This is a genomic window from Bradyrhizobium sp. USDA 4461 (assembly GCF_054055655.1).
The window spans coordinates 5183940-5236884 of sequence record NZ_JBSRXM010000001.1 but is presented as its reverse complement, the minus strand read 5'-3'; the positions used below and the strand labels follow the sequence as shown (position 1 = coordinate 5236884).

Annotated in this window: 71 protein-coding genes and 1 pseudogene (2 of these 72 only partly in view); 13 read left to right on the top strand and 59 right to left on the bottom strand. The window is 61.0% G+C overall.

The window, feature by feature from the left end; all coding sequences use genetic code 11:
- From ACVINW_RS24290 to ACVINW_RS24280, 3 genes and pseudogenes are all read right to left on the bottom strand, one after another.
- Positions 1-1064 (bottom strand): annotated as a pseudogene (locus ACVINW_RS24290) (xanthine dehydrogenase family protein molybdopterin-binding subunit); it reaches 1328 nt to the left of the window's first position.
- Positions 1061-1546 (bottom strand): (2Fe-2S)-binding protein, encoded by a 486-nt coding sequence (locus tag ACVINW_RS24285; RefSeq protein WP_456753632.1) that lies wholly within the window; start codon positions 1544-1546, stop codon positions 1061-1063. The pseudogene ACVINW_RS24290 and the gene ACVINW_RS24285 overlap by 4 nt, the downstream one beginning before the upstream one ends.
- Positions 1543-2418, bottom strand: a complete 876-nt coding sequence (locus ACVINW_RS24280; RefSeq protein WP_456753631.1) for an FAD binding domain-containing protein — start codon at positions 2416-2418, stop codon at positions 1543-1545. Before ACVINW_RS24280 ends, ACVINW_RS24285 begins: the two co-directional genes overlap by 4 nt.
- Positions 2419-2585: 167 nt before the next feature.
- On the opposite strand from ACVINW_RS24280, the gene ACVINW_RS24275 reads away from it, so the two are divergent.
- A complete protein-coding gene (locus ACVINW_RS24275) occupies positions 2586-3683 on the top strand; it encodes an LLM class flavin-dependent oxidoreductase (protein ID WP_456756486.1) in 1098 nt (365 codons plus the stop codon).
- 16 nt (positions 3684-3699) lie between these two features.
- Positions 3700-4575 carry a polysaccharide deacetylase family protein gene (locus tag ACVINW_RS24270; protein WP_456756485.1) on the top strand — a complete coding sequence of 292 codons (876 nt, stop codon included), beginning with the start codon at positions 3700-3702 and terminating at the stop codon, positions 4573-4575.
- Between the two features lie 6 nt (positions 4576-4581).
- On the opposite strand, the gene ACVINW_RS24265 is transcribed toward ACVINW_RS24270, so the two are convergent.
- The 8 genes from ACVINW_RS24265 to ACVINW_RS24230 form a co-directional block, all read right to left on the bottom strand.
- On the bottom strand, positions 4582-5265 hold the full coding sequence (locus ACVINW_RS24265) for a TetR/AcrR family transcriptional regulator (protein WP_456753630.1): 684 nt from the start codon (positions 5263-5265) through the stop codon (positions 4582-4584).
- Positions 5262-5816 carry a flavin reductase family protein gene (locus tag ACVINW_RS24260; protein ID WP_456753629.1) on the bottom strand — a complete coding sequence of 185 codons (555 nt, stop codon included), beginning with the start codon at positions 5814-5816 and terminating at the stop codon, positions 5262-5264. The genes ACVINW_RS24265 and ACVINW_RS24260 overlap by 4 nt, the downstream gene beginning before the upstream one ends.
- A gap of 10 nt (positions 5817-5826) precedes the next feature.
- Positions 5827-6984 carry an acyl-CoA dehydrogenase family protein gene (locus tag ACVINW_RS24255; RefSeq protein ID WP_456756484.1) on the bottom strand — a complete coding sequence of 386 codons (1158 nt, stop codon included), beginning with the start codon at positions 6982-6984 and terminating at the stop codon, positions 5827-5829.
- Positions 6985-7313: 329 nt separating this feature from the next.
- Complete coding sequence (locus tag ACVINW_RS24250) at positions 7314-7742, bottom strand: GNAT family N-acetyltransferase (RefSeq protein ID WP_456753628.1); 429 nt, start codon at positions 7740-7742, stop codon at positions 7314-7316.
- A gap of 87 nt (positions 7743-7829) precedes the next feature.
- Complete coding sequence (locus tag ACVINW_RS24245; protein WP_456753627.1) at positions 7830-8123, bottom strand: hypothetical protein; 294 nt, start codon at positions 8121-8123, stop codon at positions 7830-7832.
- A 4-nt stretch (positions 8124-8127) separates the two neighbouring features.
- Positions 8128-8505: a hypothetical protein gene (locus ACVINW_RS24240; RefSeq protein ID WP_456753626.1), complete on the bottom strand. Its 378-nt coding sequence runs from the start codon at positions 8503-8505 to the stop codon at positions 8128-8130.
- 9 nt (positions 8506-8514) lie between these two features.
- Positions 8515-8871 (bottom strand): hypothetical protein, encoded by a 357-nt coding sequence (locus ACVINW_RS24235; protein WP_456753625.1) that lies wholly within the window; start codon positions 8869-8871, stop codon positions 8515-8517.
- A gap of 2 nt (positions 8872-8873) precedes the next feature.
- Positions 8874-9578, bottom strand: a complete 705-nt coding sequence (locus ACVINW_RS24230; protein WP_456753624.1) for a hypothetical protein — start codon at positions 9576-9578, stop codon at positions 8874-8876.
- Between the two features lie 68 nt (positions 9579-9646).
- On the opposite strand from ACVINW_RS24230, the gene ACVINW_RS24225 reads away from it, so the two are divergent.
- A complete protein-coding gene (locus ACVINW_RS24225) occupies positions 9647-10267 on the top strand; it encodes an SGNH/GDSL hydrolase family protein (RefSeq protein WP_456753623.1) in 621 nt (206 codons plus the stop codon).
- Here ACVINW_RS24225 and ACVINW_RS24220 read toward each other — a convergent pair.
- The 31 genes from ACVINW_RS24220 to ACVINW_RS24070 all read right to left on the bottom strand — a co-directional run bounded on the left by ACVINW_RS24220 (position 10264) and on the right by ACVINW_RS24070 (position 32189).
- Complete coding sequence (locus ACVINW_RS24220; protein ID WP_456753622.1) at positions 10264-11253, bottom strand: phage tail protein; 990 nt, start codon at positions 11251-11253, stop codon at positions 10264-10266. The genes ACVINW_RS24225 and ACVINW_RS24220 overlap by 4 nt on opposite strands.
- A 63-nt stretch (positions 11254-11316) precedes the next feature.
- Positions 11317-11517, bottom strand: a complete 201-nt coding sequence (locus ACVINW_RS24215) for a hypothetical protein (protein ID WP_456753621.1) — start codon at positions 11515-11517, stop codon at positions 11317-11319.
- The gene (locus tag ACVINW_RS24210; RefSeq protein ID WP_456756483.1) at positions 11489-11983 is read right to left on the bottom strand and encodes a hypothetical protein; all 495 of its coding nucleotides are present in this window, start codon (positions 11981-11983) and stop codon (positions 11489-11491) included. Before ACVINW_RS24210 ends, ACVINW_RS24215 begins: the two co-directional genes overlap by 29 nt.
- A 5-nt stretch (positions 11984-11988) precedes the next feature.
- The gene (locus ACVINW_RS24205) at positions 11989-12252 is read right to left on the bottom strand and encodes a hypothetical protein (RefSeq protein ID WP_456753620.1); all 264 of its coding nucleotides are present in this window, start codon (positions 12250-12252) and stop codon (positions 11989-11991) included.
- Between the two features lie 45 nt (positions 12253-12297).
- Complete coding sequence (locus ACVINW_RS24200; protein ID WP_456753619.1) at positions 12298-13500, bottom strand: hypothetical protein; 1203 nt, start codon at positions 13498-13500, stop codon at positions 12298-12300.
- Positions 13490-14062, bottom strand: coding sequence for a hypothetical protein (locus tag ACVINW_RS24195; RefSeq protein WP_456753618.1), 573 nt, complete (start codon positions 14060-14062; stop codon positions 13490-13492). Before ACVINW_RS24195 ends, ACVINW_RS24200 begins: the two co-directional genes overlap by 11 nt.
- On the bottom strand, positions 14062-15180 hold the full coding sequence (locus ACVINW_RS24190) for a tail fiber domain-containing protein (RefSeq protein ID WP_456753617.1): 1119 nt from the start codon (positions 15178-15180) through the stop codon (positions 14062-14064). Before ACVINW_RS24190 ends, ACVINW_RS24195 begins: the two co-directional genes overlap by 1 nt.
- A gap of 56 nt (positions 15181-15236) precedes the next feature.
- Entirely contained in the window at positions 15237-16160 is a 924-nt protein-coding gene (locus ACVINW_RS24185; RefSeq protein WP_456753616.1) for a hypothetical protein, read from the bottom strand.
- A gap of 184 nt (positions 16161-16344) precedes the next feature.
- On the bottom strand, positions 16345-16725 hold the full coding sequence (locus tag ACVINW_RS24180) for a hypothetical protein (RefSeq protein ID WP_456753615.1): 381 nt from the start codon (positions 16723-16725) through the stop codon (positions 16345-16347).
- Positions 16726-16788: 63 nt separating this feature from the next.
- Complete coding sequence (locus ACVINW_RS24175; protein WP_456753614.1) at positions 16789-17175, bottom strand: hypothetical protein; 387 nt, start codon at positions 17173-17175, stop codon at positions 16789-16791.
- 70 nt (positions 17176-17245) lie between these two features.
- Complete coding sequence (locus tag ACVINW_RS24170; protein ID WP_456753613.1) at positions 17246-17635, bottom strand: hypothetical protein; 390 nt, start codon at positions 17633-17635, stop codon at positions 17246-17248.
- Positions 17636-17739: 104 nt separating this feature from the next.
- On the bottom strand, positions 17740-18165 hold the full coding sequence (locus ACVINW_RS24165) for a hypothetical protein (protein ID WP_456753612.1): 426 nt from the start codon (positions 18163-18165) through the stop codon (positions 17740-17742).
- Positions 18166-18184: 19 nt separating this feature from the next.
- Positions 18185-18799, bottom strand: coding sequence for a hypothetical protein (locus ACVINW_RS24160; RefSeq protein WP_456753611.1), 615 nt, complete (start codon positions 18797-18799; stop codon positions 18185-18187).
- A gap of 1018 nt (positions 18800-19817) precedes the next feature.
- On the bottom strand, positions 19818-20132 hold the full coding sequence (locus ACVINW_RS24155) for a hypothetical protein (protein ID WP_456753610.1): 315 nt from the start codon (positions 20130-20132) through the stop codon (positions 19818-19820).
- Positions 20129-20266: a hypothetical protein gene (locus tag ACVINW_RS24150; RefSeq protein ID WP_456753609.1), complete on the bottom strand. Its 138-nt coding sequence runs from the start codon at positions 20264-20266 to the stop codon at positions 20129-20131. The genes ACVINW_RS24155 and ACVINW_RS24150 overlap by 4 nt, the downstream gene beginning before the upstream one ends.
- On the bottom strand, positions 20263-21603 hold the full coding sequence (locus tag ACVINW_RS24145) for a hypothetical protein (RefSeq protein ID WP_456753608.1): 1341 nt from the start codon (positions 21601-21603) through the stop codon (positions 20263-20265). The genes ACVINW_RS24150 and ACVINW_RS24145 overlap by 4 nt, the downstream gene beginning before the upstream one ends.
- An 89-nt stretch (positions 21604-21692) precedes the next feature.
- Positions 21693-22331, bottom strand: coding sequence for a hypothetical protein (locus tag ACVINW_RS24140; RefSeq protein WP_456753607.1), 639 nt, complete (start codon positions 22329-22331; stop codon positions 21693-21695).
- Between the two features lie 65 nt (positions 22332-22396).
- Entirely contained in the window at positions 22397-23449 is a 1053-nt protein-coding gene (locus ACVINW_RS24135) for a glycine-rich domain-containing protein (RefSeq protein ID WP_456753606.1), read from the bottom strand.
- A gap of 1 nt (position 23450) precedes the next feature.
- Positions 23451-23882 (bottom strand): hypothetical protein, encoded by a 432-nt coding sequence (locus ACVINW_RS24130; protein WP_456753605.1) that lies wholly within the window; start codon positions 23880-23882, stop codon positions 23451-23453.
- 11 nt (positions 23883-23893) lie between these two features.
- Entirely contained in the window at positions 23894-24547 is a 654-nt protein-coding gene (locus ACVINW_RS24125; RefSeq protein WP_456753604.1) for a phage adaptor protein, read from the bottom strand.
- A complete protein-coding gene (locus ACVINW_RS24120; RefSeq protein WP_456753603.1) occupies positions 24544-24879 on the bottom strand; it encodes a hypothetical protein in 336 nt (111 codons plus the stop codon). Before ACVINW_RS24120 ends, ACVINW_RS24125 begins: the two co-directional genes overlap by 4 nt.
- On the bottom strand, positions 24876-25187 hold the full coding sequence (locus ACVINW_RS24115; protein ID WP_456753602.1) for a hypothetical protein: 312 nt from the start codon (positions 25185-25187) through the stop codon (positions 24876-24878). The genes ACVINW_RS24120 and ACVINW_RS24115 overlap by 4 nt, the downstream gene beginning before the upstream one ends.
- Entirely contained in the window at positions 25187-25549 is a 363-nt protein-coding gene (locus ACVINW_RS24110) for a hypothetical protein (RefSeq protein ID WP_456753601.1), read from the bottom strand. Before ACVINW_RS24110 ends, ACVINW_RS24115 begins: the two co-directional genes overlap by 1 nt.
- 66 nt (positions 25550-25615) lie before the next feature.
- Positions 25616-26578 carry a DUF5309 domain-containing protein gene (locus ACVINW_RS24105; RefSeq protein ID WP_456753600.1) on the bottom strand — a complete coding sequence of 321 codons (963 nt, stop codon included), beginning with the start codon at positions 26576-26578 and terminating at the stop codon, positions 25616-25618.
- Between the two features lie 528 nt (positions 26579-27106).
- Positions 27107-27412 carry a hypothetical protein gene (locus ACVINW_RS24100; protein ID WP_456753599.1) on the bottom strand — a complete coding sequence of 102 codons (306 nt, stop codon included), beginning with the start codon at positions 27410-27412 and terminating at the stop codon, positions 27107-27109.
- Positions 27413-27568: 156 nt separating this feature from the next.
- Positions 27569-27715, bottom strand: a complete 147-nt coding sequence (locus tag ACVINW_RS24095) for a DUF6794 domain-containing protein (RefSeq protein WP_456753598.1) — start codon at positions 27713-27715, stop codon at positions 27569-27571.
- 832 nt (positions 27716-28547) lie between these two features.
- Positions 28548-28784, bottom strand: coding sequence for a hypothetical protein (locus ACVINW_RS24090; RefSeq protein WP_456753597.1), 237 nt, complete (start codon positions 28782-28784; stop codon positions 28548-28550).
- A gap of 42 nt (positions 28785-28826) precedes the next feature.
- Entirely contained in the window at positions 28827-29090 is a 264-nt protein-coding gene (locus ACVINW_RS24085) for a hypothetical protein (RefSeq protein ID WP_456753596.1), read from the bottom strand.
- Entirely contained in the window at positions 29087-29866 is a 780-nt protein-coding gene (locus ACVINW_RS24080; RefSeq protein ID WP_456753595.1) for a DUF4951 domain-containing protein, read from the bottom strand. The genes ACVINW_RS24085 and ACVINW_RS24080 overlap by 4 nt, the downstream gene beginning before the upstream one ends.
- Positions 29859-31514: a portal protein gene (locus tag ACVINW_RS24075; RefSeq protein WP_456753594.1), complete on the bottom strand. Its 1656-nt coding sequence runs from the start codon at positions 31512-31514 to the stop codon at positions 29859-29861. The genes ACVINW_RS24080 and ACVINW_RS24075 overlap by 8 nt, the downstream gene beginning before the upstream one ends.
- Positions 31515-31664: 150 nt before the next feature.
- Entirely contained in the window at positions 31665-32189 is a 525-nt protein-coding gene (locus tag ACVINW_RS24070) for a hypothetical protein (RefSeq protein WP_456753593.1), read from the bottom strand.
- Between the two features lie 371 nt (positions 32190-32560).
- Here ACVINW_RS24070 and ACVINW_RS24065 point away from each other — a divergent pair, with 371 nt between their 5' ends.
- Positions 32561-32881 (top strand): hypothetical protein, encoded by a 321-nt coding sequence (locus ACVINW_RS24065; protein ID WP_456753592.1) that lies wholly within the window; start codon positions 32561-32563, stop codon positions 32879-32881.
- Between the two features lie 74 nt (positions 32882-32955).
- Here ACVINW_RS24065 and ACVINW_RS24060 read toward each other — a convergent pair whose 3' ends face one another.
- The 8 genes from ACVINW_RS24060 to ACVINW_RS24025 form a co-directional block, all read right to left on the bottom strand.
- Complete coding sequence (locus tag ACVINW_RS24060) at positions 32956-33528, bottom strand: portal protein (protein ID WP_456753591.1); 573 nt, start codon at positions 33526-33528, stop codon at positions 32956-32958.
- Between the two features lie 409 nt (positions 33529-33937).
- The gene (locus ACVINW_RS24055; protein WP_456753590.1) at positions 33938-34246 is read right to left on the bottom strand and encodes a hypothetical protein; all 309 of its coding nucleotides are present in this window, start codon (positions 34244-34246) and stop codon (positions 33938-33940) included.
- Between the two features lie 143 nt (positions 34247-34389).
- Positions 34390-35148: a tetratricopeptide repeat protein gene (locus tag ACVINW_RS24050; protein WP_456753589.1), complete on the bottom strand. Its 759-nt coding sequence runs from the start codon at positions 35146-35148 to the stop codon at positions 34390-34392.
- A gap of 149 nt (positions 35149-35297) precedes the next feature.
- The gene (locus ACVINW_RS24045) at positions 35298-36584 is read right to left on the bottom strand and encodes a PBSX family phage terminase large subunit (RefSeq protein ID WP_456753588.1); all 1287 of its coding nucleotides are present in this window, start codon (positions 36582-36584) and stop codon (positions 35298-35300) included.
- A 1003-nt stretch (positions 36585-37587) separates the two neighbouring features.
- A complete protein-coding gene (locus tag ACVINW_RS24040; protein ID WP_456753587.1) occupies positions 37588-37845 on the bottom strand; it encodes a hypothetical protein in 258 nt (85 codons plus the stop codon).
- A gap of 1 nt (position 37846) precedes the next feature.
- On the bottom strand, positions 37847-38008 hold the full coding sequence (locus ACVINW_RS24035; protein ID WP_456753586.1) for a hypothetical protein: 162 nt from the start codon (positions 38006-38008) through the stop codon (positions 37847-37849).
- 607 nt (positions 38009-38615) lie between these two features.
- Positions 38616-39848 (bottom strand): hypothetical protein, encoded by a 1233-nt coding sequence (locus ACVINW_RS24030; RefSeq protein WP_456753585.1) that lies wholly within the window; start codon positions 39846-39848, stop codon positions 38616-38618.
- A gap of 43 nt (positions 39849-39891) precedes the next feature.
- Positions 39892-40248 (bottom strand): hypothetical protein, encoded by a 357-nt coding sequence (locus ACVINW_RS24025; protein WP_456753584.1) that lies wholly within the window; start codon positions 40246-40248, stop codon positions 39892-39894.
- A gap of 875 nt (positions 40249-41123) precedes the next feature.
- Between ACVINW_RS24025 and ACVINW_RS24020 the strand changes: the two genes are divergently transcribed.
- Entirely contained in the window at positions 41124-41309 is a 186-nt protein-coding gene (locus ACVINW_RS24020; protein WP_456753583.1) for a hypothetical protein, read from the top strand.
- Between the two features lie 81 nt (positions 41310-41390).
- On the opposite strand, the gene ACVINW_RS24015 is transcribed toward ACVINW_RS24020, so the two are convergent.
- A complete protein-coding gene (locus ACVINW_RS24015) occupies positions 41391-41714 on the bottom strand; it encodes a hypothetical protein (protein WP_456753582.1) in 324 nt (107 codons plus the stop codon).
- A 185-nt stretch (positions 41715-41899) separates the two neighbouring features.
- Here ACVINW_RS24015 and ACVINW_RS24010 point away from each other — a divergent pair, with 185 nt between their 5' ends.
- Entirely contained in the window at positions 41900-42160 is a 261-nt protein-coding gene (locus ACVINW_RS24010; protein WP_456753581.1) for a hypothetical protein, read from the top strand.
- Positions 42161-42167: 7 nt separating this feature from the next.
- Here the strand turns inward: ACVINW_RS24010 and ACVINW_RS24005 are convergent, their stop codons facing one another.
- Complete coding sequence (locus ACVINW_RS24005) at positions 42168-42521, bottom strand: phasin (RefSeq protein ID WP_456753580.1); 354 nt, start codon at positions 42519-42521, stop codon at positions 42168-42170.
- A gap of 195 nt (positions 42522-42716) precedes the next feature.
- On the opposite strand from ACVINW_RS24005, the gene ACVINW_RS24000 reads away from it, so the two are divergent.
- The gene (locus ACVINW_RS24000) at positions 42717-42902 is read left to right on the top strand and encodes a hypothetical protein (protein WP_163157998.1); all 186 of its coding nucleotides are present in this window, start codon (positions 42717-42719) and stop codon (positions 42900-42902) included.
- A 69-nt stretch (positions 42903-42971) separates the two neighbouring features.
- Here the strand turns inward: ACVINW_RS24000 and ACVINW_RS23995 are convergent, their stop codons facing one another.
- Positions 42972-44105, bottom strand: a complete 1134-nt coding sequence (locus ACVINW_RS23995) for an alpha-hydroxy acid oxidase (RefSeq protein WP_456753579.1) — start codon at positions 44103-44105, stop codon at positions 42972-42974.
- A gap of 164 nt (positions 44106-44269) precedes the next feature.
- Entirely contained in the window at positions 44270-45289 is a 1020-nt protein-coding gene (locus tag ACVINW_RS23990) for a GlxA family transcriptional regulator (protein WP_456753578.1), read from the bottom strand.
- A 63-nt stretch (positions 45290-45352) separates the two neighbouring features.
- Between ACVINW_RS23990 and ACVINW_RS23985 the strand changes: the two genes are divergently transcribed.
- From ACVINW_RS23985 to ACVINW_RS23970, 4 genes are all read left to right on the top strand, one after another.
- The gene (locus ACVINW_RS23985; protein WP_456753577.1) at positions 45353-46066 is read left to right on the top strand and encodes a hypothetical protein; all 714 of its coding nucleotides are present in this window, start codon (positions 45353-45355) and stop codon (positions 46064-46066) included.
- Entirely contained in the window at positions 46066-47358 is a 1293-nt protein-coding gene (locus tag ACVINW_RS23980) for an MFS transporter (RefSeq protein ID WP_456753576.1), read from the top strand. The genes ACVINW_RS23985 and ACVINW_RS23980 overlap by 1 nt, the downstream gene beginning before the upstream one ends.
- Positions 47359-47452: 94 nt before the next feature.
- Positions 47453-48139 (top strand): YqcI/YcgG family protein, encoded by a 687-nt coding sequence (locus ACVINW_RS23975; protein ID WP_456753575.1) that lies wholly within the window; start codon positions 47453-47455, stop codon positions 48137-48139.
- A complete protein-coding gene (locus ACVINW_RS23970) occupies positions 48136-48456 on the top strand; it encodes a cupin domain-containing protein (RefSeq protein ID WP_456753574.1) in 321 nt (106 codons plus the stop codon). Before ACVINW_RS23975 ends, ACVINW_RS23970 begins: the two co-directional genes overlap by 4 nt.
- Before the next feature lie 24 nt (positions 48457-48480).
- Here ACVINW_RS23970 and ACVINW_RS23965 read toward each other — a convergent pair whose 3' ends face one another.
- On the bottom strand, positions 48481-48663 hold the full coding sequence (locus ACVINW_RS23965) for a hypothetical protein (RefSeq protein ID WP_456753573.1): 183 nt from the start codon (positions 48661-48663) through the stop codon (positions 48481-48483).
- Positions 48664-48688: 25 nt separating this feature from the next.
- Between ACVINW_RS23965 and ACVINW_RS23960 the strand changes: the two genes are divergently transcribed.
- Positions 48689-48874: a hypothetical protein gene (locus tag ACVINW_RS23960; protein WP_456753572.1), complete on the top strand. Its 186-nt coding sequence runs from the start codon at positions 48689-48691 to the stop codon at positions 48872-48874.
- 253 nt (positions 48875-49127) lie between these two features.
- Here ACVINW_RS23960 and ACVINW_RS23955 read toward each other — a convergent pair whose 3' ends face one another.
- From ACVINW_RS23955 to ACVINW_RS23940, 4 genes are all read right to left on the bottom strand, one after another.
- A complete protein-coding gene (locus ACVINW_RS23955) occupies positions 49128-50387 on the bottom strand; it encodes a CaiB/BaiF CoA transferase family protein (protein ID WP_456753571.1) in 1260 nt (419 codons plus the stop codon).
- Between the two features lie 319 nt (positions 50388-50706).
- On the bottom strand, positions 50707-51129 hold the full coding sequence (locus ACVINW_RS23950; protein WP_456753570.1) for a GFA family protein: 423 nt from the start codon (positions 51127-51129) through the stop codon (positions 50707-50709).
- Positions 51130-51492: 363 nt separating this feature from the next.
- Entirely contained in the window at positions 51493-52062 is a 570-nt protein-coding gene (locus ACVINW_RS23945; protein WP_456753569.1) for a DUF6456 domain-containing protein, read from the bottom strand.
- Positions 52063-52163: 101 nt separating this feature from the next.
- Positions 52164-52724: a GcrA family cell cycle regulator gene (locus ACVINW_RS23940; RefSeq protein WP_456753568.1), complete on the bottom strand. Its 561-nt coding sequence runs from the start codon at positions 52722-52724 to the stop codon at positions 52164-52166.
- 126 nt (positions 52725-52850) lie between these two features.
- Between ACVINW_RS23940 and ACVINW_RS23935 the strand changes: the two genes are divergently transcribed.
- Positions 52851-52945, top strand: the beginning of a protein-coding gene (locus ACVINW_RS23935) for a LexA family transcriptional regulator (RefSeq protein ID WP_456753567.1). 541 nt of this gene lie beyond the right edge of the window; only the first 95 of its 636 coding nucleotides appear in the window; its start codon is at positions 52851-52853; its stop codon lies off the right edge, out of view.

Below are 52945 nucleotides of genomic sequence, written 5' to 3'. Positions count from 1 at the left end.
GGCCACCGACAAGGTTGACCACCTGGTTGGCCTCGATGGCGCTGGTGCGCGGGTACATCGAATAGGGCCCGATCCCCGTCAGGTCGTCGATCTCGAAAGCCGTGATGGTGCCGTCCGGCCTGACGCCGATCCGTCCCCGGCATCGGTGATCGCGGGCGTGAATGTCCGTGTTGAAGCTTTCGACGCGGTCGGCCACGAATTTGATCGGCCGCCGCAGCAGCTTGGCCAGTGCGTAGGTCGCCATTTCGTCGGCGTAAATGTGGACCTTGACGCCGAACGAGCCGCCGACATCCTTGCAGACCACCCGGACCTGCGCCTCCCTCAATCCGAGATGCAGGGCCCGCGATGTTCTGCACCATATGGGGCGCCTGCGTACCCTGATAGATCGTGAGCCGCGCCTCGGCCGCATTCCAGTCGGCAACAACGGCCCGCGGTTCGAGCGTCACGCCGGTGTGGCGCCCGAAGACGAAATCGGCCTCGACCACCTCGGACTCCGACAAGGCATGGTCGACGCCGCCGGCCTCGAGCGTTCGCTCGAAGGCAAGATTGTCGCCGAGCGAGGGGTGGATGACCGGGGTTGCCGGATCGAGCGCCGTGCGCATGTCCGTGACTGCCTCGAGCTCCTCGTAGTCGACGGAGATATGCTCCATGGCATCTTCAGCCGCCGCGCGGCTACTTGCCACGATCGCCGCAACGGCCTCCCCCTGCCAGCAGACCCGGTCGACCGCGATCGCGTGTTGCGGCGCCGATTTCAGTCCCTTCAAATGCGAGAGCACGCCGACCCACGGCGTGATGACAGCCTCAAGCTCACGCCCCGTGACGATGGAAGTGACGCCGGGCATGCGCCTGGCTGCGTCGACATCGATCGCCACGATCCTGGCGTGGGCATACGGTGATCGCAGGAAAACCGCGTGCGCCATCCGCGGCAATTCCAGGTCGCTGACATATTGCCCGCGCCCTTGCAGCAGCCGGTCGAGGTTCGGCCGTGGCACCGTCTTGCCGATATAGGAATTCGGGCGATCGAGCACCGAAAGCGTTTCTGCTGGCGCAGGTGTCACCGTCATGCCGACCGCTCCGCGCGCGTCCTGGCTGTCGCCTCCACTGCGTCCACAATGGCCTGATAGCCGGTGCAGCGGCAATAATTGCCGGATAGGTGCTCGCGGATCGCTTGGCGATCAGGCATGAGGGTATGCTTCAGCAGGTCCTGCGCTGTCATCAGCATCCCGGGCGTGCAATAACCGCACTGCAAAGCATTGCGCGCGCGAAAGGCCGCCTGAAGATCGGCGATTTCGCCGCTGTCGGACAGCCCCTCGATCGTCTCGACTGAGGCGCTCTGCGCCTGGACCGCCAGCATCAGGCAGGAGCGAACGATCTCACCGTCGATCCGGACCGTGCAGGCACCACACACGCCGTGCTCGCAACCGACGTGAGTTCCGGTCAGCTTCAGGTTTTCCCGCAGGAAGTCAGCAAGACTGAGCCGCGGCAAGACGAATGCATCGACGGCTTCGCCGTTGACCAACAGCGAGACCGGTATCGGAGCGTTCACGAGGTCACCCCGAGTTCGGGTCGCGCGAGCAACGCGGCCACGCAGCGCCGGAGCAAGACCGCGGCGAGATGTCGGCGCATGGCCGGGCTGGCCTGCTGATCTTCCTGCGGATTGAGTTCGTCGGCCAAAGCGGCCGTTGCCTCCGCGAGCAAGGCTGGGGTCACGGATACATTGATCAATTTGTCGGCGGCCGCTGCGAGCAGCGGCCGATCACCAACCGCAAAGTAGCCGAGCCGAAGCTCCGCGAACCGATCGCCCGCGATCACAGCGCGAGCGGCGAGACCAACGAGCGCATAGTCACCATGCCGCCGGGCATATTCGTGAAAGAAAAATGCCGCGCCGAGCCCTGCGACCGGCACCTCGACCGCGACCAGCAATTCGTCCGGCGCCAGCGCCGTGTCGTAGATGCCGTTGAAAAATGCGGTGGCAGAAATCCGGCGCTCGCCGCGAGGCCCGCGAACAACGATCGAGGCGTCAAGCACAACAACGCAGGCCGGCAGCTCCGACGCAGGATCGGCATGGGCCAGGCTGCCGCCGATCGTTCCCCGATTACGAATTGCGGGATGAGCAACTTGCGCAACCGCATCGCGCAGCAGCGGAGCGTGCAGCGCAACCTCCGGCGAATTGAGCAGGTCGACATGCCGGGTCAGCGCGCCAATGACCAGCAGATCTCCCCTCACCGCGACGCCGCGCAACTCGGCAAGGCCACCGATATCGACCAGAATGTCCGGGGATAACAGCCGCAGATTCATCGCCGGCATCAGGCTCTGGCCACCCGACAGAACCTTCGCCCTGTCGCCATGCGCGGCAAGCAGCTCCAGCGCATTCACGACGCTGGTCGCGCGGGCGTAGGCGAAAGCCGCAGCTTTCATGTGGGCGTGGCCTCCCGGGCCCAATTTTGGTTTGCCCGATTAGAGGGCCGCCCCGATCAAAGGTCAAGTTTGTTTATCGAGTGATTATTTGCTCGGCGGGACTTGTCTTCGTAGCGGGATGGACGCAGGTTCCTAGCCAAATAAAGTCCAACGCAGGGAGGCGGATCATGAAGCTCGGGTTCTTTACGATGCCGATCCATCCTCTCGATAAGGATTGGCGGCAATCGCTCCGGGAGGATCGTGAAGCGTTCCTGCTCGCCGACGAGCTCGGGTACAGCGAGGCCTATGTCGGTGAGCATCTCACCGACAAGGCCGAGAACATCACATCCAGCATCGCCTTCATCGCCTGGCTCGCGGCCGCGACCAAACAGATCAAGCTTGGAACCGGCACCATCAACATGCCGAACACCCATCCGGCAACCGTCGCCGCATCCGTCGCCATGCTCGATCACATGCTCGATGGCCGTTTCATATTTGGCATAAGTCCCGGCGGCTTGCTGTCAGACGCGGAAATCTTCGGCAATCTCGATGCCGATCGCAATGCAATGTTCCTCGAAGCCATCAATCAGGTTCTCGATATCTGGGCCGGCAAGCCGCCCTATGATTTGCAAGGCAAGTACTGGAATGTCTCGGTCAAGAAGACTCTGATCGAGGATATCGGCCAAGGAATCGTAGCGCGTCCCCTGCAGACCCCGCACCCGCCGATCGTAGTGACCGCGGTTGCGCCGTTCTCAAAGGGCGTCACGGAAGCCGCGGCACGCGGCTGGGATCCGATCTCGGCAAACTTCCTGATGCCCGCCTGGGTGAAGAGCCATTGGCCTAAATATGTAGAGGGGTGCGAGCGCGTGGACCGGACCGCGAACATCGCCAATTGGCGCGTTGCCAAGAGCGTGTTCGTGGCAAAGGACGCTGCAACTGCGCGGGCCTATGCCACGTCATCGGACAGCCCCTATGTCTACTATTATCATCAGCTGTTCACGAAACTGAAACGCAGCGGACGGCTCGAGCTGTTCAAGACACGGCGCGACCAACCAGATGCTGAAATTACGCTGGATTCGATCTGCGACAAGCTGATCATCTACGGCACACCCGAAAGCGTGACCGATCAACTACTCGCGTTCCAGGAGGAAACCGGCCCCTTCGGAACTCTGCTCTATGCCGGCAAGGACTGGAAGGATCGCGAGCTTGGTCGTCAATCGATGATCCTGATGGCCGAGAAGGTCATGCCACGCATTAATGCCGCAGGCGCCGGATCAGCAGCGTGATCCAGGGAGTTCCGACATGGCCTTTACTGATCGCATTCCGTACCAGGCACAGGTCGACCGGCCGAAACTGACGCTGCCTGGCGGCAAGAAGCTTGCCGTCTGGTTTATCCTCAATGTCGAGGAATGGCGCATCGGAAATGCGATGCCGCGTACCGTGCTGAGCCCACCAATGGGCCAGCCCCTGCTGCCTGACGTGCCGAATTGGTCCTGGCATGAATACGGTATGCGCGCCGGCTTCTGGCGTCAATTCAAGGCATTCACCGATCGAAAGATACCGGTGACGCTCGCAGCGAATGCCAACGTCTGCAACAGCTATCCGCGCGTGGCGTCGGCAGCGCTCGAGGCCGGGTTCGAATTCATGGGTCATGGATTTGTCCAGGGCCCGATGCACAAGCTGGAGAACCAGGCGGATGCAATCAAGCGCGCGGTCGACACCATTGCAGAATTCACCGGCAAGGCACCGCGATCATGGGAAAGCCCGGGCTTGACCGAGACCGAGGAGACGCTCGATCTCCTGCGTCTCAACGGGATCGAATACGTGGCGGACTGGGTGATGGACGATCTGCCGCAGGATATCGCCACGCCGCACGGAATCGTAACGACGATTCCATATTCCGTTGAGACCAATGACATCGTCATTCACGCGCTACAGCATCTTCCGTCGGAGCAGTTCCTGACGCGCTGCACCGATCAGTTCGATCGGCTGTATCTCGAAGGCGCAGAGAACGCGCGGATCATGGCAATATCGGTGCATCCCTACATCACCGGGGTACCACATCGAATCAAGTACCTTGAAGCCTTGCTCGATTACGTGGTCGGTCACGACGCCGTAGCGCTGATGACGGCAAGCGAGATCGGCGATTGGTATCGGGGCCAGATGGCGACGACATAGAGCGGTTCAGCCGACGACCTTGATCGGCGCCCGTCGACGGTCGGTTGCGACTTCCGCCATCCTCTCAAATCCCGCGAGAAAGATATCCAGCGCATCACTGATCATCTGCGCCTTATCCTCCAGGACAGGCGCCTCGTAGATGTACTTGCGTACGCCATAGTAGAAGATGCCGCCGTGGAACACCCAGGCCAGCTCCAGCTCGGCGGCGGTGGGTTTACTTTGCGTCGCAAGGCCGGCCTCGTGACGGCATTCCCTGAGGATACGAGTCAGGATCTTGTCCTTGACCATGCCAACATACCACCGATTGATATCCAGACCTTTCAGGCCCGAATAAAGATAGATCCTTAGCCACTTCCGGTTGAAGATCGCGTCCGTATAGATCTCGTAGAATTCCTGCAGCCGCACGCGGAGCGGTCGCGACCGATCCGACAGCAATTTCTCCCAGCCGATTTCAAGCGGTTCAAGATATACCTTGCGGTAAACCTCCTTGATGAGATCGTCCTTGCTTGGAAAGTATCGATAAAGCAGCGGCTGCGTCACACCGAGCTTGCGAGCGAGCGTACGCGTGCCGCCGCCAAATCCCTCCTCCGCAAAGAGCTCGGTTGCCTTGGCGACGAATTCACTGCGGCGATCGTCGGCTGATAGTCGCCTCTGCTTGACTTGAACTCGCTTGGCCGACGTTCGATTCATGATGGCTTGCTACCATCGTCTGCCAGGAACCGGCCGAAAGCTCCGTGCGCGAACAACAGCGGATTGTTCCGGTTGTACGCGTATGCCTCGACCGCTCCCAGGAAAATAACGTGATCGCCACCGTAGTAGCGGTTGGCCGCACGGCATTGAAAATTCGCAACCACATCGGCCAGCACGGGAGCGTTCCCGAGACCTGCCGTCCAGCTCACTCCGGCGAACTTGTCACCCGACGATCTGGCAAACTGCGTCGCCAGCGCCTGCTGGGACGCGCCAAGCACGTTGACCGTGAAATGAGTGGCATTCTGGAAGATCGGCAGCCCCTGCGAGAAAATACCCAGGCTCCACAGCACGAGCGGCGGGTTGAGCGACACTGACGCGAATGAATTGCATGTGATACCGTACGGCCGTCCTTCGGCAGACATCGCGGTGACGATCGTCACACCGGTCGCAAACGTACCGAGCGCATTGCGGAAGTCACGCGGGTCGATCGTCGAACTGCCGGTTGCGAGCTCATTGGCCGGATCCGTTGGATGTTTGGGTGAGTCGGACATCCAGCGAGGCTCAGAGTGTCAGGTTTTCAGACGGCAGCCCGAGAGCCACCCGCCCATAATTGGTGCCCGCCGCATCAAAATTGAAGGCGAGATGAGCGTTTACCGCATGCGCATCGCGGAATTGACGCTGCAGCGCCCCAGAGGTGAACAGGCTGCGTGCCCCGCTCGCGGCAAACAGAAGCGACACCGCTTCAGTACACAGATTGACCGTGAACGCCCCATCGCGCCGCAGCTTCGTCTTTTGTGCAATACTCGGGATCTCGCCGCGCCGGACTTGCGCTAGCACTTCAACGCAGTTCGCACGCATGATAAGCCGCGCGGCATCTATCTTCGCCGACGCCTCGGCGATCTTGATCTGTGTGCTCTGCAGGTCCCCGATCTTGGCCCGGTTGTATGTCGATGCGCGGTGTCGCGCGATCTCGACATAATCGTCAAGACAGGCCTGAGAGTTTCCCAGTCCGACTCCGGACAGCACGTAGGGAAACAACGAAAAGACCGGAAGCTTGTAAAGTGCATTCGAATTGACGACGCTGCCTGGTGTCGCACCTCCGGCAAGATCGCTGACGGCCACCGTCATATGCTCGGGAACGAATGCGTCGGCCACCCGCACATCGTTCGATCCAGTTCCGCGCAGGCCAGCCGCATTCCAGGTATCGTCGATGCTGTAATCCCGTCGGTTCAACAGGAATAGCCGATACTCGACACCGTCGGCCTCATCATCCGAGGCAACCACGCTCGCAAGCATGTTCCATCCGCAGGCTTCCACGCCGGACGAGAACGGCCAATGGCCGGTCAGCACATATCCGCCAGTTGTCTTCCTGGCACGGCCCGCCGGGAAGACAAAGGAAGACGCGATCAGCGCTTCTGGATTTTCGCCCCACACCGCAGCCTGCGCCTCGGGCGCGAACATCCCCAGCATCCAGTGATGACTTGCAAGATTGGCAAAGTTCCAGGCAACCGAAGCATCGCCCTGCCCCAGCGCGTCGGCGCAATCGACCAAGGCAACATAGTCGAGTTCGCTGCCTCCGAAGCGCTTGGGCTGCAGGATCCGGAAAAGGCCACTATCCTGCAGTTCTCGTTCGGTCTCCGGCGGCAGGCGGCGCAACTCTTCAGTTCGCTGCGCCCGCTCACGCAAGGCCGGAACAAGCGCCATGGCCCGCGCAACCATGACAGCACAGCGCTCTACGTCTGGGCCTGGCGGCACCTTCGCGTCGAGCCCGCGGCCAACCTCCACCATGGTCTCTTCCTTCGTTCGATCTCCAGGACGTTTTGCGCGTGCGATCGAGCTGTGCGGCTTAGTTTATCGTTCGATCACCAGAGATCAAGGCGCGCAAGGCTACATCCGGCTAAATCAACGATCGGGGATCGCGGTTGCGGCAACAGCCGCTCGCCGAACCGTGCAGTTGCGGCCCGGGAACGCAAAAGCGCCCGGCGGCCTATTCGGCCACCGGGCGCTCCACGTCATTGCATATTATCAGTTCGCCCACCGCACAGAGGCTAGACAAGATCCTTCCGCCAATACAGCGAGTGCTGCCACGCCCACGGCGCGACGGGGTCGAAGAGCCGATACCCCAGCCTGATAAAGTTATTGGCCGAGATACAGTTGTCGGTCGTATCCGAGACGATCGTTTTCCAGCCGGCCCGCCGCCCTCGCGCTTCCAACGCGCGTGTAAGGCGCAGTTGCAGACCATGACCGCAGTGCGGCATAGCGACGCCGACCCGACACAGATATCCAGCATTTGTGACATGTGTTGAAGGCACGACGCCCGCGAATGCGATCGGACTGGCTCCTCGGAATGCGATCCACCAATATCCCTGCTCGAAGTCAGGCACGCGGGTCCCGTCGCAAAAAGTCAGCCGATGAAGCTCGACAAGCGAATCTTCGATTTCATCCTCCTGCGGATCAACCTCACGTATCCGATACATTACCGCACCTCGAGAGTCATATTGCCAGCTGAGCCGCCTAGATCCACGATATGGGACGTCTGTCCTCGAACGCGGGGCCAAGGCGAGTTATTTCCCGAGCGTGGCCTTGATGCCCAACCAAATCGCGCCGACAAAGCCAGTAGCGATCACGGTAATGACCGCTTTGAAGGTATAACTCTGCGCCTGCTCGACGCTTCGTCGCCAACGCCGGAGGTGCTGAAAATCCGCGCGCAGCTCGCGTCGGTCTCCCTCTTCAAAGCCGAATGAAGTCAAGACAGTCGCAATAGTCTTGACCACTACGGCGTCGATATCGCTCCTTCGCACCCGATCTTGTTCGATCAGCGTTTCCATCACGATTGCTTTGACATCAGCCTCGTGCATCCCGTCACCGTCGAATGATGCGTGCGACATTCTCGAACGTGCGCTTTCCAAAATAGAAGCCCATGATCATGCCGGCCCAAGTGCTTACGTCGCCCGTAAGCTGCGGCGTGGTGCCAAGACCAAGAACCTTGTCCCAGATGACGCATTTGGCAAAGAAAACCAATGTCACGTAGAAGGCTAGTTTCTCGGGCTCCCAGGGGTGGCCGATCTCGGCGATCTTGAGTTGACCTTGCGCCTGTATCTCGGCGCTCTGTGCTGCGATCTCGCCTGCAGCCAGATCGGCAGCGATCTTGCTGTCGATGTTGCCGGCTTTCAGCTTGGCCTGATAAGCATCGATCAGGCCCTTGATGACCGGACCACCAAGGAAGGAAAGAATGGCCATCCACATCGATCAGCTCTTTCCCACCGACCGCAGCCGCGCGACGATCGTAATCGTCGATATTCCGATCATCGTGTAAGCGAGATATCGAGGATTGTCCTTCAACGCCTCCATGACCTGGGCCTTAAGGTCGGGATCGCCAAAGGCGGAGGCGATTGGATCAAGCCACTGAAAGACAGCTCCCACACCGGTCAGGAACAGGCTCCACGCCACCGTCACCGATCGTCCGGTCAGCGCCCAGGCCTTGCCCCAGAATGTATCGGCCTCATCGTAGAAGGACTTGAGGGCGGGAATCGCGTGCAGAATCGGTCGCAGCAAAATGAAATACGCGCAGAGCAGTCCGGGCAAAATCAGGAAAAGCCAGAGCATCGTCATTTCCTTCCGAAGAGAGATTTGAATAGAGCAACAAAAAAGGCTCCGATGGAGCCTTTGGCGGGAGTAGTGATGGACGGAGCGCCCGGGGGCGGTTTCGCTGCCGGCGTAGGCGGCCCTTTTGCGGGGATAGTCTTCGCCCCGGAGAATGTGATCGTTGGATCGAGCTGCATCATCGCGAACAACAGACCTGCGCAGCCTAGCTGGCGGTCCACTACGTTGGGATCGTAGACCCCATCCCGGACGTACTTGCCCGACACGTATTGGTCAGTGCCGGACCAGATATATGGCGATGGCTTGCCGCGGGCGGCATAGCCGAGCCCGTTATATTGTTCGAGCATCGTCAGCGTGCCACCGATCGACCAGTCCTTGTTTCTGGCGGCGTAGGGAGCGCAATTAACCAGTGCATCATAGGCGCCGTCCTCCCAGGTCTTGAACGGGCCTCTTCCCTTCGGAACGTGGATCGAGACGCTTCCGAGCGGGTCACCCTGCCCAAGCTGGGTGTTCCAGTTCTGGGAAGCCTCCCGCTCATGCACGACCGCGATGAAGAACCAGGGAACGCCGGTCTTGGCTGAGACTGCCTGATAACGGACCTTTGCATCGGGACCGATGAGCTTCTTAGCAGCAACAGAGAAATTTCTAGTCGGCTCTCCTTTTGTCCAGCGAACCGCATTTGCCACCTTTAGGGCAACGAGATCAATCATGATATCTCCAAAGAAGAAGCCGCCCGTAGGCGGCTTAGGTTGCTCTCTTAAGGATGGTAGTGGTAGTAATGCGCATGTTCCGCATCCTAATGTTGATCCTCGCGCTGTCGACATCTACCGCTAGCGCGCACGATCACCTAGAAGCCAGATTGTTCGCCATCCGGAGCCAGCTTGCACAGGCCGGACCATCACCTATCGTTTTTGGCGGCGACAGCATCGTCGAGTCTGCCTTGTTGCCAGCCGAAGTCTGCGGGCACCGTGTCGTGAATGCGGGCATAGGCGGCGCAACCACTTATCAATATGCACTTGCTATCAGACGCCTCGATCTCAAGGCCGCGGCCTTTGTCATTGGGATTGGAACTAACGATTCAACTCCGGAAAGCATCGTCGAATTTCCAGACCGTTATCGCTTTCTCTCAAAGGCGATAAGCGCACGCTCTGATGTCGTTCTGTTTGCAGGTATCCCTCCTCTTGAATCTGGCGTCGCGGCCGAGCAATTCGACGCCAAATCGTCTACTGAAATAAACCAGATCATCCAGGGTTACGCCGGCCGACAGTTTATCGACATTCGATCTCCGATCTCGATCCTCGACCGAAAAACGATTGACGGAGTGCACCTTACCCCTACGGCGCAAGCCGTATGGCTCAATACCATCCTGACTCGGCTCAAATCCGCTTTGGGCTGTTAAATGACCCGCATGATGTAGTTACAAACAATCGAGGGTTGGACGTTGGACAATGGTGTGCTCGTTCCTCCCTGAGGGTTCCCGCTAAAGACTGATGATGTGGTGACGGCAACAGAAGTCGCGCTATTCCCTGCGTTGCCACCATTCACCGGCGCCAAAAGTTGTGGTGTAGACCCGGACGAAGGTTGGAAAATAATTGACACGCCGACAGTAGTAGAACTTGTGCTGGATACCGATCCAGAAGGGGAGTAGGGTGGTAGGTTTGCCGTAACAAGAGTTTGTGTTTCGACCCCACCCGTTCCACTAAGAGCCACACTGCCGAAGCTGGCCCCCGAAATGCGCCCAGCGCCGGCGTCTGCTGCAACTGAAGCTCGCCCACGCTTGTCTGGCAGATTGAATGTGGTCGAACCATCGCCAGCCCCGTAAAGTGTTCCAAAGAGCGAAAACAGCGTCGCATACGTCGTGCGCGAAATGGCCTGTCCGATTGGGAAAACAAAGGAGCTGTTCGGCGCAGTGGGAGCCCAGTAGTCCATGCCTGCCGCAAGCGGCACGTTGTACGGATTGCCGAAAAAGCCATGCAGGTACCAGACCGCGTCGGAGTTGTTGTAGGTCGCAGCGTACGGCGTACCCTGGATGATGACGCCGGCCTGCAGTTCGACACCGGGTCCGGTTCTCAGCGGACGGGCACCTAGCCCATCCACGTTGATGACGGATGTCCCGCCGTTTGTGATGTGCGGCGCGAAGGCAATCATCGCACCGTTCATGTTCGTGAAGCTGTCGAATTGCTGGTAGCTCGATAACGCATAAGATGTGCTAGATCCGCTCGTGACGATCGCGCCGGCGATGTCGTCGCGATACTTGGCGGTCGCCGCCATCATTGCGCGCGCGGAGTCGTTGACACTCGACGGCGCCTGACCTTCCTGCCAATTGATCGAGCTGTCAGCGGTCGCATCCGAGGCCGCAACCCGCGACCATTTGAAGAGCGTCATGATACGTTCCCTTGTTGAAATTCACGAGGCCGGCTCATCGTCTGATGAGCCGCCATGCCACTGTTACTCAGCGCGACCGAGCTGGAGATACTGCGCACAAGGACAAGCAGGCGCGCGCGCGATCAAGAGGTTGCGGACCACACCGATAGGCACGCCCGGGCTTTCCCTGGCGACCGTCTGCGCACGCGCATCAATGATGGCTTCAATTTCGGCACGAAGCTCGGTGATGCGGCTTTCAATTGGGGGCGTGCGGGCTGGCTTCATCGTGTGTCCTTTCTGACTCGGTTCGAGACGATCGTTGCAGCAATTCAAGTCGCTTCAGCGCCACGGCCGCCTCATTTTGAGCGCGCCGCAATGCTTTCTCGCGGCGCGCTTCGTGGGCTGCGATGAACATCTGCAGGTCGCAGGGCAGTGACCGAAAGCGCTTCTTGCGATCGCCCGGCCAGGACCTGGGTGGCTCAATTCCAGCGAGATCGGCGATAGCCGCGGCGGCTGGACCTCCAAGCGTGGGATCCGCGAGCCCTGCCGACACATGCAACTTCGAGATATCCTGCAGCGCCGGCCATAGCCGCGCGATGCCGAGAGATGCGCAGTCGGTCACAAACCGAGCAACGACAGCCGGCGTTGCGGGACACGGGGCCACATCATGCAATTCGCACCAACGGACAAAAATAGGAGCAGCGCGCAGACGAGCTTGCGCGAGCGTCGCCAACACAGGATTGAGCACCACCGGCTTCAACGCTTCGCCCTGCGCAAGGCATGATGGAGATCGGTCATCTTCCGCCGCAGTTCCTGCAGGCGCACGTGGCGCCGAAGGCTATGCGAACCTGAATCGATCTCTCTGCCGAGCTCCGCGTCGAGCCGATCCAGGGCGACCACGCGCTTGCGCAGTCCATAAAGGGCAAAGTTATCGGCGATCTCGCTAACGGTGGCCGGCAGGCCGCTCGCTTTTTCTGTAAAGGATTCTGCGTGGTCGAGAGAGTCTCGATCATCTGTCATTTGAAGACCTCAGTTAAAGGATCGGCAATCGCAAACGCCGTGAGATCACCGCCTGATGGATTTCCGGGCATGATAGAGCGCAACAGCATCCTTGATATCTCCGGTGCTCGAAAGCCTTGCATTGAGCGTCCGAAGGTCCACGTCATCGCGCTCGCCGCGCGACGCCGCGGCGCCGGGCCGCTGCACCGGCGGGAGTGACCTGGCCGTGACGGAATCTTTCGCCTTCATCATCAGGCGATATTTTCCGGCATCGTACATCATCCGCTGAAATACCGCGTTGCGCATCAGCGGCTCGGTGTTGAGTAAATGCGTCAACTCGGAATGCTCGATTCCGCTCGCCTTGGCCGAGGCGATGATCTCTTGCATTACGGCGCGCTGGGTTTCAACCGGCTCGCCCTTCAGCATCGCGTCAAAGCGCGCGTCCTCTGATTTCGCATGCGCGTGAAAGGAGCGATACGCGGCCTCGGCCTGCCGTTGGCTCTCCAGATGATGCTGCGCGAGAAGCTGATCCGTTGCCGCGATCGCGCTCTGAACGCGCGCAAACCTGGCTGGTTCCTGCCGTGACATCTGTTCGAGGACGCCAGGTAGGCTCTCGACGGGGACGCCAACGAGCTCAGGAAATTGGTTGATGAAGCTCGCCTGTGCGATTTGGGTTGCGCCCGCAAGGGTATCGAGGTAGCCCTGCCGGATCTTGTGTGTCTCCGCAATCTCCTCATCGATCGCCTGGCGCACTTGAGGATGCTCCAACGCTCTCGCCAAAGCGGGATCGAGACCTTCGCCGGAGTCACCGGGACCGGGGTCGGCATCTTGCGCCCCGACTTCGCGCTTGCTCCGCTGGGCCCCATCGGCGTCGGCTTCGGGCAGGTCAAAGCCGTAGAACTCAGCGGCCTCAGGATTCCTTGCGAGCGCTTCCGCACGCAACGCGTCGACATGCCCGGCCAGCCATTCGGCATCCTCGCCTTCGGCAATCAGCTTCTCGGCTGCGACCGCAGCCGCGTAGTCGCGGCTTGCGCGCCGCAGCGTCACTGCCTCGTTCGCCGCAGCGGGCTTCCCTTCCGCGTCCCGATATTGTCTGACAACCACGTTCTCTGGCTGGTCGGAGATCTTCTCCGCCGCCTCGCGAAGGGACGCCGTGTCGCTACCAATCGCCTCTTCCTCGTTCGGCGTTCGGTCCGGCATTGGCTTGTAGCCGCCCATTGCGAGATCGTGGGCCGCGCCGGTCAGATCGTTGCTTGCTTCATCGGCCATTCTTCAAACCTTTCCTCCGCTGATTAACGCCGAAGCCTGGCGCGGGCCCAATTCGCAGTGCTGGCCTGCCTTGGTCGTCAAGGCCGTCCTCCGCGGGTTGACCAGTCCGTTCGATCGAACGTTGGCCTGTGCTAAATCCGGTGATGCCGTTCGCGAGGCCCGCGAACGGATTCCCAAGTGGCGTATGTGCCCAGCTCTGGAAACCGGCATTCAACCGATCTCCGAATGTCGGCGCGACGGCCGGCGCGGGAGGCTCCGCGCGGCCGAACTGCGGCATCCAGTAGTCACCGATACGCATGTTGAGCGTCTGCTCATCATCGCTTGGCCAGCTCGAAGGCATTTGAGGTGCGCCGGGGGCGCTTGCTCCGTCTGTCGGAGCCGCGTCTCGCTTACTTGCGGGCGGGGTCAGCGCCGTTGCACCTGAGACGGACGGAAACGGCGATCCTTGCGTGGGCTGATCGAAACTCAGCTGCGGCTGCAGGGAAGCCAGGCGGCCGTACAAGCCCCCGCCCGCCTCAAACTGCGCTGGATCAAACTTCAGGTAGTCATCAAACAACCCCATCAGCGTGCCTCGCCGAGCTTGCGCGAGGCTTCGGTCGCTGCGCGATAGTCGACAGCCTTGTAGCCGTTAATCTCAAGCACAGCATGCGGTGAGGTCCGCTCCACATCCTGCGCCATGAGGCCGATGTGGTAGGCGGGCGCGCCCCTGTAGCGATAGCCGTAGACGGGCGTCCCATCAAACAGCGTGCCGACGGCCGCGATATCTTCCTTCAGCCGCCTGTCGGACGGCGTAAATTTGAACAGGCTGCCGATGCCGTTGGCAATCGCCCCGAACTGCTGTGCCCCGGACATTTGCTGAGTGGTATTCGTAGTCCCGTTGCTCTGCTGGCCCAGTTGCGCGATCGGCACGCCGATCTGCGCCAGCAGGCTCAGTGCCTGCACCGGAATGCCGCGCCGCTGCGCCTCCGCGGCCAGCGTTGCGTTGGCACCGTAGTTCTGTGCATCGAGCGCAGATTGTGCCGCCGTGACGCCTTGCCCCTGGTTGGTGAGATAGTTCTGCTGCATGCCGCTCAGCGTATTTGCGGTGGTGTTGCCAGCGCCGTAGAGCGCATTCGCGGCATTGAGCTGGTTGGCGACATCCTGGTTGTACTGCGCGGCGATCACGGGGGCCTCGGCCGCAGCGACCCCGCGCCCATAGGCCATCTGGTTGGCGCCACTGAGGTCACGGCCTGCTGCGGCGAACTGCGAATTCACGCTGTTGCCGACGTCGCTCTGGATCTGCGCCAGCTGTGCCGCCAGCGCCGGATTGTTTCCAATCATGCTGCCGTTGGCGTAGGGCGTGAGCTGCCGCTGCAAGGTGGCAAGATTGTCCTGCACGTTTCCGGCTTGTGCATTTGCGCCGCCGCCGTTCAGGAGCGATTGCGCATAGCCTCCGATCTGCCCCGCGTACGGATTGCCTGCCGCAGCGTTGCTCTGCAGCGTGTTGAGTGCGCCGCTCTCCGCTGTCGTCAGCCCGGTGTTGTTCAGGCCGGAGCCGAGCTGATTCAGGATACCCTGCAACATCGGCTGCGCAGCGGTCCAAGGCGCCGTCTGCGATTGCTGCGTTTGGGTCGATGACGATTGTCCGCCCATTGGGTGTCTTCCTTTCATGATAGAATTGACGGGCATGTGCGGCCGCACTGCATCAAGATGCAGGCGTCCGGCGAGTTCTCACGGCAGGTGGACGGTGGATAGATCTATTGGCGCATGTCGAAGACGGGCACCGGCAGGAACTGCATCGGCTTCCCGCTCACCAATCCCAAAGGCGAGCGCACCTCGGGACCCTGCTGGTTCGCGAGGCCGGCATCCGCTCGCGATGAGGTCGGTACTGATGGATCGCCAGCTCGGCGTCCTGTCGGCGACACGCCAGGCGGTCGAGGAAAGATTGGCTGCGCTTGTTGCGGAAAGGGCCCCGGCACCGAGTATCTGGGCCGAACTGCATCATACTGCTTCAACAACACCGCAGCCTTGTTCATATGGCCGCCCATCTGCGTATTGACCTTATCCTTGACCGTACCAGGAGCCCCGCCTTTGCCGGCGTCACTCAGACCGTAGTGGCCGGGGCTACCCGTATTGATGGTCGAATAGATATCGAGCAGACCGCTACCCGGCGTCAGACCGCGATCGCGCAAAAATTTCTCCACCGCCCGCATTTGCTCTGTGATGGATTGACCTTCCTTGACCCCGTATTTGGTCTGCTCCTCCGGCCCGAACTGAATCAACCCTAGATACTTTCCTCCACTGCCACCCCAGAGGTTGTGGTTGAATGTACCTCCGGTCTCATAGGAGATGGCTGTCGCGAGATCATGCGGATCGATGCCGAGATTCCGGCTAGCGTTTGTGATTGCTTGCGCGAGCTCGTACTTTTGCGGAACCATGGCCGGCTGTTTCGGCTGATAGCCACTTTGCGCCTGCTGTAACTCCTGCAGCCTTCCTATGATGCCCATGGGTTCGGGTTGGTAGAGCGAAGAGCCGTAGGTTGACTCGTCGAAAGAACGGGTGCCACGATTGGTACCATCCTGGTCTGTTGCCTGCTCCATCATCGCGCGAAACGAGCGGAGCAGCCCGAGGACGCCGTGATCTGGGGAAGTCTCAAAATCGAAACGGTCGCGGCTACTCATGCAGGAAGGCTCCGTGAAATGATACGAAAGGCAGGGAACAATAAGGCGCGGGTCGCCCGCCAGCCGGCAGCGGCCGCGTGTCTAACAACTCGCATGGGAGTCATCTCTCGATGACCTCAGCGAGATCGTCGGTTATGGGATCACAATTAGCCGGCGGCGCGGGCGAGCTTTCCCCGTAGGAAGGTCAGAAGCACTTGAAATACCGCCGATGCGCATGACCTCCGGTCACAGTCTCGCTGAGCCCCCTGCCAAGAAAGGTCAGTTGAGCAATCAGTCCCATGTCATCGGCAATCTGAAACTCGAATGACTTTTTTACGGGCGCGCGAGGCGCTGGAATCTCCCGCAGCAAGCGTCCTTGCGTAGTACCGAGGATGTCCGTTGCCGCAATCTTCAGCCATCGCTGGCCGTCACGAAGATCCGCGGGAGAGGCCTTTTTCAAAAGATCGCAAGTGGCTTGATCATCCACCCAAAATCCACGGAATTCCGATGGAAATTCGGCTTCAGCGGCCAAAATCGGCGAACAAGCAGCCAAGAAAAACACAGATATCAAAGCAATTCGCATCATCGTACTTCGCAATGTCTCGGCCGCTTTTCTGGAAATCATCTCAGATTGGGTGAAATGCCCCGGTCAACATCTCCGATATGTTCCAGCGCCGCGGGCATCGACAATTCGTTCGATGAGCCGGCCATCACGAGTCAATGCGAGTTCTGACATGAGATGAATGTCTGCAAATACCTGGATAGCAACGGATCGCGTCGTCGACGGAACGCTCATGTCGTTGATCGGCAATTCACGAAAGAAGCGTCCTTGCGTAGAGCCCAGGACATCGGTTGCCGTTATCTTCAGCCAGTGTTCGTCGGCACGGAGCGATCCGGGTCCCCTGTTCTTCAGAATATCACAAGTCGCCTGCTTGTCAGCCCAATAGCCCCGCATTTCCATCGGAATCTCGTCAGCCGCACCGGCGGCAGATGCGCACAGCAGCAAAAGCAAAAGACACAGCAGGATAGTTCGCATGACGGCGCCTGTCAGAAGGATCGGATCGTTTCGGGATGATCAATCGGGGGAAGCCGCGCCGACACACTCATCAACATCGCTGATATGTTCCGATTTCGCGACGACCCTCACCGAGCAAAGTCTCACGCAGGTGGCCGTCAGCGGAAAGGGTGAGAAGGACGATTGCCCCTTTTGCATCCAAAGTCTGCATTTCGGCTGCAATCTCAGCGGTCGCGCCGGCCGGCGCCTGGCCAGCGACCTCTCTCAGAAAGCGCCCTTCGGTGGAGCCAAACACACCCTTGGCAGATATTCTAAGCCAACGGTGGTCGCCGCGAACATCGGCTGCAGTGTGCACTTTCCAATAATCGCATGTCTCCTTGGTTTCGCCCCATAACCCGCGAAGTGGAGCCGGAAACTCCTCGCTGGCAGCGTATGACGGCCAGGACAACAACACGAAAACCCATGCCAGAAGAAACCGCATCCAACTGAACCTGCACATGCATCCATAGGCTTAGTAATCAACCTATGAACAAATAGTGAACAATGTCAAGCCCTCGGCAATATCGAAATCGCCGAGACCGACAGCTAAACCGCGATCTCCTTGTCCATGATGACATGCTTCTCACGATAGCCATCGAGCACGCGCAGCCAGCCTTTGCGACCGTAGATCCTCACGCGTACGCAGCCCTCCTCTCTCGCATAGGCCTCGATCCCCTCGAGCAGCGGCAGCCAGCGCATCATGCCGGTGCCGCCGCATGCAGTGATGACGCAGACTTTACCGATGTCGGAATTGATGAGGACTGTGGTAGCGGCCGCCGCTATTGCTTTGCCATCCCAGGCGAGCCACAGGAGACCGCGCCCGGTAAGAATGTCCGTTTCAATGTCAACGAACGCGTTGAGCGTCGTCCGGCGACAAGCTGGCCGCAGCAGTGGTATGGCATGAGGCCAAATCGTGCGGACATGCCACGGAGGAACGCAAACGAGCGAGGATGATAACCGACACACCATCATGGGCCACGTTCGTTACATTTCAGCTTTCATCGTCCGAGTCCCCGAACGGTAGCGGCTCGTCAGCTGAGCCATCTCCGGCGCGTCTTGGACGAAACTCATTATAGCGATCGAGAACTTTCTTCCGAATAAGTCCGGGCGGGGCACGATCCACGAAGTCTCGTTCGCGACCAACGTCCGGTTCGTCTGCGGCGATTTGCACAGCCATGATTTCTTCGAGCACATCTGATAGCTCCTCACCTCGGCCGAGCTCTAGGAGTATCCGAGCCTTTTCGCCAAGCCCTTCTCTTCGGAAGCGACCTGCATGATTTGCGTGACCTAGCGCGACATTTATCCAAATCAGGGCCTGTTCTGCTTGGTTAAGAGAGTAGAAGTAGATGGTTGCCTTGCTGATTGCAGAACGTATATCACTCGGGAAGCGCCCCAGAAGTTCATCGAGGATCACCAAAGCATCTAGATTTCGTCCCGCTTCGCGCAGAAGCAAGACCAGTTCACCGCCCAGAAAACGATAATAATCTCCTTCCGCCGTCGCCAACCTTTCCCCAACGGCGCGAATGACCTGACCGAGCGGTTTCGCACGCCGTAGGCGCTTGATCCATTCGTCCACATCTTCAAATGTTTTAGTCGGTCCAGTCACCACAAGCGCAACACCGTCGCGAGGCTCGCCCAATCGAAACAAACGCTCAGTCTGCTGTCAACTCGACGAAACGATTACGAGCAAACAGTTACTGGAGTTTATCGACTCGGGTTGATGTAGATTTCCTCGTCGAGAGCGGGACTCCACCGCGGAGGTTCGGAGGGCGCCGGTCGGCCTCGGTTCCTATTGCACATATCCCATCGCGTGACAGCTCGCTGTTTGCACCCATCGTAATGATCTGGATGAGCAAACTCGCCATCCTGCCATCGTTGGTGACACTCATTTTCTTCCTCGTACTTCCGGCTCAGACAGTAATCGTCGTCGTCGCCTCCGCCCACCCGTTTGCCGCCGTTGTTACCCCGCCCCGAACCACCGGAAGCACTCTTGTTGCGCGCCCCCTGCTGAGCGATGGACGGCACAGTGGTCGGAACGCGTACAAGTTCTCGAGTATTTTGGTTGGACGAGCTCGATGAACTCGCGCTCTCGTCGCCGGAATCCGACTGCCGAAGTTGCCGGTGCTTCAAAATTAAACCAAGCAGACCTGCTGGTTGACCTGGTGGCTGATACGGCGGCTGGTCCCCACCAGTGTCGCGCTTCGACGCGTCTGGACTGCTGACTGAATTGCCAAAGTGACGCAGCAGCGATGCAACATCATCGCTATCGATCAAGGGCTGGCCCGTCATCCATTGTCGCTGGAGCCGTGGCAAGAGCGTGGCCGCGATCCATGCGTAGCGCAAACTGTCGGGTATCGGCGGCATCGACGGCATCGGAATTTGCTGAGTTGAATTGGATGGTCCGAAAGTCGGCGGAGGTGGAAAGGGGAGTCGCCTTCCAAACACGCCAAGGCCGAGTCTAAGTGGTGGAGCCATTGATTAACTTTCCTCGCTGAAATGAGAGCGCCATCCATCATTGACGCGCGGCACTGCGTCGCGCGTAGATAGATCGCTCAAGGTATGAGTCTGTTGATTGCCCATGATGACGTACCGGCACGAATGCGGCTGCGGACGCTTTGTCAGGTTTAACCCAGCACTGCGAACAAAAACGTCCGCCCCGCCGTCGCCGAACTCGCATGCGTGATCGTGAACGATCCGTTCGCCACGGCGCTGACGTAGAGCGTGCCGTTGCCGAGCTCCGTCGCAGCATTTGCCGAAGCTGGCGTCAGGATCGGCGTCGAACCCGTTGCGGCGTTCGGCGTCGAGACGGTCGTCGTCGATGCGCCCGTTGTGAGCGTCACCGTGCCGACTGCATTCGAGCGGCCGGAGGCCAGGCCCTGGATGGCGAGTACGATCTTCTTCAGATCAGTCTCGGTAACGCCCGGAACGTACGCAGTCATAGTGTGCCGCTCGCGATGACATCGGGCACGACGCCGGCGCAGAAGGTCCATTGCGTTGCCGCAGGGATCCGCACCTTGAAGCGCGAATAGCGCGTATCCTGCATCATGTCGCAACGTCCGGTCCTGGTGTTCACGAGAACCTCGGTACCTGGGACCGCAGGCGCGAAAGGCGTATCGCGGGACGAGACGGAGCCGTACAGCGTCGACGCGTCGGTAATCGGCCGGAAGCCGCGGATGGAGATCCGGTTTTCGTCGCTGCCCTGCTCCGCGCTTTCCAGCGTCGCCTCCAGATTCTGGCCGCGGAAGAAGCCGAGCACATGGGAATTGTTGAACTGCCGATTTCAGGCTGCACAGCCGTGGCATAGGCATCGAGGCTCAATGTCATGGCGTCGATCGAGGACGAGATCGTATCGAGGTTCTCCAGCGTCAGGCCGGTCTGCGAGACGCCCAGCAGATACTCTCCAGTCATCGAGACGGGAAAGAAGCGATCGAGCAGAAAATCGTAGCCGAGCAGCTTGTCATAGGTATTTCCGACGGCGCCGGAGACCGATTTGTAGGCCCAGTACACGCGCGTGCTGCGCGGATCGGCGGCACCCATGAACAGCTGCAGATTGCCCTTGTCGAGATCCGCCAGAAACGTCCGGTCGACCTTCTCGCGGCCGATCTGCTCCGGCACACCGCCCGGCTCGATCTTGTGAAAGCCCTGCCCCGCATAGAAGAAGATGCGCTCGCCGGCCCGGATGATCGAGTATGGCGCGTAGAGCCCCTTGTCCTGCGTGATACGATCGATCTGGAACACGATCGGCGAACCCGGCACGTAGGACATCCGCCGGATCGCTTGATCCTGAAAGATGATGCCCGCCTCACCGCCGGCAACGCCGCGAACAATGCCGCCATCGGGGAAATCCTGGAAGTCGGAGGACTTGATGCCGCTGGTCCAGCTATCGGCCGCGTTGAAATTGTTCAGCCCGGACCACTGAATCCGGTAAGGGTTCGATAGCAGTCCGGACAGCACCAGGAACCGGCCGACGACCCCGATATAGGCAGCCTGCGGCGGCGAGCCCAGTGCGTTGCCAAACGTCGAGGCCGACGACAGGTCGAACATCTGCAAGGTTACGTTGGCCTGTGTCGCGAAAACAAAGTTTCCAGTCTGCGCGAATTGCCACTGCGCGTTGGCGCTCAGCGCACTGTAGGTCCCGCCACCTGACGACACATCGGTCCAGCTGAAATCGGTATTGTTGAGTTTGTACAGCTTGTTGCTGGTTCCTGCGAAGGTGACCACGGTGCCGTCGGACTTCAGCGCGTAGAAGGCGCCCCTGCAAGCGGCCGGCAACGGTGCCGTGTAAGCCGACAGGCTCGGGAAGGGTCCGTATCCATCGCCACGCGGAATCACGTTGAGGATGTTGCGCGTGGCCTGGCCCTCATAGTCGCTGACATCGGGGCGATACTCGCCGGTCGCAAGCAGAGGCATGATTCAATATCTCCTGAGTATCGGACGGACGGCATGGCGAACTGTGCGTCCGGCGACGTCAACATCCCACCGCTTCGTGCAAAGCAGGGTTAGTTCGCAACTGGATCCGGAATTTCTTGGTCGGACTCAGCAGTCCAGTTGCTCGCCGGCGCAGCCTGGGGCGTCCAGGCCGAACCCATCGGAACGGCCGCAATCCAGGAAGGCGGGATCGTCGCACTCGTCCCCCACGCAGGAGACGGAGCTGTCTCGCCAACCCAGTTGCTAGCTATCGGTTCGGCCGGCCACCAATTCACATAGTCTCGGCTCAGCGCGGCAGCCTTCCCGATGACTTGGTACGCGACCGATCCGGCGTTCAGGGCAACAGCTCCGGCTACGCCATCGTAGGCGACAATGTAGCTCCCTACGCCGACGCTGAGCATCATTGTGGTCTTCACGGAATTGCCGGTGACGGCATAGTTCGTTCCGCTTGACGCTACGCCGATGGAGAGCAGAGCAGCGGCGCCGCTCTCATTGTAATTTCCCGCACCTCCATTCAACTTGGAGCTAAGGGCCGCGGCATTGGCGGCGATCGCGTAGCCAGCCGTCCACGCCGTCTCACCAAGACCGAAGATCGCCGCATTCCTTCCAACGATGTAGGATCCAGTCCCGCCGACCAGGACATTCGATCCGCTTACGCGCATCTGCCCCAGAGCGAGACGTCCGATTGCATCGAACCCGAGCAGTGACATTTGCTAGCGCGCCTCTGCCAGCCAACCGGCAGCGACGCTGCGCCGTGTCTCAATAATGAATCCCGTCATGCCGCCAGGAACTCCGTCACGAGGATCAAGCCGGGAGAGCCGGCACCGCCGCCAACATTGGTGGAAGCTTGCTGGTTTGAAAGAGCACCGCTGCCGCCAGCGCCATAGCCGCTGGCGCTGAGCCCGTTCGCAGCGTACCCGCTGCCATTGCCGATGACTTCCGCACCGCCTTGGCCGTACGGACTGTCGGCCCCCTTACCTTTTGTCATCACGATGCTCGTTACGGCGCCCATTGACTGGTAGTGACCGCCGCCACCGGAAGAGCCACTGAACTTGAAATCCCCGACACCGCTGCCAGCCGCCCCGCCCAATCCCGGCGAAGTCATCGCCGCGGTCGAGATCACGCTGCTACCGCTACCGCCGGCCGCGACGCAAAATGAACCGAAGCTGGTTGCACCACCGGCATTGCCGCTAGCAGCCGCAGCGCTCGCTGCTCCACCGGCTCCAACGGTGACGGTTTGCGATGTGCCGATTTGCGCCGCGGTCAGAAACTTGATCGACCGGCCGCCAGCGCCGCCCCCGGCGGCGATCAGAAGATAGCCGGACGCGCCAGCCCCACTCGCGCCCGCACCGCCGCCGCCTCCGCCGACGCATTCGACCAGCGCACCGAGCAGATTCGCAGAAGGAGTGTAGGTGCCAGATGAGGTAATCATCACAAGGTTCAGTCTGCCGATTGCGGCAATATTTGCGCGCGCTTGAGCCTGCTGGACCGCCGAAAATGCGTTTGCCTCGTCGAGCGAGATCAAATCCTCCTTGAGCGCAACCACGGCAACCTGTGGCGATACGGTGAAATTGACCTTCGACGTCGTTCCCGACGAATTGAGCAACACCGTGGTTCGAGACAGAACGCCGGTCGAGGCGTTCCAGGTACCTTCGCCGAGCTCCCATTGGGAGAGGTCAGCACTTTCCGCGCGATACTTATATGCGCGGCCGTTGACAGCTCCTGCCACCGTGGGCGTCACGTATCCACCTACCGGACCGGCAACCAGCCAGTCGGCGGTGCCACCCGTCGATGGCGAAAATCTGCACGCGTCGAGAAATGCTGCCATATCAGGTAATCGTCAGGACGCCGTTGATCTGGTCGAGGGCAACCGTGAATGTGTTGCCGTTGGTGAGCACAAGGCCGGTGCCGTAGTCCCACCACCCGATCAAGGGTTTGGTTGAAGACGTCGAATTGTAGAGGACGGCATATTGAAACGGACCGATCGATCCGCCGGCTGCCGTCCATGCCGGATTTGTTGCGCCAAAGAACCTGAACGTTCCCGAGGTCTGCGATCCCGCGATCGTGCCGATCGACGTTCCGCCGGCCAAATAGCCGTTACCGGCCGCAAGGTCGGCGGGCACGTTGTAGACGGTATTGCTCGCGGCAGGCGGCGCATTGGTGAGATAGACTTTGTAGACCTGCGCTGTCCCGGTCTTCATGTCGTGCAGCGCGTTGGCGACGTCTTGCACGAAACAGTTGAATTTGTTGAAGGCTGCCATGCTTGTCGTTCCTAGATGATCTGACCGGACGCGCGAACGGTCATCGGCCCGGCGTTGAAGGTCGAGGTCAGGCCCAGATTGTTGAGACTGCTGAGCGCGGCCGAGAAGCCGAGCGCCCAGGTCTGGATGCGCGCGTCGTCTTTCAAGTAAGGAGCGGCCTCCAGCAGGGCGCCATAGAGGTACAAGTCCGGCGCGATCGACAGCAACCAGTTTGGATCGTTGCTGGCGAGCGGCGGGACCACCCGCCGATACACCATCTCGACCGTGTAGGCCTTGTCGGGCGTCGGCGCGATCTCGATCTCGTTGCCGAAGATCGTGAAGTATCGGGGCTGCCCCGCGACGTCCGATATGCCGAACCGATATTCGTCGAGCTGCGTACCCGACTTGAACTCGAGCCACGGCTTGCCAGCCGCACTCGATAGCCGCATCCTGCGCATTGACTGGAAGTCGGTCGGCAGCGCGATGAACTCGGGCTCGTCGGAGGTGAGGTCAATGACCGCAATGGCGCGCTGCTCCATCTGGCGGACGAAGAGCTCGCGGCTGAGCTTGGCTTCGGAGAGCTGGATGAAGGTCGGAATCCGCGCGATCAGGACCGTATCCTGATCTCGCGCGAGATACTCCGTCACCGCCGCCTGCAGTGAGGCATAGTCCACGATTTGTGTCACGATACCCCCGCCGTCCATCCGGCCTGCAGCTTCGGTCGATCGGTGCGCAGATAGGCCCATTCGGGATCGTCGAGCTTGCGCTGCACAATGGCGTCAAACTCGGGCGAGAACATCCGGACCGACAGGTTGCCTCTGGCGTGCTCCTCGTTGAGCCACTTGACGTAGATCACGTTCGGGATCCGCGCGACGTGCCGGCTCCATTCGCTGCGCTGCTGGTCACGTCGCGCCTCATGATTCCATTGCAGGATCGGTTCGACATCCTGGACGTGCTCGATTGCAAGGTCGCGACCGTTGCTGTCGAGATGCGCTCGAATCAGGATGCCATCCATCATGACATCTCCGCGATCCAGAGCGTGCCGGCGGTTGCCGTGACCAGACCATTGGTCGCCGCCTTGATCGCTGCAATCCGCTGCCCGGGGCTGACGATGACATATTCGACGACGTTCGCAGGCAGGAATGCATCGGTGGTCGTCGCGGTCTGGGCACCGTCGCCAATTCGATAGCAACAGGCTGAATTGGCGACCAGGCGCAGCTGGTAGGTCTCGGCACCGAATGCGTTGGCGGTTCCGACGCTGGAGTCGTAGGCGATCGTCTGCGTGACACCAATGCGCGACGCCGGCTGCTTGGGAAAGAATGACATCAGGCCGTCCTCACCGACAGAGAAAAGTGCATCGGAACGGCGGCACCGGACGCGCCTGACGGCGTCAGCACGACGACGTCGTCTTCGTTGAGATATGTCGGCGAGGGCGGGACCGCCGAGAACAATTGCCCTGCAGCCGATCCGGCCTGAGGCACTGCGATGGTCGCCAGCGAATTGCCGTTGGCCGCGACCGTGACGGTGCCGTCGGCCGTGGTGATGGCGCCGCCCAGAATTCCGGTCGCTTTCAGCACACGGCAACGAAAGGGAACACGAATATAGGCGGCAACGGGAGCCGCACCGCATGACGGCGTATAGGCCGTCAGATGTTCGGTATTGAGGGTGTGATTACCGGGAAGTGGCATGAAGGCCTCCTGAGGCAAGGGGAAAGCGGGCAACCGAAGTTGCCCGCCGGGGCGCAATGACCGGGTTTAGGACGTGGTGTTGTCGAACACGCCGCCGGAGGCTTTCTCGTTACGCGCGACCAGCGCATATTCGGCGAGCACCTGGCGCCGATCGGAATCGCCAGTCTTCGCCAGCGGAATCGAGATCATGTTGCGCCCGTTGAGATAGGCAACGGCCCACTTGTCCATCTCGAGCACCAAGACGTCACGCGGCCGCTGGAAGCGGTTGGCGACGACCTTCAGCTTGCCAAAGTCGGACTCATAGGCATCGACCGAAGCCACGATCTTCTTCGACTTGGCCTCTTCGATCGCAGTGGAGCGGCCGGTGAAGGTCGAGAACACCTGCTTGTTGAACGCACCGGTCATGATGGTGCCGGGCTTGCCGCCATTGGTCCAGATCGACGACAGCACCGTTTTCAGCCGCACTTCCGTGAACGCCAGCTGGGTGCCATCGGTCCGCGTGCCGGTACCGTCGGCTGCCGCCGGATCGGCGGCGCCGCCGGCCGTCCCCTTCGACGTATTGCTCACGATCCACGACAGCACCGATGCTGTCTTGCGCGGCGTGCTGGTCGAACCGGCTGCCTTGGCCTGGCTGCTGCCGACCAGGATCGTCTCGATGTCGCGCTTCAACTCGAGACCGCGCAGCATCTCCTGGTAGGCGAGCTCGTTGTCGCGGCCGGCATGGTCGACCGCCTGCTGGGTGCCCGACACCTGCGCCATTTTGTAGGAGATCTGGCAGAGGTTGCCGAGCCGGACGGTCGGCACCAGCGCGTTGGCGGTGGGATCGTCGCCTTCGAGCTGGGCGTTGGCGTTCGAGGCCGGCGCCAGCGCCTGGGTCTGCCATTCATGGTTGACGGCAGAGGCCTTCTCCTTGTCGACGCCGCTCATGAACGGGGTATCGGTCGGATCGATGCGATAGATCATATCGCTGAGGTCTTCACGGTTGCCGATCGCCTGGTAGGTCGTCACCGTGTTGGTTGGCAGAGCCATGTGTTGGTCCTTGTGCTGTCCGGCAACGCATGCGGCCGCACCGCCATTGGCGGACGCGTTCGTCATCGTGATGAACGGACGTGATGGTCTTGATGTGATGGTTTTCGGTGGTCGAGCGCTCGGGCTGCGCGATGGCGCGGAAGCTCGCTTCCGGTTCGGCCCGCCCTCGTCTCCGCCGTGGCGCCTGCGTGTCCGCAGGGTCGGCGTCATGGAAAAGCCCGCGACGGCTGTCCGGCGCGGGCTCAAAATTTTCGATGGTGAGATTATGCTAGTGAGTTGCCCGACGTGTCAATACGCGTGACATCTTTTTTCTTCCGCGTCCGATAGCAGTCCCTAGATCGGGATGTCCATTGCGCCGCCGTCGGCGCTTATCCTGTCGTGCCCCGGCGTCGCATGCCACGTCGGATCGATTGCAGGCTCGCATTGTGATGATCTTGCAGGCGTGGTTTTGCGGACGGTCAGAACTGCCGCAGGGAGATCGACAAGGATCGATCAGAACTGATTTCTGACGAGCAAGCGATCACCGGCTCACAGGATACTGAACCGCTTCCTCCGCTCCGCCGTCTGGGCCAGTTCTGTCAGCTCGGCCTTCGCCAGCTTGCCATTGGTGACTACAGCGGTCAGGTGATCGCGCACCTTCCCAACCACGTTGATGGCGAGGAACAGCTTCTCGCGGCCGGACGCATCATCGATCGTCGTGGATCGCCACGCGGTCGTGTAGGCATTCTCGAGGGTTGAAAATGCCTCGACCAGCAACTCGTCGGCAAGAAGGCGTTCGGCCCTCACACCCCGGCCTACGGCCTGATCGAGTCTCGACTCATCAGCAATCGTCATTGCGAACGTTCTCCATCAAAGGGATCGTGTTCAACAGGTTCAAGCAGCATATCATCGGCCCTCACGGCCCAACTCGTCGTGGCTGACGCCGGCGATCGCAACATCGATCTGCGCGCGCACCTATGGCGATCACCTCACCTGGGACTGTCGCAGGCACTATTTGTGCTGAGCTTGCCACACCGCCTCGATAATCTTCATCGAGGCATCCTCGGGATGGCATCGGAAGCCACAAGCCGAAAGTATCAATTTGTCATTGCCTCGCCAAAGGCCGTACCGATTGCGGATCCACGTTCCGAATCCCAAGCTTTCGCCGCGCGCCCCCCGCCTTTTGCACCCGGTATCATTCCGGCTGCCGCCGCGACAGCTCCGGGCAGATCATCGCGGCGCTTCGCGTCGATGAGGTCAAGCGCTGAGCCGACCACGCCAAGCGGTGTTAGACCGAGCACATTGCCAATGCGTGAAGCCAGGTCGTTGGCTGTATGCGGCTGCATGCCTAGACCAATGAGCGCATCCGCTGCGAGATATCCGATGCGCTACGTGGGCGTATAGGTCGCGGCCTTCAATTCGCCGGTCGGCCCATAGTAATCAGACCAATCGAAGTGCGGCTTGCCCGGAGGGGACATCAGCGGCGCAGTTGGATCGCGTACGGCGATCCGGTTCGGAACGACATCACTCGCGGAATCCGAATCCTTTGGCGCCGCTCGGCGATACGACCATTGGCGCCGTCTTGCCTGGCGCAGGCGGCTGGAGTTGCCCTTCCGGTCGTGGTCCGGCTGGTTGGCCCATGTCGTCCCCAGCGAACGGATCGTGGTCAACGGGAAGGAGCGCAACATCTCCAAAATCCGGCTGATGGTCGACGGGCACCAAGAAAAAATCAGACATGGTGAACCACCATTAGGAACTTGCCGGGCCGCTTCGGGTCCGGAACATAGTGGTGGCCGTCCCTTGCCTTTAGCGCACCGGACACGGGAGCGCGTTCTGATTTTCACGCTTCCGTCGCCGCCTTCAGATGCGCGTCGAACACTTTGATCTGCGCGTCGACCAGCTCAATCTCGGCCTCGGCCTCGAGCTTCTGATGGATCGCATCGGCCTGTGCCTTTTGCTGCTCGACTTGCGCACGATGGACGACCGCAAGCTAGTCGGCCTGCGCCTTGGCCTGCAGCGCCATAACGCGCGGATCGGGCGGCGGCACCGGTGGCGCCGGCGGCGGATGCAACAGCTGGCCGGTCTGCGGATTGACCGCGGTCGGGTCGTTGAAGAACCGGCTCGGGTTCTTGTGCCCCATGATCCGGGTCAATTTGACGGCGGTGTCGTAGAGCTCGCAGCCGCCGACCATGTTGAGCTTACCGCCGGCGACCAGCTCCTTGTGCACGTAATTGCCGGCGAGAATAAGCGATTTCGCTGACCCGCCTAATCAGGGAGATGGAGTTAGATGCCATGGTGAAGTTAGATCCTTGCCATCCACGGCAAGCTTCACCCGACATCCCCCCCAAAGCCATACAATGAGATAGTTGGGACCCATCACCGTGTCGAGCAAACCCGCGCTGTCGTAAAGGATCGTCAGCAGCAGTCGAGAATCCGGTGAAAGAACAACCTCCTCAGCCCAAGGCTCCACGATCACCGTCAACGGCTCGGGATTCTTGTTATGTATGACATACTCCATGGTCATATCCGTCATTGGAAGCTCCTCAAGATGTTTGCCAGCAGGGCTGCTCGGTGAGCTGCCGACGTGTTGGACGGTACTTCGCGCGCTGCATTTTCATAAAAGTTCTGGAACGCAGCAACAGATCGTTGGGTAATGCCAGCCGCTTTGAGCCTGGATATTATTTCGGCAGTCGCTTCGGTGGAAGCCCGGCTCGAATTCCCCAGGCTGTTTTCGAAACCGGCAAGTCGTCCAAACTCCTGTCGCGTTATTCCGTTGGGCAACGTGGCTTCTGCTTCGCTGATGGCTTGTCTGGCCGCGGTGCTCGCTGCAACCCGGCCTGCCCCCGAGACTGCTGACCCGGCGAGCCCACTAGCAACCGCGGATTCTCCCGCACCGGCTCCCAATAAGCCGAGAGCCCCGGCACCCGCCATTGCCAGCGGCGGAAGCAGCACCGAACCGAGTCCAATCGTCCCCGCAATCTTTGCGGCAGTGGGATGATTCTGCACCAGGTCAACCACCTGTTCCGATTCAGCGCGCTCGGGATCAGCTAGCTGATTAAGGAACTTCACGAATGGCGAACTCGAACCACCACTTGGCTCTGGCTGAGCCGACGGCGCGGGTTGTCGCAAGCTTTGCGATTGGATCTGAGTCGGTTTGGCGTCTGCCTGTTGTCCCTGCGTTGGCGCTGGCTGAGCCTGCGCCTGCTGCGTCCCACCATCGCCGGCGAAGGGATCGTAATCGACCGGCACAAGCGCGTAACTGTCGAAGCTCGGCTGATAGTCGACCGGCACCAGCGAGTAATCAGCCATGGTGGACGACCAGCAAATGTTTGCCCGGACGGCGGGGGTCCGGGACATAATGGTGGCCGTCCCTGGCCTTCCGCGCGCCCGGCATAGAGGGGCGATCCGATTTTCGCGCTTCGGTCGCGGCCTTCAGATGCGCGTCGAACAGCTTGATCTGCGCGTTGAGCTCGGCCTTGATCTTGGCCAGCTCGATCTCGCCTTCCGCCTTGAGCTTTTGGTGGATCGCATCGGCCTGTGCCTTCTGCTGCTCGACCTGCGCGCGGTGGGCAACCGCGAGCTGATCGGCTTGCGCCTTGGCTTGCAGCGCCAGGACCCGCGGATCTGGCCGCGGCGCCAGTGGCGCCGGCGGCGGATGCAACAGCTGGCCAGTCTGCGGATTGATGGCGGTCGGATCGTTGAAGAACCGGCTCGGGTTCTTGTGGCCCATGATCCGGGTCAGCTCGACAGCGGTGTTGTAGAGCTCGCGGTCGCCGACCATGTTGAGCTTGCCGCCGGCGATCAGCTCCTTCTGCACATTGGCGAGCGCCATCACCTGGGCGAATTGCTGCGCTTTGCCGCCGGTCCCGAGGCCGACATTGATCGTCATGTCGTCGCGGGACTTCCAGTTGCGCGGATCGACCGTGATCCAGGCATTGCGCAGCCGCACGGTCTGCTGCTGCTGGCCGTGCTTGCGGATCGTGCCATGCAGCAGCGCGAAGATGTCGCGCACGCCCTCGGCCATGATCCGCGCGATCAGCTTGACCCGCATCTGCGAGGCCGAGAAGACCTGGGCCACCGCAGTTGCGGACTGGTTCTGCAGCGCATTCGCATCGATCCCTTGCGACTGGCGGCTGAGCCCGGTGCGGCTTTCGAGCTCGGCGTCGATGTACTGCATCATCGGATAGATCGACGTCGTGATATCAGGCACCACCTGCCAGTTCAGGCCGCCCGCCGTCTTGGTCCGCACCACGCCGCCCGGCCGCGAGACGAGGAGATCGTCGAGCGTGTTGGGACCGGCATTGCTCTCGGCCACCTCGACGCGCGGATTGTTGTGCAGGTAGAGGTTGTCCAGCGCGCCACGCTTCAGCGCGGTCTTCTCCCGCTGCAATGGCATCACGAGATCGGCGATCGAGCGGCCGAAGAAGCGGTGCGTCATCGGGACCGGCGTCGTCGCTGCGAACGGAATGGCGTCGAACGCCGTGATGCAGTCGCGTCCGTCCTTGCGCAGGATCTCGCTCTGGTCGCCACCGGTGATCACCTGGTACAGGCATGGACGGCCGTTGCCTTCATAGTCCATCCGCACATAGTGCTCGGTGATCCGCACCAGCCGCACCGCTGTGTTGATCGCGCCGGCGCCCGGGCCGAAATGCTCGTCGGCAGTGTCACGGGCCAGCGTTTCGATGTTGGCATAGCCGGTATAGTCGTTCAGCGACTTGATCTGCGCGGCATCGAAGCCTTCGGCAATCAATTGCCCCTCGGTCTTCGTGACGACTTCGTGGAAGCAGTAGTTGCAATCGGCGATGCTGCGCGCACCGCGCTCGATGCCGAATTCCTCCGGCGGGACACCCATCACCCTCGCCTGCGCGAGTTTTCGCGTGGTGACGATGGTGACGTCATGCGTGAGGGTCGAGCCAAGCGGCGGCGCCGCCGGCCCCGGAAGCAGGGGAACAGCCATTTCATTGAGCCTGTGTGATGGAGTGTGGGGCAGCCTAAGCGCGGCAGAGCCAGGTTGAAGGGCCACGTCACAAGTCGCTTGGCAGGGCCCTTGATTTCTTGCGTCAAAAGACTTCGATATACCTGCTATCCTTTTGGGACAGCGCGCGCTTCAACGATCTGCCGAGAGATAATCGAGCAACAGTCCGTACAAACCACCCGGCCGTGATGATATTGCCGCCGGGCTCGACGTTGCGGCCGGTACAATCGATGTCGGCCAGTCTCGCATGCTGCCCGCGAGCGGAGCTTGCTCGCTGCGGCCGAGATACCTGACCGGCGCTTCGCTGGGAGCGCCGACAGAACCTGCTCCGCTATGCAGACTTCGTTGGAATTGCGAGAGTTCGTCATTCGGACCCATGGCGGGCGAAACCGGGTCGAGGTACTGCGCTCCCTTCTTGGCAGCGGCCAATCCATACTTCGTCAAGACGTCGGCGATCTGTTGCGGCGTCGTCGTGTAGGTGAATGACCGCGAAGCGCCGATCGAGTTGCTCAAGCCGGCCTCGATGGACGAAACCTTGTTCTTTGCTGGCAGAGGGACGCCGTTCTCATCCGGAATACTCGTATTGAGCGTCAGCGACGGCAGTCCGGTGGACACGTTTGTGGTCGTTCCGTATCCCAGCGAGTCGGCAGAGCTCATTCCACCCCTGCGAAAGACCAGCCCCCCATTGAAACTGGCAAGAGGGGGCCCAAGCCGCCACACATCCCGTCCGCGGCCATACATGCCGGTGAGTGTCACCGACGGAGCCGTGTCAGAACCCGGGCTCCAGTAATAGCTTCCTCCGATTCCTATCTGACCGATGCGGGGAAGCGACGGCGTCCAGGACAACGAAAATCCATCCGGCCATCGCACTTTTCTATCCGATTGCGCCACGTATTCTCCTTGGGTAGCAGTCCTCGCGCGGATAACTTATGATGGTGTACCGGTAGCCGACCCCGCAAAGCGATCGGGCGCGCATGGCGCAGCCCACGGGGCCCGGCGGTGGACAGAATGAACGCAAGAGACGCTGAATGATTTATCTGGCAGGCAGCCTTGTCGTGCTTTGGTTTTGCGGACTGATCTTCTTTGCCGGTCGTGGCCTGAATCTGACCCGCCGAGTACTGAACAATCTCGCGCCTGGAGAGACCTACTGGGGTCGCGGAGACGTCAAATCCATCACGCCTGTGGGCGGCGAATTCAGAATTCAGGCCACGGCGATTGACCCGGCCCGTCTTACCGAGCTTGGCAAGGTCTACTATCGGCAAGCGCGGCAAAACGATCGCATGATGATTGGATGGGGCGTTGGTGGTTTCATTTTGATTGCCGCCTTCTTCTCATACCTCAAGATGTGAACCGCCACGCACCCCCGGTGCGTCAGGGCCATCGTCATGCTCGGCGGAGCCGCCTGAGCCCGGGAAAGGCGCTGTCAGCTCGTCGACTCCGGCCCTGCATCCTCAGTCGCGTCGCGCACGGTATGCTCGACGATCTTCATGGCGCCGTTTGACTCCATGACCGCTTGCGCCAGCAGCGCAAACTGATCATCGGTGAGGTCGTAGTAGGTTTCCCGGCTCTCTTCCTCGCGTTCTTCCCACCACACCTTGACGACGCCGACCTTCGACAGCAGGGCGTCCTTGATGAAAGAGTACAGCGTCATGAAGCCGGGGTTCTGCTGCATGAAGACGTGGTTGACGTAGTCGGTCTCCTGCTGCGCGGCGGCCTCGTCCTCCGGGCCGACCGGCTCGAAGCGCACGACTTCGTCGGAGCCAGCGAAGATATCCATCAGCGAGGGCATCAGCCCCTCGATGGTATCGGCGACATCGGTCGAGACCGCCCGCGAACGGCCGTCCTGCGCCGGCATGTCCTTGCGCATGTCGCCGAGATAGTAGTCCATCGCATCGGCCCGCTCCTCGGCGAGCCGCGCCGCGGACAGTGCCGCGAGCGCATCGGCCTTTTCGGAAGCGAGCATCGCCTTGAGGTCGGAGGTCGACATTTTTGCCATTGATGAAAACCTTCGTATGTGGGTGCAAATAGGGGCAGCATTCCAAACGCCGATCGCTGCATGCAACGGCGCTCGATGGAAAAGCTGAGTATCTGAGATCGCTTTCGGCACTAATGCAGCGAACTCAACCGCAATCAGCCGGCGTCGGTGGTTCGGAACAAACGCATCAACCAGTTGCCGTCATCTGAAGCTGCACACCACGGAAGGCAGCACCCGGTCCGTCGAAATAGCGGCGATGTATCCCGGTACTCACGACGCCGGCCGCAATTTCGTCCTGCGGCCACTCCGAAAGCATACATCAATGCTCAGAAGAAACCTCAATAAGCACCGCTTCTCTGGCGGGCAGATCAAACGACCGCGGCCAGCCGGCCGAACGAGTCAACCGGAACAGCACGACCGAAAAGCTGATCTATGGATTGCGCGCAGGACTTCGACCGAGATAGCGGAAGTTCTTGTCGAGGACGTCAGGCGCCGAACCACCCGACTGCTCATTGGAGCCAAGCGTCAAAAATCGACTCTGCGAGAGGTCGGGTGAGCTGCCAATCGCTGGACCATCGCCGAAGACCTGTCCGGCGCCGCGAACGGGATTGCCTGAACTGTTGATCTGATTAACGGCTTGATCGATCCCCAGTCGCAGAAGATAGTTCAGGAGCCGGCCCTGAAGCGTCTCGTTGAAAGGAGCTTGATAAGCATCACGGATCAAGGATCCATCGGCCAATCTGTCTGCAACTCGATCGAGGGGGACGGCCCAAACGGAGAAAATCTCTTGCCAAATCCCTCTTCATTTATCCGGTAGCCAGCCAATTCCTAATTCCTCTCCTGTCCAACTGCTGCAATCCATCAGCACATCTGCCATGGCCTCTACTCCGGCTTTTCCTTCACGAGAGCCTTTCCACGGTTGTCTATTGCCTCGCGGAAGCTGGGTCTCAGGCGGATCGCTGCATCAAAATCCTGAATCGCGCGACTGAAATCTTCCTTGGCCGCGTAAGCAGTTCCGCGGCTATTAAACGCGTTAGCGTAGTCAGGGTCGAGACGTAGCGCTTCGTCGTAGTCTTGAATGGCGCGATCAAACTGGCGTTTATTGTAGTAGGCGATGCCGCGGTTGTTCAAAGCCGCGACGAAGCCCGGCCGTAGACGAATAGCTTCATCAAAGTCCTGAATTGCGCGATCATGCCGGCCCTGACCGTTGTATGTAATTCCACGATTGACGAAAATCTCAGCGTCGTCCGGTCTCAGGCGAATCGCTTCGTCAAAGTCACGAATGGCCTCGGCGTACTTCTTTTTGGCGTAGTAGGCTCGACCACGGTTGTTCAAGGCATCGGAATTGTTCGGGACCAAGCGAAGCGCCTCGTCGTAATCCTGGATCGACAGATCGTATTGGCCGTTTCTATAGTAACCAAGCCCGCGGTTATAAAACGTCCGCGCCATGTCGCTCTGATCTTCGCGCCTGGCCGCGATCAGCGCGCTGCAGCCTTGTATGATGTCATTATTGGTTTCGGCGTCGCCCGAGCACCATGTTCTCATCTGCTCATAGCTGCGGTGATCATCGGCAGCCAGAGTAACGGTAGAAACCTCTACAAGCGCTAGGATACCCCACGCAGCGCGCCAAAATAGACTCATGAGCGGTTCACCTCAGCGGCCGTTTGCCAAGCAAGATATCACCCGCGGCTGGAGCCGCAGAATTCCGATCATCACGCACCCCGTTCGAACAGGCAAGCAGATAGTACCAACGCGCAACTCGACGCACGCAGCGCGCAGGCTCTACCACCTCACACCCACCCTTGATCCCGATAGCGGATTCTCCGGTTGAAGCTCCCTGCCCTGCCCGGCGCCTCGTAGCAGATCGCCATCAGGCCGAGCGCGTCGGCGGCGTGGCTTGACCAATCGTGCTCCGGGCCGAGCCCGACGTTCCGCACCTCGTCCTTGCGCTCGTGATAGAAGCCGATCGCGTCGCGGCCGGCTTCCGTCGTCGCCTCGTTCCACCAGAGCTGCGGCCCAAGCCTGCGCAGCGCCTCGATCCGCATCATGGCCGCGCCGCGCCCCTGGTTCTTCACCGGCGGCTCGACGGCGAAGCCGGCCTCGCGCAAATGATCCTCGTAGCGCTTGCCCGTGATATTGTTGGTAGCCATGCCGTCATGCGGCAGATAGAGGATCGCGTCCTGATAGCCGCGCGAGCGCAACCAGTTCACGTGATAGGCGAGCACCTGGCCGACGCTTTCATAGTAATCCAGGATCCTGATCTCGCCGCCGGTCCACTGAACCACCCAGATCGTGAAGGCGTCAGCGGCAGCGCCGGCGCCGCCGATGTCGATGAAGGCACGCAGCGGCAGCAGCGGATCTGCGACCACTTTGCCGATGCGCCCATCCTTGCGCGCCTGCGACAGCATCGCCGCGAAATAAGCGCCCTCGAACGCCTGCACGTAATCTCCTTCCCAGATGTGGCTGTAACGATCCGGATACAGTGATAGGTCGGTGCGGCGCTCCTCCTCAAGCACCGCCGGAAACCACGGATTGTCTCGCCAGCTCGCGTTGACGACGGTGGATCCCGGCGGCTTGCGCGCACGCAGAAAGTCGTCGATCGCGTCCGACTTGCGCCGCGGATTCCAGCTCGCCCACAGTTCCGAACCCGGCGCGCGGATCGTCGGCCGCAGCAGCGCGAGGCTGTGCGCACTCAGCGACTGCGCTTCATCGACCCACGCGACCTTGAACCCTTCGAGGCTTTTGATGGAATCGGCCGTATGATCCTTCATGCCGCGGAAGATGATCACGCCATCGCCGGGCGTCGCGATCTTGTCGGAGTAGAGCTTGAATCCCTGGCCGACGCCAAGCGACGCGATTTTGCCTTCGATCAGCCGCTTCGAGGATTGCGCCAGCGTCCGCTGCGCCTCGCGGATGCAAACGGCCAGCGTACCGCGCTCGGCCTGGCATATCTCGACCAGGAGTTCGCCGAAGAAGTGAGATTTTCCTGATCCTCGGCCACCGAATGCGCCTTTGTAACGCGCCGGCCGCAACAGCGGCTCGAACACTTTTGCGGTTGGAATTTTCAGGATCGACAAGGCTGCTCTCGATAAGGCAAGGCCGCTTGCGCGCCAGGCGGTTACATTGCTGCGACCGTCAGCCGTGAATTGTCATTGACGCGCGCGGCCTGATCAGGCCGGCAAGCCAGTCATCGAAATCCGTCTCCGGAACGTCGGAATTGTCCGGAAAGCCAAGCACCGACGGCGGCAGGTATCGCATCGGCTGCCCACTTAACGGGCTCAGCGGCCTCGTCGAGGCCGACGGCGTATCCGCCGGCGACGAGAATGCCGAAACCGTTCGTCGAACGTCGCGGGCCGGCCGCGAGGGGCGATCGAAGGTACCGGAGCAAACGGCACGGCCGGCACCCCGCCATCAAAAGCAGCTTGAGCTGTGGCCGGAATACGTACCAGACGCCGAACAGCAGCCCTCTCGCTAGTTTCTTCCAGCGAGACATCGTCAGGTAGCGCAGCGAACGACTGCGTGTCATAGGGCGGCTGCGACGACAGAGTCGATCCCGGCATATGCCTTTTGGCATCGAACCGGCTCGCGAAATCGGAATCGCTTGGAACAGAATCTGGGCGCGGTGCCAAGCTGCGCGAATCACTGCGTTGGTCCGAAATAATTCATGTCGACGCCGATATGGGGATCGTCGATGGTGGATGTCGCCCTTCGGTTACTCCGGCGCCGAAATCGCCCGATCGTCACGTGACATGTCCGTTGCGACCATCAATCGGAGGCAGCATCATGTTTATGATGTCTTGCACATTCAATTCAGGTCTCCTTTGTAAAGTATTCCTCATCGTCATGAGCGCAACGGTCGCGACGGACTGTTGACGATGACCGTGAGCCCGTCTACGGCGGCAATGCCCTCGCGCAGACAGTCTGCGTCATGGTCCGGGGATTGAACCGAGCACACGATGCCGCGAGTGCGCCCGATAGCGATCCGGGTTTCTTGATGACGTGATCGAACGTTTCGGAGAGACCCTCGACAAAAGCAACTCGAGCGATTCGTTGGGATTGGGTGAACTGCCGCCGCAGCTCTCAGGCATCCTCGCCCTCGACCTCCTCGGGCTCAACGATGATCCTCTCGATGCGGTGCACAAGCTCGATCGCTCCGTCGTCGCCGTCTTCGGTCGCCGGCGGCGCTTTGCCCCAGCCACGGTCGAGGATGGCATTGGCGGCGGAGACGCGGGCGGCGGGAGTTGCGCTGGTCGATCGCATCACGCCGACCAGGGCGTTGAGCGCACTTCGCGTATGGCTTCGCGCAAGCGAACGGATTTGCGTGATCGTCTTCGCCACGTCACTTCTCCTGCCAATCGGACGGCAGATATTCGCTCGGCGCCGTGTCGGCGTGGTCCGGCTCGGGGCCGGGGAGTGCCGAGCGGAATGCAATCGTCGGAAAGTCCGTCTGCTCGCGATCCCGGCGTGGGCGCGGAATGAACTTGATAATCTCGGCGTTCATGCCGCCTCCAACAATGCAATGGCGATCAGGCCCACGAGCGCGAGCGATATCAGATAGGCGGTCATGCAAGCCTCGTTGATTGGCCGTCGGCGCGCGATGCGGCCATGGAATGAATGTGCGGCGGATCGCGCAACGGGCGGCGATCTTTTGGGGCGCGAACCTTATCCCTGACGAATGGGGCCGCGGACGGCGCCGGCTTGCGCCGCGCCGCAGGACCGGTGCGTTCGCGCGTACCGGCCAATTCGTACTTGTTTCAACGGGTTCGGACGGCGGCACGCTTGCGACGCTCGGGCGACGGGCTGGGAGGATGTGGCGTCGTGACGGTGCGGCCGCCGTCCGATTGGTGAAACGGCAAACAAAAAGCCCGCCGCGGATTGCTCCGCGCGGGCTCAACAATTTCTGATTTTCGGATTATGCCCCTGAGTTGCCCGACGTGTCAAACCCTTTTTGCGAGCTGAATGCGATCGGTAAAATGTGATGCGCCAGCAGCTACAGCGGCTCGTCAATGTTTGCGGTGGAAATTTTCAAGATCGACGCGGCTGCTGCCGATAGGGCAAACCGCATGCGCGCCAACTCACCGCCTTGCTGCGATGGTCGGCCCCGACGGTCACTGACGAGGACGTGGCCGGATCAGGCTGGCCAGCCAATCACTAAGACCCGTCTCCGGAGCACCGGAATCGTTCGGAATGCCAAACACCGAGGGCGGCAGATATCGCATAGGCTGTCCACTGAGCAGGCTAGCCGGTCTCGTCGAGACCGACGGCGTGCCCACCAGCGCCGAGGGAACGGAAAACCGCTCGTCGAATGTCGCGGACCGGCCGAAAGGCGCGATTGACGCCGACGGAACGAACGGCACGGCAGGCGCGCCAGCGTCGAATGCAATCCGGCCCTCGCGTGCAACCGGTACGCGGACCAGGCGCCGAATAGCCGCTCTCTTGGTCGTCTCCTCCTGCGAAACATCGTCAGGTGACGCCGCGAGCGACTGGGCCACGCCGCCCCTCGCAGCAGATGCCGGCACCGCGCTCCAGCGGTCTGCAAAGTCGGCCGGTCCGTCAGCTAACGCCTGCGCCACCGCGGCCTGGTTTGCCAGACAAGTCGCACCCGCACCGTCAGCGCCAATCTGCGGAACATAGGGAATACCGTGCTGCGCAGCACTCCACTTGCTTCTCAGCACCCGCTCCGGGGTCGGACCTTGCTTATAGAACTGAACAAGCAGTGCGCGTTGCAACTCCGGGCTCAAACCATTCCAGGCATTGATCCCCGTTGTCGGGTCGCCATTGACGCTCATGTTGGATTGATAAACGCCGAGACCATGCCGCAAATATGCGGCCATCGTTGATGCCAATAGAGCTTTGTCGTTGCCGTTCTGCAAAGCGACGCCTGCGGAAAATAGATTATTCGCATAAGGCGCAAAGGCGGGATCGTCTGGATTCTTGAGAATCGCTTGAATGGCGTTGTGAAACTTGATTCCTGCCGCGCCAAAGTCGGTAAGTAGAGGGTTTTCCCATTTTTTTCGATAATCCGCTCCGACCGTTATCGCATTTGGAGCGACGTTGTATCGACTGAGGATATGGTCGGAAGCGCCGCGCTTCGGGTCGAGAGGGTTCGTTACCACGCCGACCGCATACGCGTCGGCAAGAAACTTATATGCGTTGAGAGATGAACCAACTGCCCTTACCTCGTTCCCGTAGCTTGCGGTTCGATCGAGTAGCTCCTGAGCTAAACTTCCGGCAATCGCTTCGGCAGGCACTCCGTATTTTGCTGCTGCAGCGTTAATCTGCGGCGCCATCGATTGAATGTCAGCCAGAATTTTCTTGCTATATGACGGAAGATAATTCATGGACGGCCTCTTTTTGGCAGCCGGCGGGATCGGCTGGTAACACTTATGAAAGCACCCAGACCAGACCGGCAAGTTGCGCCCAATCGATAATGGCGCACGCCAGGACTACGGTGCTCCACACACTCACGCGGTTCACGCGCGCTATCCGGACCAATATTCCAATCAGCGCGACAGTGAATGGCGGAAAGGTCCAAACCAGCAGATACGGCGCGATGAAGATTGCAACCGTGATCTCTGCTGCCAACCTCACAAGGGCAAAAGTGATGCCCAAAGACAAGATCACTCTATAAGTCGCAGGTCGAAGGTGAAGAAAATACGTTGGAAACACGAGCCCTATGGTGGCAAGTGTAGAAATATGATTGATCAGAGGTAGTGCGTTGAATATCTGCTCGGCATCCATGTATCGTCCCCGCGGAAGCGATTTTGATAAGCCATCACCCAACCGCTGATTGATGAACCAAATGATCCTGAAGGACACCCGAGGTTCACCAAGAGAAAATCAGAGGTACGTATCTGCCGTCTAAAGTTATGCGAAAATGCAGCCGGAAGCGTCTATCGACCCGAGCATTTGTTGCGCATGGTTCAGGATTTTTTGTGCAGAAGAGCGCGAGCGATATCAGATGAGCGGTCATGTACCCCCATCGATCGGCCAATCACGCGCGATGCGGCATGGAATGAATGTGCGGCAGATCGCGCAGCGGCGGCGATCTTTGGGGCGCGAACCTTATCCCGGACGAATGGGGCCGCGGGCGGCGCCGGCTTGCGCCGCGCCGCAGGGCCGGCACGTTCGCGCGCACCGGCCAATTCGTACTTGTTTCAACGGGTTCGGACGGCGGCACGCATGCGACGCTCAGGCGATAGGGTGGGAGGATGTGGCGTCGTGACGGTGCGGCCGCCGTCCGATTGGTGAAACGGCAAACAAAAAGCCCGCCGCGGATTGCTCCGCGCGGGCTCAACAATTTCTGATTTTCGGATTATGCCCCTGAGTTGCCCGACGTGTCAAACCCTTTTTGCGAGCTGAATGCGATCGGTAAAATGTGATGCGTCGGCTTCGACGGTGAGAAACCGCCTTGATCGAAAGTCCGAGTTTGATCCGGAAATCGCAATACGAGCTGGCGCCGATCGCCTTATGCTTGTTGCGATGATGTCAGTGTGCCGCTGAGTTGCCCGACGCGTCAAGGGGACAAAGCAGCTCACAATTTGGATCGACTCAGGACAGTTTTGGCTCGCGTCGGTCGACCCGCGCCGCAGTTCGATTGCAAGGAGGACGCGTCGATGTATTTCGTTGCTGCCGTGCTCGCGGTCCTGTCCGGCCTGTTCTATGCCGCGGGCCATCATCAGATCGGTTCGCTCGGTACCACCATGTGCCAGTACGGCAGCATCTTCTGCGACAGTCCGGTGCTGGTTCTCGTCGGTGCCGGATTCGCCGCGGTCTGGGGCATGCTCGTCAGCGTGCGCTGACCACCGGCGATGATTTTGTGCCGCTGATTGGTCCGACGAATCAATTCCCGCACCGTGCACCGGGTGCGTCGACGCCTCGCACTATTGCGCAGGGATCGGGTTAGCTGGTTGAGCGGGCTTGGGACCAAGCGGAGCAGGCTCAATCGGCGCCTTTGGCTCGGTCGGCATCACCCTTGCACCAGCAGCGCGTGCTGCCTCACCGGTCGTTGAGTAGTTCGCGGAGGCGGCCGGCTGCACCTTCGGCTTACTCCACGGACCGTGGTCGACGACCAGCATGCCCAGCACGCCAAGGATCGCAACCGCAGCCGCAACCAGCAGCGGCGCGCCGCCGTGCCGGCTTCGATGCTCGGTCGAACGGCGATCCGCTATCCCATGCGCATGCATTGTCATCATCGTCTCCTCCATGGAGACAAGCCCCGACCTGCGCACAAGTTTCCGGTTCCCCGATGAGAAAGCGAGGCATGCCGATGGAACCAATCCACAACTGCTGAATTTGCACGATACGTGGCCGTCACCCGCCATTCAGAACACGCGAGTGCACGGAGACCAGGGACGGCACTCACCTGACCAGTCAAACAGCAGCACGCCACATGAGCACCGAAACGCCCGAGTCCCCACTTCAGCCCACGCTCGGTGAGCGCGCGATCGACACCGCGACGGATGTTTCGCGCACCATCACGGAGGTGTCGGACGGACTTCGAGCGGCGGCCGATCGCCTCAGCGACGCAATCGCGACCTCGCGCCGGCCTGGCGGAGCCCTCGCCACGGTCAGTGCGGTCACGCGCAAAGCGCCACTCGCGAGCCTGTTCGTCGCGTTTCTGCTCGGCGTCGCTGTCGCGCGCCGGCGCTAGGCGCGTCCTAGAACTTGCCTTTCGCCGCGTCCTTGGTTGCGGACATCACGCTTCCGCTGATCTGGCGCATATGCTCACCGGCATTGGTGAACTGGCTGCGCAGGAACTCCGACTGGATCCGCATCGCTTCCTGCAGATCGGTCGCGTGCACCAGTTTGCGCGCATGCTCAAACGCCGCCTTCATGTTCTGCTCGGTGAACGACAGCGCCTGTTTGGAAATCTCGGTCCCCGTGCCCGGCATCGCCGTCATCGACTTGCTCGCGGCATCAAAGAACAGGCTGAAGGCCTGTTCGGCCTGGTCGATGGTCTTTTCCGCGAGATCGCGCAACTCGGCGGGAACTTGCAGCTTCGGCTCAATCATGATCGCGCCCCCCTGAAACAAGCGTTCGCTTACGTTAGCATAGATCGTGACGGCGTCAGCGCCCGGATCGAGGAAAAATTGCCTAGCTGAGGCCGGATCGTCCCCCAGCCGATTCCAATCGTGTCAGCACTGTGGCATAGTGATTCGACCTCGTTGTTGGTCGCGTTCGCGTCTCTTGGGGAATAAGGGGATCCGATGCTGCGCGCCGTTCGTCCGACACCGACCTGCACCCGATTCAAGACCAGCATCGAGATGCCGTGCATGAAGTGCGGCACGCAAATGCGGCTCGCCCTGATCGAGCCGCGCGACCAAGTCTACGACGTCCTGACCTATCAGTGCACGCCCTGCAATGCCGGCGAAAGCTTCCTGAACGCGCGCTAAGCTGCCGGCGCGCTCAGTCGTTCGGCACGGCAGCCCCGCCTCCGATCGCGTCATGCCTCTCGCAGTCGGTCAGTAGCGGTAGGGCTCGATATCCAGCAGTGGGAATGCGCTGAACACGCTTGGCGGATTGGTCGGCACCGCCGGATGCAGATAGGTCTTGTCCAGTTCGGCGAAGCTGGTGACGCCGAGCAGCCCAAGGCAACGGATCACCTCATCCTCCAGCAATTCAAGCATCCGCACGATGCCGGCCTCGCCGGCTGCGGCCAGCGCCCAGCACTGCAATCGGCCGATCCCGACCAGGTCAGCGCCCGAGATGATGGCCTTCACGATGTCGGTGCCGCGGCAGATCGAGCCATCGACCATGATCTTGGCACGGCCGGCGACGGCCTGAACGATCTCGGGCAGCACGTGCATGGACCCGCGGCCGTGGTCGAGCTGGCGCCCGCCATGGTTTGAGACGTAGATCCAGTCGACCCCGTGATCGACGGCGATCCTTGCGTCTTCGGCGGTGGCGATCCCCTTGAGGATCAGCGGAATCTTGAACTTGTCCTTGATCAACTTCACCGTCCGCCATTCCAGGCCTTTCTGGAAGTCGCCGCCGGTGGCGCGGATGCGGCTTTCGCGGACATAGCGCTTGGCGATGTCGCGCTCGCGGCGGCTGTAATGAGCGGTGTCCACGGTGAGGCAGAACGCGGCGTAGCCATTGTCGATGGTGCGGCTGACCACATCCTCGACGAACGCGTCGTCGCCGCGCACATAGAGCTGGAAGATACGCAAGGCGTCAGGCGCCGCCTTGGCGGTGTTCTCGAGCCCGGGCTCCGACACCGAGCTCAGCATGTGCGCCGCGCCGAACGTTCCCACACCGCGCGCAACGGCCGCGCCGGCATCCGGATCGAAGATCTCAAGCGCGCCGACCGGGGCGATCATTACGGGAAGCCTGAGCTTGCGCCCGAAGACCTCGGTGGAGGGATCGATATTGATGACATTGCGAAGGACGCGCGGCCGGAACGCGATCTCGTCGAGCGCCATTCTGTTGCGGCGCATCGTGGTCTCGGTTTCGGAGGCGCCGACGATATAGTCCCATGCGTTCTGGTTCAGCCTGGCGCGGGCCTTTTGCGCGAATTCGTGCAGGTTCTGGAATTCCTCGCCGCTGGCGCCGAGTTCGACATTGCGCGCCTGTCGAATGGGGGTCCCGTCATTCATGGTGTTTCTTCTCCCGATTTGGCCGGCACAATAGCCGCAGACAAACCGGAAAAGCTACCACTGGAGCGACGAATCCGGCGAACGAAGGCCAGCTATTCGCTTGTGGGATAGATCCGCTTGCGGCGCGAAGCGCCCGCATCCGAACCAAGCTCGCCTGAGGCGAGCTAGCTGCCCGAGAACCGGTTTCGGTACTCGGTCGGCGACACGCCGAGGTGGCGCAGGAAGGCCCTCCGCATGCGTTCGTCGTCGCCAAACCCCGCGCGCTTGGCGACCTCGACGACGCCACCGATCTGACGGCTTTCGAGCAGCAAGCGCGCAGTCTCCACGCGCAGCGCCTCGACGCCGCTTGCCGGCGTCATGCCGGTGCGGCTGACATAGGTCCGCGCAAAGGTTCGTGGCGTCATCCCGGCCTTTTCCGCGAGGGTCTCCACCTTGAGGTCATCAGTGATGTTCTCGATGATCCAGGCGTGCAGCGCGCTGAAGCGGCCCTCGACGTCCGATGCCTGGGCGGCAAGGACGGTCGAAAACTGGCTCTGACCGCCGGGCCGCTTCAGAAACACCACAAGCCTGCGCGCGACATCGAGCGCGATGGTGTGGCCGAAATCCTCCTCGATCATGGCGAGCGCCAGATCGATGCCGGCGCTGACCCCTGCCGACGACCAGACATGTCCGTCCTTGACGAAGATCGCGTTGGGCTCGACACGGATGTTGGGGAAGCTGTCCTGCAGACGGGGACAATAGCGCCAGTGCGTTGCAGCACGCTTGCCGTCCAGGATTCCGGTCCAGGCCAGGGCAAAGGCGCCGAGACAGACCGACGCGATCCGGCGCGCCTTCGGCAACGTCCCCACGATCCAGTTCATCAACTCGGCGTCGTTGCGGATCTTCCAGATGCCCGGCCCGCCGGGGATCACCAGCGTGTCGACCTCGGCAGGCGCAAGGCTGGCGATCGGCGCCGTGTCGATCATCATGCCGACGTCGGTCGGCACCAGGCCTCCCGAGGCCGACAGATAGGACAGCGCGTAGTCCGGCCCGGGTAGCTCGATCGCCTCCAGCTCTGCGAACACCTGCGCCGGCCCCGAGATGTCAAGCAAGGTGACGCCCGGAAAGGCGACGATCGCGATCCGCCGCGGGGCTTTCTGGTCGCGCGCCTCAGGCCGGCGCGGTTTGGCAGTTTTCGAGGGCATATTGTCCTTTAAGCCATTCGAGGCTGCCATGTATAGCTCGCGATGGAATGTTGGAGTTCTGCCATGTCGCGACATCTGGGCAGCGGATATGAGGCGATCAGATCGCCTTGGACGGACTACGCGATCTACAGTCTACCCGACGCCTCCCGGATCGAAGCCTGCGACCGTCAGCCGCTGATGGACGCCATGAACGGCATCATTGCCGTCAACTGGCAGGCTACCGAGCCGCACTGGACAGCAAGCTCTTCGCCGTTCGACAAGAAGTACAGCCTGATCCTCGTCTGTGACGGATCCGGCCTCGTGGCTTTCTCGGTCTACCGCGTCCTGCAGATGTCGGCCGGACTTGGAATCTATCGAAGCGGCACCGAAGTGCTGCCGGCGCACCAGGGCCGCGGCTTCTACGGCTTCTTCACATCGGAAGTCCTGAAATGTTCGGGCGCAACTGAGCGACCCGACGGCAACGTGCTCTACGGCTGGCGTACCCGCAATCCGATCGTCTGGGCCGCGAACGCTAAGATTTGCGAAAAAGTGTCCCCATCATTGCTCGATGATGCGCAGGATCCTGCATTGCAGGCCGCCTGTGTCGAGATGTGCACCTCGCTCTATCCAGGCAAGCCGCTCGAACTGCCGGACATGATCATGCGCGGCGCTTACGGCCACATTAAACACCATCGGCAGGCCTATCACGGCACCGCATCGCTGGTCGATGCTGCGATGTCGCGCAAGATTCCGAATTCAGCGGATGCGCTGTTCTCGGTCGGTTACGCGAGGGTGTGATGTCGATGCTCGGACAACAAGCGGTTTACGCCCCGACGTCGCGCTTCACCGATCGCGCCTATCTCGCATGGACGGCGGTGGCGATCGCCTACGCCATCGCCTTCCTGCAACGCGTGTCGCCACAGTCGGTAAGCCTCAGCTTCATGCGCGATTTCAACACCGATGCAGCCGGTGTTGCGATGCTGGCCTCGAGCTATTTCTGGGGTTACACATTGATGCAGATCCCGGCCGGACTTCTGGTCGATCGCTACGGCGTCAAGCGCGTCGTCCTCGTCAGCATGATTGCCTCTTCGCTCGGCAGCGCCGCATTCGCGCTGGCGCCGAACCTGCTCGACGTCTTTGCCGCGCGCCTGATCGTCGCCTGCGGCGATGCGCTGGTCTTCACCGCACTCTTGAAGCTGGTGGCGCAGAGCTTCGCCGACGAGCGGTTCGGCATGATGTCGGGCATCTCGCAGGTCTCCGGCTATGTCGGAGGCGTGATTGCGACCACGCCGCTCGCCGCCGCCGTCTCGGGATTCGGCTGGCGGGCCTGCTTCCTGTTCATCGCCTGCATCGGACTTGCCAACCTCGCCTTCGCCAAGCTCGCGCTCAAGCCCGATCCGGCCTCACACAGCAACAAGACACTGAAGAGCGTCGTGCTGGCTGCGCGGCAAGCGCTGACCCATGTCGCGAATTGGGGTTGCGCAATGACGTTTGCATCGCACTTCGCGGTGGTGACGACGTTGTCGGGCGTCTGGGGCATTCCGATGGTCGCTCATTTCTTCCATATCTCGCCGACGGCGGCTGGAACGCCGCTGCTCGCCTTCATGATCGGCAACGCGCTCGGCTCGATCTTCCTCGGTCACGTCGCCGATCGTGCCGCAGCCGCACTCGACCGCGCGCTGATCGGCATCTGCGCCTTGCGCATGCTGCTGATCGCAATGCTGCTGCCGCCGATCGCGCAGACATTTGGTCTCGCCTACGTCACCGTTGTGTTCACGGCCCTGGGCCTCGTCGCCGGCGGCACCGTCCCGCTGGTGCTGAAATGCGTCAAGAAGCTCTACACCGCGGACCTCATCGGCGTCGGTGCCTCCGTGAACACCACTGCCGCCGGGATCTTCGCCGGCGTCGCGCAGCCCATCATTGGCTTCGCAATGCTTGCCGCGAGCCACGCCTCGGGAACCGACGCCGTGCACAACACGGCCGCGATCGGCGACGGCGGCTACAGCGCCTTGATCGTCATTCTGCTTCTCATGTCGTTGCCGGGCATTGCCGGGCCGCTGGTGATGAGAAGCAAGTTGATAGCTCGTTAGTGTCGTTATGAGTGTGGGGGGTGTTATGGAGCGCTTGTTCTTGAGAAAAGGCGAAGTTGCGTCAAGCTTTCCGGTCAGCAGTTGGCAGAGCGTGATGTTCTCCGAGTTTGAAGCCCAGATGAGCAGCGAGGCAAGGCCGTTCCCTTGCGTGTTCGGGGTGACCGGACATCGCCAGGATCAGCTCCGCTATCTCTTCCTCGATCCGTATGATGTCGCGGTGCTCGGCGAGCAACTTGGGCAATACGTGTCGGAGGCGCGCTCGTTCGGTCCCAACACCTCGCTGATCGTGTTCACGCGGCCCCGCCCGGTACAGACGCTCGACGCCTATTATCGCAAGATGTGGCTGACGCTCGACCAGCTCGCACGGCTGGACAAGAACCCATGGCCATCAGAGATTCCCGAGCAGATCGACCACCCGATGTGGGAGTTCTCGTTTGCGGGCGAGCCGATCTTCGTGGTCTGCACGACGCCTGCGCATGTGATGCGCCAGAGCCGGCGATCCAGCGCGTTCATGCTCACGTTCCAGCCGCGCTGGGTGTTCGAGAAAATCCTCGGGACGGAAAAGGCGGCGAACGCCGCGTTCGCCGAGGTGCGAAAGCGCTTGATCCCGTACGACAGCGCAAGCCCCTCCCCGCTCCTCGGCCGTTACGGCGCGAGCGACGGCCGCGAATACCTGCAGTACTTCCTGCACGACGATAACACCGCGAGCACCGGATGTCCCTTCGCCAAGCTCGCGCAGAACAAGACGCCCCCGATCGCAAACAAGGAACAGGCAGCATGACCCAGATCATCGCAGGCACGAAGACCGAACTTGCCATCGATCCGGAGATCCTGAACCTGCTTCCGGCACAGGGCTCGGTCGAGCTGCAGCACGATGCGGCCGGCAAAGTGCATCATTTCCATACCCATCCGGTCGATGAAATCCTGATGATCATCAGCGGCAGGCTGAACTTCATCTGGGATGGCGGCGAGCGGGTGGTCGGTGCCGGTGACACCATCCTGCTGCCAGCCGGCACCCGGCATCAATCCGAGGCGTTGGAGGGCGGCGCAATCTACGTGATCGCGATCCAGCCGCCCGCCAAACCATTGAACCACTGACCCACAGGAGAGATTGCGAGCACCTCAGGACAGTGAGGGATCGCCCGGCGGTTCAACCGCCAAACGTTCGACCAGCTCGATGACCTCGGAACGCTGGTCGGGCGCAAGTCGAAGGAAGGCCTTCAGCAGTCGCAGGCTTTCCAGCGTTTCGCTCGATGGAGCTCCGAGCTTCTTCTGCTGCTCTGCAACATATGTGGGATTTTTCATCTCGCACCTTAAGTGAGGATTACGAATGGCATACCCAGGTAAACGTGAAGGCTTGGCCCAGAAGGTCGACACCGCAGCGCAAGAGGCCGAACGCCTCGGCCTGACCACGGCAACCCTCATACTTCGGATGGCGCGCCTCGAAATTGATCGAGCGGAGCCCGAGGAGGTTGAAGGTATGCCAAGGAACAACTTGCGCAGCAAGCCGAACTGAGGTCCCGAATCGGGCCAATTCCGGCTGGAGGCCGCTGGCGCGCACCGGGCCCCATGGCGTCTGAACGACGTCCCGCGAGGCGAGAGCCGTTGCTCTCGCCTACGGTCAGTTTGGTTTGCGAATATTTGATCTTCGATGCAGGCCGGCGACGTGGCTAGATATTTCGAGCGAAGTGGAAACCGGTTCGCGTAAAGAAAATGCGTCAAAACAAGAACTAGAGCCCCGCTCCGATTCCGTCGGAGCGGGAAAGGCTCTAGCCGGTGTTTCCTGCCTTGCCGAACGCGCCTGCCTCCGCCAATGCAGCGATGCGCCGATCGTCGTAGCCAAGCGTCTTGCCCAGCACACCCCGCGTGTGCTGGCCGAGCAGTGGCGCCGCAACGGGATCGACCGTCGGGGTCAGGCTCATACTGACCGGCTGCTCGATGTTCGGAATCGAACCGGCGGTTGGATGCGCGATCTTGCTCAGTCGGTGACGGTCGCGCACCTCGGGCGCATTGAACCCCTCCTCGACCGTGCGGAGATAGCCAACCGGAATGTTGGCCTTCTTCATCTTCGCCATCCAATGCTCGAGCGTGTCGCTTGCAAACACGCTGGCAAGGATGGCGCGCAGCTTCTCCTTGTTGGCGGTCCGATTCTTCCGGTGCGCAAATTCGGGGTCGGTAATAAGGTCCGGACGCTCCAACACCTCGGTCACCAGACGGCGATAGAGCCGGTCATTGGCGCAAGCCATGTAAAGCGGACCATCGGATGCCCGGTAGACGCCGACGGTCGGCGAGCCGTTCGGGGAGTTGCCGAAACGGCCGGGATTGTTGCCGTTGATGAGATAGGCCATGCCGTAGAAACCGGTCATCGACACCGCGGTGTCGATCAAGGCGACCTCGACCTGCTGGCCGCGACCGAGCCGGTCGCGCGCAATCAACGCCAGCAGGATGGCGTTACAGGCCGACATGCCCGTTGCCATGTCGACGATCGGCGGACCGGTGCGCACCGGCTCGCCATCGGGAAAGCCGTTGAGCGACATGAAGCCGCTTTCGGCCTGCGTGATCGGGTCAAAACCTGGACGTAGCGCGAAATCGCCTTTGCGGCCGTAGGCAGAGATCGAGCAATAGACCAGCCGCGGATTGGCCGGCGCCACCGACGCATAATCGAGACCGAACTTCTTCATCACGCCGCCGGAGAAATTCTCCACCACGACGTCGGCCTTGGCAATCAACGCGCGCGCGACGTCTAGCCCGGCCGGATTGTTGAAATCGAGGGCGATGCCGCGCTTGTTGCGGTTGAGGCTGAGATACGCCGCACTTTCGCCGCCGATTTCGGCGTGCTCGTAGGCGCGCGTGTCGTCACCGCCATCCGGATTCTCGATCTTGATGACCTCGGCGCCGAAGTCGGCCAGGGTTTGCGTGCAGGCCGGGCCTGCGACGACGCGGGTGAAGTCGACAACCAGCAGGCCGTCGAGCGCCGTCGGAAGTCCTTCCCCGCGCGGCGTGCGCCCAGGCAGTTCTGGTCGGGCCATGATCTGACGCTTCCTCTATTTATTTTGTCAGGCGAAATACGATGGCTGCTACCAACGCTGACACCGCTTGCCTTTTAGCGGAAGCCTGTCACCAAGGCCAAACCCGGATTTTGCAGGGCGGGACCTTCGTCTGACATGGCTCCGGTCGGCCAAGACGGCCCCTGTAGCGTAGGGGCACCGACAAGCCGAACCAGCCCAATGTCGAGGAAATTGCCGGACAGCGGACATGTCGCGGAGTCCGGCCGATGGAATGAGGATACATGGGCGGGTGGCGACGCTCCGTCGCCCCCCGCTCTCGTCGTCGAGAACGACCGTCGCGCTATTCGGCGATCACCTCGCCCGAGCCGCCAAACTCGGCGGGAAAATCCTTCAGCTTGGGCAGACCGTCGCGGATCGGCAACACCGCCTCGGAATAATTGACGTGAACGCCGGGGCTGAATTTCAGCGTCGGAATCGTCGCCGTGAACACGTCGACGAGCCCAAGCGTCGGGTGGTTGGTCATCAGGTGACCGCCACACTTGCTGCAATATTTGCGCTGGCTCATCGCGGTCTTCTCGAATGTCGCGATATGATCGGCGCCCTTGGTGACCTCGACCGCCCCGGGCTTCCAGAGACTGAATGCATTCACCGGACCGCCGGACCAGGAGCGGCATGAACGACAGTGACAGTAGCCCATCGCCTCGGGCTCCCCCGTGACCTTGAGTTCGACGGCGCCGCAAAAGCAGTTTCCAGTGTGATTCATCGGTCGCTTCTCCTTGGGTGGTGTTGATCGGACTCCGCGCCGGCATCGACCCACGTTGCTCGTGATGTTCGCGATGCTGGATGAGATGTAGGCGGGCGTAGCCGCTGCGAACTCCCTTATGGTTGTACCGGACCATTGCCTGCCGAAGAGGCAAGCATGTTGCACCCGAATGCAGGCTGATCGTCGACGCGAGCGAAGTTACATGAGAGTCCGCGCCACTGTCGACCATCTTCCGCACAACATGACGGAGCACATCGCGATCACAGGCAAGGATTGAGTGTGAGGCAAAGCACAGTCTTGCAGTGTGATGTACCGGCTACCTTCGCGGCAACCGGCACGTGGTCGCATTGCCTTACATCAGCATTACCGGCCCTTCGCGGGAACCTTGTTCGCCGTGGCAAGCCCGTACATCAACGCCAGCCGATCCAGGCATTCCTTGAGACGCCGCGCGAAATAGTCGTGCCAGCGCTGCGTGCGCAGCCCGCGCCGCTGCCCGACCTGCTCCATGGTCATGCCGAGGATCAGGACGTCGTGCACCAACGCCGATCCGTCGGCGCCAAGTTCATGCTCGGCGCGGTTCAAACGCAAGGCCGCCTGGCGCTGTCCCTCCGTGATCGGCTCACGTTGCCGGCCGCCATCAACGTACTCACGCGTGGTATCCACGGCACGCGGGCCGCGCTCGGCCTTCTCCCAGTCGTTCTGGAAAGCCCGACCGCTCCGATACTGCGCGTCGTCGATCTGTCGGTGCGCATGCAACCGGCCGAGCGGATCGTTGCGTATCGAGCGAAACGCAACGACTTTATCACCCAGCTCGAGCGCAAGCGGATCGTCGACCTCGACGGTCGCCACCTCGGCATTGAAGGGCAGATCCGTCGAGCGTCGATCATGCGTTCTGGCGGGATCGTACGGTTTGTGGCGTTTTGCGCGCGGCATTGGTGACCTCCTGATATCTGATGATGAACGCGCAGCGTGTTCCGCGCGGTCGCAGTTTGCGGAATGCGGACCGACGTCCTGGCGGTCGAGAAACGAATTGCTCAGATGGCTCCGACGGCTCGAAGCCAGGCATCGTTCAGGACAGGCTTCGCCGAAGCGTCGGGATCGCGGCTGAGGTCAAGATGCGGGGTGCAGTAGCTCGAGCCCGAGTGGCTTGGATGACCGCAGAAGGTCATGACCTCGCCGTCGGCATCCCCGCCATAGGGATAGCGGCAATCGCCCGGTTTGAGATCGAGCAGTGAAAGATGCCGAGGCGTGACCGCAGCGCAACGAAGCGGAGGCAACTCCGCCGTGTCGGCGAACATCTTCGGCCAGCGAATCGGATCCGGCTTCGGTTCGGCCCGTCCTTCGCGCAGCCGCTCGATCCCCGGAAGCTCCGGCGAGGACGGCTTGGGTGGATCGAGGCGTCCGGGCAGGGACGGTTCGGGCCGATCGAGGCCCGCCAACCCCATGCGTTGCGCTCGGCTGAGGGTCGCATTGCGTGTGTAGGCGGTATTGAAGGATTCGTTGATCCTGTCAGCGATTTCCGAATAGGACAAGCCGCGGGCGCGCAGGTCCTCCAAGGCTGCCGAATGCTCGGGCAGCCAATTCATCATTTCCATTCCAGATTCCCATTTCTGTCAGTTCGCCGGCGCCTCGGACACCTTCCGATATTCCGAAGAAAAAGTCAAGCTTGAATTCTGATAATCGTAACGGTATTATGTGTCCAGGCTTGGAGAGGATGAAACATGCTGGACGCTGCACTGATCGAACGAGCACTGGAAAAGACCGGGAAGAGCAAGGGCGGGCTTGCCCGCGCAATGGGGGTTCGGGCCGGGGCGGT

Coding starts and splice junctions, on each gene's coding strand:
- ACVINW_RS24280 (WP_456753631.1), bottom strand. CDS start 2,418: ATGAAAGCTGCGGCTTTCGCCTACGCCCGCGCGACCAGCGTCGTGAAT.
- ACVINW_RS24275 (WP_456756486.1), top strand. CDS start 2,586: ATGAAGCTCGGGTTCTTTACGATGCCGATCCATCCTCTCGATAAGGAT.
- ACVINW_RS24270 (WP_456756485.1), top strand. CDS start 3,700: ATGGCCTTTACTGATCGCATTCCGTACCAGGCACAGGTCGACCGGCCG.
- ACVINW_RS24265 (WP_456753630.1), bottom strand. CDS start 5,265: ATGAATCGAACGTCGGCCAAGCGAGTTCAAGTCAAGCAGAGGCGACTA.
- ACVINW_RS24260 (WP_456753629.1), bottom strand. CDS start 5,816: ATGTCCGACTCACCCAAACATCCAACGGATCCGGCCAATGAGCTCGCA.
- ACVINW_RS24255 (WP_456756484.1), bottom strand. CDS start 6,984: ATGGTTGCGCGGGCCATGGCGCTTGTTCCGGCCTTGCGTGAGCGGGCG.
- ACVINW_RS24250 (WP_456753628.1), bottom strand. CDS start 7,742: ATGTATCGGATACGTGAGGTTGATCCGCAGGAGGATGAAATCGAAGAT.
- ACVINW_RS24245 (WP_456753627.1), bottom strand. CDS start 8,123: ATGCACGAGGCTGATGTCAAAGCAATCGTGATGGAAACGCTGATCGAA.
- ACVINW_RS24240 (WP_456753626.1), bottom strand. CDS start 8,505: ATGGCCATTCTTTCCTTCCTTGGTGGTCCGGTCATCAAGGGCCTGATC.
- ACVINW_RS24235 (WP_456753625.1), bottom strand. CDS start 8,871: ATGCTCTGGCTTTTCCTGATTTTGCCCGGACTGCTCTGCGCGTATTTC.
- ACVINW_RS24230 (WP_456753624.1), bottom strand. CDS start 9,578: ATGATTGATCTCGTTGCCCTAAAGGTGGCAAATGCGGTTCGCTGGACA.
- ACVINW_RS24225 (WP_456753623.1), top strand. CDS start 9,647: ATGCGCATGTTCCGCATCCTAATGTTGATCCTCGCGCTGTCGACATCT.
- ACVINW_RS24220 (WP_456753622.1), bottom strand. CDS start 11,253: ATGACGCTCTTCAAATGGTCGCGGGTTGCGGCCTCGGATGCGACCGCT.
- ACVINW_RS24215 (WP_456753621.1), bottom strand. CDS start 11,517: ATGAAGCCAGCCCGCACGCCCCCAATTGAAAGCCGCATCACCGAGCTT.
- ACVINW_RS24205 (WP_456753620.1), bottom strand. CDS start 12,252: ATGACAGATGATCGAGACTCTCTCGACCACGCAGAATCCTTTACAGAA.
- ACVINW_RS24200 (WP_456753619.1), bottom strand. CDS start 13,500: ATGGCCGATGAAGCAAGCAACGATCTGACCGGCGCGGCCCACGATCTC.
- ACVINW_RS24195 (WP_456753618.1), bottom strand. CDS start 14,062: ATGGGGTTGTTTGATGACTACCTGAAGTTTGATCCAGCGCAGTTTGAG.
- ACVINW_RS24185 (WP_456753616.1), bottom strand. CDS start 16,160: ATGAGTAGCCGCGACCGTTTCGATTTTGAGACTTCCCCAGATCACGGC.
- ACVINW_RS24180 (WP_456753615.1), bottom strand. CDS start 16,725: ATGATGCGAATTGCTTTGATATCTGTGTTTTTCTTGGCTGCTTGTTCG.
- ACVINW_RS24175 (WP_456753614.1), bottom strand. CDS start 17,175: ATGCGAACTATCCTGCTGTGTCTTTTGCTTTTGCTGCTGTGCGCATCT.
- ACVINW_RS24170 (WP_456753613.1), bottom strand. CDS start 17,635: ATGCGGTTTCTTCTGGCATGGGTTTTCGTGTTGTTGTCCTGGCCGTCA.
- ACVINW_RS24165 (WP_456753612.1), bottom strand. CDS start 18,165: ATGATGGTGTGTCGGTTATCATCCTCGCTCGTTTGCGTTCCTCCGTGG.
- ACVINW_RS24155 (WP_456753610.1), bottom strand. CDS start 20,132: ATGACTGCGTACGTTCCGGGCGTTACCGAGACTGATCTGAAGAAGATC.
- ACVINW_RS24145 (WP_456753608.1), bottom strand. CDS start 21,603: ATGCCTCTGCTTGCGACCGGCGAGTATCGCCCCGATGTCAGCGACTAT.
- ACVINW_RS24140 (WP_456753607.1), bottom strand. CDS start 22,331: ATGTCACTGCTCGGGTTCGATGCAATCGGACGTCTCGCTCTGGGGCAG.
- ACVINW_RS24135 (WP_456753606.1), bottom strand. CDS start 23,449: ATGGCAGCATTTCTCGACGCGTGCAGATTTTCGCCATCGACGGGTGGC.
- ACVINW_RS24130 (WP_456753605.1), bottom strand. CDS start 23,882: ATGGCAGCCTTCAACAAATTCAACTGTTTCGTGCAAGACGTCGCCAAC.
- ACVINW_RS24120 (WP_456753603.1), bottom strand. CDS start 24,879: ATGATGGATGGCATCCTGATTCGAGCGCATCTCGACAGCAACGGTCGC.
- ACVINW_RS24115 (WP_456753602.1), bottom strand. CDS start 25,187: ATGTCATTCTTTCCCAAGCAGCCGGCGTCGCGCATTGGTGTCACGCAG.
- ACVINW_RS24110 (WP_456753601.1), bottom strand. CDS start 25,549: ATGCCACTTCCCGGTAATCACACCCTCAATACCGAACATCTGACGGCC.
- ACVINW_RS24105 (WP_456753600.1), bottom strand. CDS start 26,578: ATGGCTCTGCCAACCAACACGGTGACGACCTACCAGGCGATCGGCAAC.
- ACVINW_RS24100 (WP_456753599.1), bottom strand. CDS start 27,412: ATGACGATTGCTGATGAGTCGAGACTCGATCAGGCCGTAGGCCGGGGT.
- ACVINW_RS24085 (WP_456753596.1), bottom strand. CDS start 29,090: ATGACGGATATGACCATGGAGTATGTCATACATAACAAGAATCCCGAG.
- ACVINW_RS24080 (WP_456753595.1), bottom strand. CDS start 29,866: ATGGCTGATTACTCGCTGGTGCCGGTCGACTATCAGCCGAGCTTCGAC.
- ACVINW_RS24075 (WP_456753594.1), bottom strand. CDS start 31,514: ATGGCTGTTCCCCTGCTTCCGGGGCCGGCGGCGCCGCCGCTTGGCTCG.
- ACVINW_RS24070 (WP_456753593.1), bottom strand. CDS start 32,189: ATGAGCTCTGCCGACTCGCTGGGATACGGAACGACCACAAACGTGTCC.
- ACVINW_RS24065 (WP_456753592.1), top strand. CDS start 32,561: ATGATTTATCTGGCAGGCAGCCTTGTCGTGCTTTGGTTTTGCGGACTG.
- ACVINW_RS24060 (WP_456753591.1), bottom strand. CDS start 33,528: ATGGCAAAAATGTCGACCTCCGACCTCAAGGCGATGCTCGCTTCCGAA.
- ACVINW_RS24050 (WP_456753589.1), bottom strand. CDS start 35,148: ATGAGTCTATTTTGGCGCGCTGCGTGGGGTATCCTAGCGCTTGTAGAG.
- ACVINW_RS24035 (WP_456753586.1), bottom strand. CDS start 38,008: ATGAACGCCGAGATTATCAAGTTCATTCCGCGCCCACGCCGGGATCGC.
- ACVINW_RS24030 (WP_456753585.1), bottom strand. CDS start 39,848: ATGAATTATCTTCCGTCATATAGCAAGAAAATTCTGGCTGACATTCAA.
- ACVINW_RS24025 (WP_456753584.1), bottom strand. CDS start 40,248: ATGGATGCCGAGCAGATATTCAACGCACTACCTCTGATCAATCATATT.
- ACVINW_RS24020 (WP_456753583.1), top strand. CDS start 41,124: ATGTATTTCGTTGCTGCCGTGCTCGCGGTCCTGTCCGGCCTGTTCTAT.
- ACVINW_RS24015 (WP_456753582.1), bottom strand. CDS start 41,714: ATGGAGGAGACGATGATGACAATGCATGCGCATGGGATAGCGGATCGC.
- ACVINW_RS24010 (WP_456753581.1), top strand. CDS start 41,900: ATGAGCACCGAAACGCCCGAGTCCCCACTTCAGCCCACGCTCGGTGAG.
- ACVINW_RS24005 (WP_456753580.1), bottom strand. CDS start 42,521: ATGATTGAGCCGAAGCTGCAAGTTCCCGCCGAGTTGCGCGATCTCGCG.
- ACVINW_RS24000 (WP_163157998.1), top strand. CDS start 42,717: ATGCTGCGCGCCGTTCGTCCGACACCGACCTGCACCCGATTCAAGACC.
- ACVINW_RS23995 (WP_456753579.1), bottom strand. CDS start 44,105: ATGAATGACGGGACCCCCATTCGACAGGCGCGCAATGTCGAACTCGGC.
- ACVINW_RS23990 (WP_456753578.1), bottom strand. CDS start 45,289: ATGCCCTCGAAAACTGCCAAACCGCGCCGGCCTGAGGCGCGCGACCAG.
- ACVINW_RS23985 (WP_456753577.1), top strand. CDS start 45,353: ATGTCGCGACATCTGGGCAGCGGATATGAGGCGATCAGATCGCCTTGG.
- ACVINW_RS23980 (WP_456753576.1), top strand. CDS start 46,066: ATGTCGATGCTCGGACAACAAGCGGTTTACGCCCCGACGTCGCGCTTC.
- ACVINW_RS23975 (WP_456753575.1), top strand. CDS start 47,453: ATGTTCTCCGAGTTTGAAGCCCAGATGAGCAGCGAGGCAAGGCCGTTC.
- ACVINW_RS23970 (WP_456753574.1), top strand. CDS start 48,136: ATGACCCAGATCATCGCAGGCACGAAGACCGAACTTGCCATCGATCCG.
- ACVINW_RS23965 (WP_456753573.1), bottom strand. CDS start 48,663: ATGAAAAATCCCACATATGTTGCAGAGCAGCAGAAGAAGCTCGGAGCT.
- ACVINW_RS23960 (WP_456753572.1), top strand. CDS start 48,689: ATGGCATACCCAGGTAAACGTGAAGGCTTGGCCCAGAAGGTCGACACC.
- ACVINW_RS23955 (WP_456753571.1), bottom strand. CDS start 50,387: ATGGCCCGACCAGAACTGCCTGGGCGCACGCCGCGCGGGGAAGGACTT.
- ACVINW_RS23950 (WP_456753570.1), bottom strand. CDS start 51,129: ATGAATCACACTGGAAACTGCTTTTGCGGCGCCGTCGAACTCAAGGTC.
- ACVINW_RS23945 (WP_456753569.1), bottom strand. CDS start 52,062: ATGCCGCGCGCAAAACGCCACAAACCGTACGATCCCGCCAGAACGCAT.
- ACVINW_RS23940 (WP_456753568.1), bottom strand. CDS start 52,724: ATGGAAATGATGAATTGGCTGCCCGAGCATTCGGCAGCCTTGGAGGAC.